Source organism: Prevotella sp. RM4, assembly GCF_000701965.1.
GTDB lineage: Bacteria > Bacteroidota > Bacteroidia > Bacteroidales > Bacteroidaceae > Prevotella > Prevotella ruminicola.
The window spans coordinates 980,414-1,038,084 of record NZ_JNKG01000007.1 but is presented as its reverse complement, the minus strand read 5'-3'; the positions used below and the strand labels follow the sequence as shown (position 1 = coordinate 1,038,084).

Genomic DNA, 57,671 nt, shown 5'->3' with positions numbered 1-57,671 from the left:
ATTCCTGGTGTTTACTCACCTATCCCTATGGGTGCTTTCTACACCGTAGCTAAGTTGCCTGTAGATGATGCCGAGAAGTTCTGCCGTTGGTGCCTGTCGGAGTTTGAGTACGAGGGCGAGACCGTGATGATGGCCCCAGCAGCCGGATTCTACACCACCCCAGGTGCAGGTATCAATCAGGTACGTATCGCCTACGTATTACAGAAGAAAGACCTTGAGCGCGCACTTATCGTACTGCGCAAGGCACTCGAAGCTTACCCTGGACGAGTGGATGAGGACTAAAAATTGAAGGATTGAAGTTTTGAATTTTCCTCTATACATAGCCAAAAGAATATATAGCGATCAGGGCGACAAACGAAAAGTGAGTCGCCCAGCTATTCGTATAGCCACCATCGGCGTGGCTATCGGACTGGCTGTGATGATAGTAACGGTAAGCGTGGTACTTGGTTTTAAGCATACCATCCGCGACAAGGTGGTGGGCTTTGGTAGTCATATCCAGGTACATAATATCATGAACTACAACGGTTCTGATCCTCACCCTATCTGCGCCAACGACAGCTTGATGAAGGCTGTTGGCAAGTTGCCAGGTGTGGCCAAAGCCGAACGCTTCAGCATGACGCAGGGTATCCTGAAAACCGACGAGGATTTCTTGGGAATAGCCATCAAAGGTATCGCCGAAGAATACGATACCACCTTTCTGAGTCAGCACCTTATAGCAGGAAACATCACTTCATTCAGTGATAAAACAAGCAAGTATAAGTTGCTGGTTTCCAAGATGATAGCAGACAAGATACGCCTTAAGGTTGGCGACAAGGTATTTGGCTATTTCATCGATAATCAGGATGTTCGCACGCGTAAGTTCACCATCAGCGGCATTTACCAGACAAACATGACGCGCTTTGATGAGACGCTATGTTTTACCGACCTGCATACCGCCAACAAACTGAACGGCTGGACCGATAATCAGGCTACTGGTATTGAGGTGCTGGTGAAGGATTTCGAGAAGGTGAACGAAACAGCCAACCAGTTTATCGACAACATTAACCGCACCAGCGACGAGCAGGGCAACTCGCTCACATCCGAGACCATTTACGAGTTGTATCCACAGGTATTCTCGTGGTTGGAGCTGCTTGATATCAACGTATGGATTATCCTGGCACTGATGGTTTGCGTGGCAGGCTTCACAATGATTAGCGGTTTGCTCATCATCATTCTGGAGCGCACACAGATGATTGGTATCCTGAAGGCCTTAGGCGCCCGCAACAAGACTGTTCGCCACACGTTCCTGTGGTTCTCGGTATTCATCATCGGTCAGGGATTGTTCTGGGGTAACATTGTGGGTATCGGCATCGTTCTGCTCCAAAAATACACAGGTTTTATCACCCTCGACCCACAAACCTACTATGTGAGCGAGGCTCCCATGGAGCTGAATCTGCCATTGGTAGCACTCATCAACATAGCCACTTTGTTGATCTGTGTGTTTGTGCTGATAGCACCAAGTTACTTGATTTCGCACATTCATCCAGCGAAATCTATGAGATACGAGTAAATTTTTAAAAAATTGCACAAAAACATTTGGTAGTGTGCAAAAAATGAATTACCTTTGCACAAAATTTCAAAAATTGTGCAGTTTTAATGAAAGAATTTAGCAGTTTTAATGCTTTAATACAGAAAGCGATTGTAGACAACTGGAATCAAGATGCCCTTACTGATTATCAGGGCATCACGCTTCAGTATCACGACGTTGCACGCAAAATTGAGAAACTCCACATATTATTCGAGAACAGCGATGTAGTAAAGGGCGACAAGATTGCCATTTGCGGTCGCAACTCTGCCCATTGGGCTGTTGCGTTCTTAGCTACACTCACCTATGGTGCAGTTGCCGTACCCATCCTGCATGAGTTTAACGGCGAGCAGATTCAGAATATTGTGAACCACTCAGGCGCTCGTCTGCTGTTTGTAGGCGATTTTGCGGTTAAGACTATCGACGCTGAAGCCATGCCTGCTTTGGAGGCTATCTTTAACTTGCCCGATTTCTCGCTTCACGTATCGCGATCTGAGAAGATCACATACGCACGCGAACATCTTAATATGATGTTTGGTAGCAAGTTCCCCAAAGCATTCCGTGCCGAACATGTAAAATACCATGAGGATACGGCCGAGGAGTTGTCGATGATTAACTACACCAGCGGTACAACGGGCTTTTCGAAAGGCGTGATGCTGCCCTACCGCGCTATTTGGGGTAACGTAGAGTTTTGTTTGCGAATACTTGGTCGCAACGTAAAGGCCGGCGACAACATGCTGAGTATTCTGCCTATGGCACACATGTATGGTATGGCCGTTGAGTTCCTGTTCGGATTCTGCAACGGTTGCCATCTGTTCTTCCTTACTCGCCTGCCGAGTCCAGCTATCATTGCCGAGGCGTTTACTACCGTTAAACCCGCATGTATCATTACCGTTCCGCTGATTATCGAGAAGATAATCCGTAAAAATGTATTCCCCAAGATACAGAACAACCGTATGCGACTGCTGCTGAACATGCCAGTAGTGAGCAAGAAGGTTAAGAGCCGCATTTGCAACGAGGTATATAACGCCTTTGGCGGCAACCTGTACGAGGTGATTGTAGGTGGAGCCCCACTCTCTAAGGAGGTTGAGGAGTTCCTGCTCTCAATCGGATTCCCCATCACCGTGGGTTATGGCACTACCGAGTGCGCCCCACTGATTTCGTTCTCAGACTACCACGACTTTATAGGCGGATCGGTTGGACAACCTGTCGACCGTATGGAGGTGAAGATTCTGAGTTCTGACCCACAGAACGTGGCTGGCGAGATTGTTACCAAGGGTACCAACATGATGTTAGGTTACTACCTGAACGATGAGGCCACACGCGAGGCTATCGACGAAGAGGGTTGGTATCATACTGGCGACTTAGGCACTATGCTGCCAAGCGGACACATCTTTATTCGCGGACGCTCGAAGAACATGCTGTTGGGCGCCAACGGACAGAACGTATATCCAGAAGAGATTGAGGACAAGTTGAACACGATGGCTATGGTTTCAGAGAGCATCGTGATTCAGCGTGGAGAAAAACTGGTGGCTTTGGTTCACCCTGATCAGGACGAGGTGGTAAGCTTCAGTCAGGAGGAGTTGGAACACATCATGGAGCAGAACCGTCAGGAGCTTAACAACATGCTGCCTGCTTACAGCCGTATCTCGGCTATCGAACTGCATGAAGAGGAGTTCGCCAAGACACCAAAGAAGAGTATAAAACGCTACCTATATAAGAATAACTAACAGCTTATGGAACATATACCTAGTTTTAACGCTCTGATTCAAAAGAGCATCATTGATAATTGGGATCGCGACGCGCTGACCGATTTTAAGGGTCAGACACTGCAGTTTCATGACGTAGCCAGAAAAATCGAAAAGTTGCATATCCTTTTCGAAAACAGCGGCATTCAGAAGGGCGATAAGATTGCCCTCTGCGGTCGCAATTCATCACAATGGGCTGTGGCCTTCTTAGCCACACTTACCTACGGTGCTATTGCTGTGCCCATTCTGCACGAGTTTAATGCCGAGCAGGTACACAACATCGTGAACCACTCTGAAGCCCGCCTGCTGTTTGTGGGCGACCATGTGGCTACCATCATCGATCCCCAAGCCATGCCAACACTCGAGGGTATCATCAACAACCCCGATTACTCACTCATGATTTCGCGTACCGACAAATTAACCTACGCGCGCGAACATCTTAATGAACTCTATGGAAAGAAATTCCCCAAGTACTTCCGCAAGGAGCATGTACATTATTATATGGAGGAGAGTCCAGAGGAAATGGCCGTTATTAACTATACCAGCGGCACAACAGGTTTCTCGAAAGGCGTTATGCTGCCCTATCGCGCACTCTGGTCGAACTTCGACTTTGCCGTGAGCGTATTGGGCAATACCATCAAGGCTGGCGATAAGGTTATCTCGATGTTACCAATGGCACACATGTATGGTATGGCATTCGAATTCATATTCGAGTTCCTGTACGGTTGTCATGTGTACTATCTGAACCGTGTACCTTCGCCCGCTATCATCGCACAGGCTCTGGCTGAGATTCGTCCACGTATCGTTATCGCCGTACCTCTCATCATCGAGAAGATTATCCGCAAGAAGGTATTCCCAAAGATACAGAACAACCGTATGCGACTGCTACTGCAGATGCCTGTAATCTCAAAGAAGGTTCGCGAGATGATCTGTCAGGAAGTGCTGAAGGCCTTTGGTGGCAACATGTACGAGGTAATCATTGGTGGTGCTGCCCTGAACCAGGAGGTAGAACGATTCCTGAAGCGTATCGACTTCCCCTACACCGTAGGTTATGGCGCTACCGAGTGTGCACCTATCATCTGCTATCGCGACTGGCATACTTTTGCCCCAGGTTCGTGCGGACGTGCAGCCCTGCATCAGGAGGTAAAAATTGTATCACCCGACCCACAGCGTATTCCTGGTGAGATTCTCACCAAGGGTCCAAACGTGATGTTGGGATACTATAAGAACCCTGAGGCCACAGCCGAGACTATCGACCGCGATGGATGGTACCACACTGGCGACCTTGGTACAATGGACGCCGATGGAAATGTGTTTATCAACGGACGCTCAAAGAACATGCTGTTGGGTCCTAATGGACAGAACATCTATCCAGAGGAAATCGAGGACAAGTTGAACTCGATGACCATGGTGCTTGAGAGTGTGGTAGTACAGCGTGATAACAAGCTGGTAGCTTTGGTTCACCCTGATATGGACGAGGCTAAGAATATGGGCTTCTCAGAGGAGGATCTGAAGAACATCATGGAACAGAACCGCAACGGTTTGAACGAAATGATTCCTGCTTACGAGAAGATCTCTGAAATCGAAATCCACGAAGAGGAATTCGAGAAGACACCAAAGAGAAGTATCAAACGCTACCTCTATAAATAATTAGGCACAGATTACACGGCTTTAATAAATTAAAAACACGGCTTAGTTGCAAATACTAAAGCCGTGTTTCTTTATATAAAGAGCTGTGTAAATCCGTGCCAAATATTATTCATACCAATAGTAATACCAATAAGTACCAAAGTACTGGTCTTCTACCTTACCCTTCTGTTCCATTTTGTTAGGATACTGGCGGCGCAGTTCGCGGAAGTTTTCGTAATCCTCGTCTAACACGGTGTTACGATAAACAGCCACAGGCTTGGAACGCAGATGACCATAGAGCACCAAGGCCTCGCGATAGTGCTTAGGCAGACTATCGTTCAGGGCGTAATACTTACCTACCTCACCAGCAAATTTATCAATCTGCTTATCGATAAGATACCCCGACAACTGATAATCGGCTACCACCTTACTGGGTACAGTATTCTTACACAACACATGGTGCTGCACCAACTCGAGATAATGCATGGGTTCCATCTGATAGGCAGGAGCTGCACCCATGAACTTATACACGCTGTCGACAGGATATAATAATAAGGTAGAATGTCCATCGGTAGGCAGAATGCTCTTACTGTTACCACACACCTTATACTCGAAGAGTTTATCGCCTATGGCGTCCTTACGAGCCAACGCCTGCATACGTAACATCACCAGATGCTCATCGCACTCTAACGACTTTTTACCTGCGGCCAACGCGCCATCCACATCGCCCTCGAGCAAACAACGTTCTGCTCGCATACGATAATGGAACACAGCATTGGTATTGCCGACACTAACCGTCAGAACCATAAGAAGTACCATGATAAGCAAGTTCATCCACATGGAACGCGACAGGATGTGGGGATTTGGATCATCGTCGAGCTCCTGCAGTTTGGTAAAGAAATAGGTGCATCCACCCCAAAGTAAGAGATAAACAATGATAAGCCACCACGAGAACATGTGCGTGATACCACCAGCTGGATCGGGCACAATATCAGTAAGCATGCCCAAAGCCAACATAGATGGGAAATAAGTAAGCGCATAAAAGCTCTTATTAAGGTGTGTTACCTTATGAATAAGGTGCTGGAGCAGATAAAGCACAAAGGTGATGCCTACAGCACCCACCAAACGATTATAATGCGTAATACCATGACTGAGCACATGCTGCGCCATCATCAGCAGATCGTTCTGGAAATAATACAACCAGCACCAAGAGAAGAGAATAAAAACGATAGCGCACACAACGCGTATGGTTATGGCGCTACCTTCTTGTTTCTTTTTACGATAATTCATATTTTAAATTTTCTTCAACACAACGGCTGAACGAGCCGGGATATAGAGTTTGAGCCACTCCTTATGATCGGCCACATAAAGCGGGTCATAGTTCGTGAAGTGGGTAACGGTGTCGTCGGCAAAGCCGTTTCCACCAAAGTCTTTCGAATCGGTATTCAGAACCACCTTATACGAACCGGTGGGAACTAGGAAGCCATAATCGGTATAGCTACGTGTGGGCGAGAAGTTGAACACAAATACCAAGTCGCCACGCATAAAGCAGAGCACCTGGTCACCATCATCGTGCCATATCTCAGTAACAGGTGTAGCCTGGAAGTTACGTACGCTCTTAATCACCTTCAGCATCTCGCGATCAAAGTCGCCCAGCCAATGGTAGCAAAGTTCCTTGTTATCTACCAGATTCCACTGACGGCGTGCGTACTTATAACTCCAACCATTACCCTCGCGTGGGAAGTCGATCCACTCTGGATGTCCGAACTCATTACCCATAAAGTTCAGGTAGCCACCATTAATGGCAGCAGCGGTAACCAAGCGGATCATCTTATGCAGGGCAATACCGCGCTGGGCAATATCGTTCACATCCTTCTTAGCAAAGTGCCAATACATATCGGCATCAATCAAACGGAAGATAATGGTCTTATCGCCAACAAGTGCCTGGTCGTGACTCTCGCAGTACGAGATAGTCTTCTCATCAGGACGACGATTCTTAACCTCCCAGAAGATTGAGCACACATTGATATCCTCATCGCGCACCTCTTTAATCGTCTTAATCCAGTAATCGGGGATGTTCATGGCCATACGATAGTCGAATCCATATCCACCATCCTCGAACTTAGCTGCGAGGCCGGGCATACCTGATACCTCTTCGGCGATGGTGATAGCGGCAGGATTTACCTCGTGTATCAGCTTGTTGGCCAAGGTGAGATAACAGATGGCGTTATCATCCTCGTGACCATTAAAGTAATCACCATAACCACCAAAGGCCTCACCCAAACCATGCGAGTAGTAAAGCATAGAGGTAACGCCATCAAAGCGGAAACCATCGAACTTAAACTCCTCGAGCCAGTATTTGCAGTTAGAGAGCAGGAAATGCAGCACCTCGTCCTTACCATAATCGAAACAGAGCGAATCCCATGCCGGATGCTCGTGACGATCGCCTGGGTAGAAGAACTGATTAGGATCGCCAGCCAGATTGCCAAGTCCCTCAACCTCGTTCTTAACAGCATGCGAATGCACGATATCCATAATAACTGCCACACCATTCTTATGAGCAGTATCAATAAGCTCCTTCAACTCCTCTGGAGTACCAAAACGACTACTTGGTGCAAAGAATGATGATACGTGATAGCCGAATGAACCGTAATAAGGATGCTCCTGAATGGCCATCACCTGAATGCAGTTATAACCATCCTTGATAACGCGTGGCAACACATTATCCTTAAACTCCTTATAGGTACCAACCTTCTCGGCATCCTGTCCCATACCTACATGGCACTCGTAAATGAGCAAGGGGTTCTTCTTGGGTTTAAAGTTCTTTTTCTTGAACTCGTATTTCTCCTCAGGATTCCAAACCTGAGCTGAGAAAATCTTTGTATTCTCGTCCTGAACCACACGACGGCACCAAGCGGGAATACGCTCGCCTTCTCCCCCATTCCACTTTACTTTCATCTTGTAAAGCTGACCGTGTTTCAGGGCCTTTTCGCTGAGTTTCAACTCCCAGTTGCCCGTACCCTCGATACGCTTGCAACGGTACTTCTCGTTCTCCTGCCAGTTATTAAAGTCGCCAATCAGATAGATATCGGTAGCGTTAGGAGCCCACTCACGGAACACCCAACCCTTTGACAACTTATGCAGACCAAAATAAAGATGACCAGAAGCAAACTGACTCAGCGTTTTCTTGCCATTCTGTGTGAGCTGGTTCATCTTCCAAACAGCATGGTCGTGACGTCCACGGATAGCTCCCTCGAAAGGTTCCAACCACGAATCGTTACGTACCAAGCCGATATGTTCAGGCTGTGTAGGAGCAGCTTTCTTGGCCGAGGTCTTTTTGGCTGCCGGTTTCTTGACAGATTGTTTCTTTGTTTCCATAGTTATTGTATTTTTATTGTTTTGCTTTTAATGTTTTATGCCTTAACCTTGAAAATGGCTTTCTTGATTTCAGGCTGGTTGATGATGCAAGGGGCATGACCATCTTGCGGGAAGAAGATGACGAACTGGCCAGGTTTAACCGTTACATAGGTCTGAGCCTTGGTGTCGCCATACTTGGTAATATCCTTTTCGGCATTATACTCAAAATCGGGCAGATCGCACAGAGGGGTATAGCCGAATGTTTCTTCACAGGTGATAGGAATCTGGATATCAATCATCTCGATATGTGTTTCGAGAACAGCAGCCTCTTGGGTTTTGCCCTTAGCCACCTGAATATTTACAAACAGATCCTTATCCTTGATGAAGTGCTTACCCTCTTCTATAGTCTGAAGATCGTTGTTTTTCAGGAACTCAACCACATCGGCAAACAACGGATTAAGTGTTACGTATTTGCCCAGATTCTCAATTGTATCAATAATCATAATCAGTAAAATATTTAAGTTGTTTGTTACTTTAATTTTCTGTGTCCACGGGTATAGGTACCTTGAGCCGTTACCTTACCATTACGGTCTTTCTCAACAAAGTTGCCATCACGCACATCGTCGAGATAAGTACCTTCGAAACGATTGCCATCTTTATCCTCCTCGATAGCCGCACCGTTACGTCGACCGTTCTTGAAAATACCTTTGAATTTAGAGCCATCGGCAAAACGTGCAATGCACTCGCCATTGGGCTGACCAGCCTTGAAAGTGCCCTCAACGGTATCGCCGCACTTCTTGGTAAGTTTACCACGACCATCCTGCTTATCAGCCTTCCACTGACCTACGTAGGAATCGCCATTCTGCCATACCAGCGTGCCTTGACCTTGCTTGTCACCCTTAAAGAACTGACCAGTATATACATCGCCATTGGCATACTTAAAAATGCCCTGACCTGTACGTTCACCTTTTACGTAGTCGCCCTCGTAAACGTCGCCGTTCTGGAACTTATAGATGCCACGACCGTTCATCTCGTCATCAGTCCAAGGACCAATATACACATCGCCGCCAGCATACTTGAAAGTACCTTTACCCGAGCGCATATTCTCTTTCCAATCGCCATCATAAACAGAGCCATCGCCCCAGTCGTAGATGCCTTTGCCGTTCTTTTTATCGTTCAACCAATCGCCTTTGTAGAAAGCGCCACTAGCAAAAGTATAGGTTCCAAAGCCCGAACGCTTGTCCTGTCGCCATTCGCCGTCATACTTATCGCCGTTATAGTAGTACATTACACCATGGCCCTGCTGATAATCGCGAAACCACAAGCCATCGTAACGATTGTTATTTGCAAAGTAATATGTTCCCTTACCATGCTGCTGATCCTGAAACCACTCGCCCTCGTATTTCTCGCCATCAAAAAAAGTAAAAATACCAAAACCCTGGCGCTTGCCTTTAACGTATTCGCCTTCGTAAAGGTTGCCATTCTTATATACAGCCTTACCCTTACCGTTTGGCTTACCCATTACCATTTCGCCCTGATATTCGCCACCATCCTTTGTTGTGGCCGAGCCGAGTGTTATCTTCTGTGCATCTGCAGTAAAAGGCAGAAACATTGTGAGTGCAATTATCGAAAGTTTGTTTATATTCATTTGTAATACTATCCTTGTTTTAGTGTGCAAATTTAAATAAAATAATTGATGTGCGCAAATTACACAGCCATATATTAATATAATTTTTCACTTTTAAAATTTGGTTTTCTTCTCACTTATTCGTAATTTTGCACCCGTTATGAAGTTTATGGCTATTATTCCTGCCCGTTATGCTTCTACAAGATATCCGGGCAAACCGCTTGCAATACTGGGCGGAAAATCAGTGATTCAGAGAGTGTATGAGCAGGTGAAGAGCGTGCTCGACGAAGTATATGTAGCTACCGACGACCAGCGTATTTTCGACGCTGTAACAGCATTTGGTGGCCAAGCAGTGATGACCCGTGCCGATCATAAGAGTGGTACCGACCGTATTGAAGAGGCTGCCGAGAAAATCGGCTCGGATGCCGACGTGATTATCAATGTACAGGGCGACGAACCATTTATCCAGCCCTCGCAGATTGAAACCTTGATGCACCTTTTTGATGCACCAGAGACTCAGATTGGTACATTGGGAAAGTTGTTCGAATCGATCGAGGCTATCGAGAATCCTAATTCTCCCAAGATTGTTACAGATAATCGCGGATTTGCACTCTACTTTAGTCGTAGTGTGATACCTTATATCCGAGGCAAGGAGCGTAACGAGTGGTTTGGCGAATACCCATTCCTGAAACACTTGGGAATCTACGCTTATCGCCGTGAGGTTTTGGCCGAAGTAACAAAATTGCCCCAAAGCAGTCTGGAAAAAGCAGAGAGCCTGGAGCAATTACGTTGGTTACAGAACGGCTACCGCATCCGTGTGGGCATGACCGATATCGAAACTGTTGGTATCGACACCCCTGAGGATCTGACCCGTGCCGAAGAGTTCTTACTGAAGCATCTGGCGTAAAAGATCCTTCTGACGTTCTGTAAGATTAGTTGGAAGTTTTACCTGATAGGTAATGATAAGGTCACCAAAGGTGCCATCGCCCCTATCATACCCTTTACCACGCAGTCGGACCTTAGTGCCTGGCTGCGTTTCTGGTTTAATCTTCAGCTTCAATTTCTGACCGTTCGACAGGGTAACAATCACCTCGCCACCTAACATGGCAGTGTAAAGATCTATTGTAACGTTAGCATTCATTTCGCCACTATGTGTTCGGGCCTGGCGACCGCCGCCAAAACCTTGGAACCCACCAAAGCCTCCGCCTTGCTGACCTTTGCGACCAAACAGATCCTCGAAGAACGACGAGAAGCCACCTCCACCTTGGAAGCCGCTAAAGTCAAAACCACCAAATGGATTGCCGCCGCCCTGACCGCCACCTCCAAATCCTTGGAACTGTTCGGCCTCGCGCCACTTCTCACCATACTGGTCGTACTTCTTACGTTTCTCAGGATCACCAATCACATCATAAGCCTCCTGCAAGGCCTGGAACTTAGCCTGAGCCTTGGGGTCATCAGGATGCAAATCGGGATGAAACTGCTTAGCACGTTTCAGATAGGCCTTCTTTACATCCTTCTGCGCAATTGTTTTATCTACGCCTAAAATCTTGTAATAATCAATAAATGCCATAATCTTATCCTCCTATTTTTTCAACTTTTCCAGCAAAAAATGTGCCAAACAAAATACAAAATAATCGAATAAATATTTGGGCATATCAACTTATTTATGTAATTTTGCAAACAAAAAGAAGAATATTGATGAAAAAGCTTGCTATCATACTGATTTCCACACTGTTATCAGTGGCGCCCATCGAGGCAAAAGACAATAAGACCGTAAAAATTAAGGTGATTGAAACCAGCGATGTGCATGGACATTTTTTCCCCTACGACTTTATGGAGCAAACCCCCATCAAGGGTACACTTTCGCGTGCAAACACCTATATCAAAAAGCAGCGTAAAAAGTATGGCGAGGATCATTTCCTGCTGATAGATAATGGCGACATCCTGCAAGGTCAGCCTTGCGTATATTGGTCGAACTATGTGATGCCCGAGGACGAGAACATCGCAGCTTCGGTTATCAACTACATGAAATACGATGCCGAAACCGTAGGTAATCACGACATCGAGCCTGGTCACAAAGTTTACGACAAGTGGATCCGCGAGGTTCGCTGTCCATTGCTGGGCGCCAACATCGTTAAAGAGGAATACAAGAACGCAGAGGCCCGTCCTGAGCATATCTATACAGGATTGAAGCCCTACTCTGTACATTACAAAGATGGTGTTAAGATTGTAGTTATCGGCATGCTTACACCAGCCATCCCCAACTGGCTGAACAAATCCATCTGGAAAGGTCTGGAGTTCGAGGAGATGACCGCATGCGCCAAGAAATGGATTAAGTATGTAAAGGAGAACGAGAAACCCGATTTGATTTTCGGTTTGTTCCACTCTGGTCTGAACGGTGGTATCAAAACTGCTGAATACGAGGAAGATGCAACAGAATCAGTAGCCCGTGAGGTTCCTGGTTTCGACATTATCTTTTTTGGTCACGACCACCAGGTACACAACATGCTGATTACCAACAAAGCTGGCGAAAAGGTGCTTTGTGTAGATCCCTCGTGCTATGTAAACAACGTGGCTGAAGCAGAGATTACGCTGACATACAAGGATGGCAAGCTTAGCAAGAAAAGCATTATCGGTAACATTGTAAATGTGCGCGACGAGAAGATCGACAAGCAGATGATTACCTACTTCCAGCCTACCATCGATAAAGTTAAGGAATACGTAAGTCAGAGGATTGGATACTTTAAGAATCCTATCTACACCCGCGAGAGTTTCTTTGGCAACTCGGCATTTACAGATTTGATTCACAATCTGCAGATGAGCATCTCGAAAGCCGACATATCGTTCAACGCCCCCTTGGCATTCGATACCACCATCGATGCCGGCGAGGTTACACAGGCCGATATGTTTAAGCTGTATCGCTTTGAGAACCTGCTGTTTGTACTCAAGATGACTGGCGAGGAAATCAGAAAACACCTGGAGTTCTCGTACGATATGTGGTGTAGCACTATGACATCGCCCAACGACCACGCATTGCGTTTAAACGATGATTCAAAGGAAGACCAGCAGCGTACAGGATTCCAATACTACACCTTTAATTTCGACTCGGCTTGCGGTATCGACTACGAGGTTGATCTTACCAAGCCCGACGGACAGAAGTTAAGGATTCTGCGCATGTCGAACGGAGAACCATTCGACGAGAAGAAGTGGTATAAGGTAGTGATGAACAGCTATCGCGCCAATGGCGGTGGCGAACTGCTGACTCGTGGTGCAGGTATCCCACAGGATTCGCTCGAGAGTCGTGTGCTCTTCCACACCGAACTGGATCAGCGCCACTATCTGACAGAAGAGATCAAACGTTTGGGTACTATCGACCCACAGAAGAATAACAACTGGAAGTTTGTGCCCGAGGCATGGGTAAAACCAGCCCTCGAGAGAGACCGTAAACAACTGTTTGGAAAATGAAACAACATTATTTCGTATTCTGTAAAGAAGACTTATTGTTAGAAAAAACCGCAGATGGCGGATATACCATCCCCTTTCAGGAAGAACCACCCACCGAGGTAAAACCTTGGACCAACGTAATGACCGTTACCCCGCTGGATGGCGTTGAGGTAAAAACATATAAGATAGACAGTCCGGTTTGCGACGACCCACGCTACGAGATGTGCGGCCTGCGACAGAGCTTTTACAAACTTGATAAAGCCCTGTACCAGAAGGCAGGCAAATGTCAGGAACTGCTGTATTGGGATGCCAACACCAAGTATTGTGGCGTGTGTGGTGCCCCAATGCGAATGGATACCGACATCTCGAAGAAATGTACTGAGTGCGGCAAAGAGATATGGCCACAATTAGCTACAGCAGTCATTGTACTGATACACAAAGGCGACGAGGTTCTGCTGGTTCGCGCCAAGAACTTCCGTACCGATTTCTACGGATTGGTAGCAGGATTTGTTGAGACAGGCGAAACACTCGAAGAAGCGGTAGCCCGTGAGGCATTCGAGGAAACTGGCGTAAAGATCACCAACATCCGCTATTTTGGTTCGCAGCCTTGGCCCTACCCTTGCGGACTGATGGTAGGCTTTAATGCCGACTATGTATCAGGCGACATCCACCTGCAGGCCAGCGAGATAGCTAAAGGTGGCTGGTTCCGTAAAGACACCCTGCCTACTATCCCCGAAAAATTATCTATAGCACGTATGCTGCTCGATGCGTGGTTAGCCGAGAAAGATTAATACTCTACTAACTGCATCGATAACACACCCGTATAACTGATGGTTGATTCTACCATATAACAGGTAGCGCCATCAGGGATACATAGTGTGGCGTTAAAATGCAAGCCAGCGGCATCAATATGACTAAAGGCCATATTGGCCAGAATGGCATCGTTTAAGAATTCGGCAGGTACCAGACCTTGGTACTGCTGCTTATGGAAATCACTCGAATAGATCTGTCGCGCACCTTGGAAAACACTAATGTGCATGATGTTATCGTAGTACACATTCTCTACTTCCAATCCATCCTCGTTAAAAGTACGCTTTGTGACTTTATACTTGGTAGGATTAATGGCAATATACCAATGGTAGCGATTGCCGTTATAGGCAGCCACCGAGTCGATCTTAACCTGATGGGTATAGGTTAGCACACTCGGAGCAGCAGTCTCGATATCAGCATCATCAGCGTCGTCGCTCTTCTGCAGTTTCAACAAATCACCATTCTGATTATTAAACCAGAAGAGATGTTCGGTATGTTTAACGATACTATACGATGTGCCCGATGCCAGATAAAGCGAATCCTTGTAGATGCGGAAGTAGGTAGGCATACTGGTAGCATCGGCAAAGTAGAGCGTATCACCGCTTACACGGAACGACACATCGCCACTCTCCTCATCTACCCAAACTCCCTGAAGCATCTCCTTTGCCGCCTTATCGTCGGGCAACGATGATGAATTGTTCTGGTTACAAGCCACCAGAACAACCATCAGCATTGATATCGTTAAAATCTTCTTCATTTACTTACCTATGCAATGATACTCAAAGCCATTCTCGTCGAGCTCCTCGCTATCGAAGATGTTTCTACCATCGATAACCAGCGGACGCTTCATAGCCTTTTTAATCACACCCCATCCTGGCAGACGGAACTCCTTCCACTCGGTGAGCAGCAACAGGGCATCGGCATCCAGCACCACATCATACATATCACGACAATAGGTTACCGTTTCACCGATTCTGCGCTTACACTCATCCATAGCAATGGGGTCGTAAACACGTACGTTACAACCAGCCTCAAGCAGTTTGGCAATCATCACGAGGGCAGTTGATTCGCGCATATCGTCGGTCTCTGGTTTGAACGAGAGTCCCCACATGGCGATGGTCTTACCTTTCAGAGCCTCAACGCTGCCAAATGCCTTAACCAGCTTCTCAAACAGCACGCTCTTCTGCTTTTCGTTCACACGCTCAACGGCCTTCAGCACCTCCATCGAGTAGCCATTCTGATCGGCAGTCTTAATCAGCGCCTTTACATCCTTGGGGAAGCAAGAGCCACCATAACCGCAACCTGCATACAGGAACTTACGACCGATACGCGTATCGCTACCGATACCAGCGCGCACCATGTTAACATCGGCACCAACACGCTCGCAAAGGTTGGCAATATCATTCATGAACGAGATACGGGTAGCCAGCATCGAGTTGGCAGCATATTTAGTCATCTCGGCCGATGGGATATCCATGAAAATCACACGGAAATTATTAATCAGGAAAGGCTTGTAAAGCTTGGTCAGCGTTTTCTTGGCCTTCTCGCTCTCAACACCTACTACCACACGGTCGGGACTCATAAAGTCCTTGATGGCGTTACCCTCTTTCAGAAACTCTGGGTTCGAAGCCACGTCGAACTCGATATCTACGCCACGCTTAGCCAACTCGTCCTCGATAGCCTTACGCACCTTTTTGGCAGTACCTACCGGTACAGTACTCTTGGTTACAACAACCACGTACTTTTTCAGGTTCTGACCGATGGTCTTAGCCACCTGCAGCACATATTTCAAGTCGGCCGAGCCATCCTCATCGGGAGGTGTACCTACAGCTGAGAAAACAATCTCCACATCATCGAGTACAGAAGCCAAGTCGGTAGTGAACTTTAAGCGACCAGCGGCCACATTCTTCTTTACCAACTCGTCCAAGCCAGGCTCATAGATGGGGATTTCACCGTTTTTCAGGCGTTCTATCTTATTTTCATCAACGTCTACACACGTAACATTTGCTCCTGTATCGGCAAAGCATGTTCCCGATACCAAACCTACATATCCGGTTCCTACAATAGCAATATTCATACTGTTAACAACTAAATTTTGTGCAAAGGTACACTAAATTTTTAATATCACAAGCATTTTAAGTTTCTTTTATTTGTTTATGTCGAAAAAATACAGTAATTTTGCACCCGTGATTGAATTAGAAAGACATATTGAGATACTGCTGCTCGACAACGACTGCGTGATTGTGCCCGGTTTGGGCGGATTCATGGCGCATCATGTCGAGGCAAGATACGAGGAAGACGAACAGGCCTTCCTTCCCCCACTCCGTACATTAGGTTTTAACCCACAACTTAAGATTAACGATTCACTTCTGGCCCAGTCGTACATCGAGGCTTACGACATCAGCTACCCAGAGGCCCTTCAGCGTATTGAGGACGAAGTGAACGAACTGACGCAAATCCTGCAGAACGAAGGTCGCTACGAGCTTAATAATATAGGTATAATAGAGCTTAACGAGGATGGTAACTACGTGTTCACCCCTTGCGAGGCAGGTATTCTTACCCCAAGTTTGTATGGACTCAACTCGTTCGAGATGAGCCTGATTAAGGCTGTAACTCTGCCAGAGGTTGAGGAGACTCCTGCAGCTAAGGTTGTAGAGATGAAGCCCGAGCCCAAGCCCGAACCCGAGGTTAACAGCGTGCTGCAGCAGAACCTGGTTGATATCAACGACGACGATACCGATGTGGTTCGCATCAAGTTCTCGTGGATTCGCAATGCCGTTGCTGTTGCCGCCATCCTGTTGGCTGTGTTCTTTGTAGCTATGCCTACTGGCAAGACCGAGCTGATGAAGAGCACCATCAACAATCTGAACAATCAGATTTTGTTTGGCATGATGACCTCGAAGGACACTAACACCAGCGCCATCGATTTTAAGCGCAAGGATACACACAAGCCTGCCGCAGTTAAAACTGCCGAGGCTATACTCGATACCATCAAGCCCGCTAAGCCAGCCGAGGCTACCAAGCCCGTTGCCATCAAGACCGACAGCGCTCGCAAAGGCTACTGCATTGTGCTGGCCAGCCATGTTAACAAGCAGAATGCTGAGATTTTCATCAACAACTTGGCAGAGCGTGGTTACAAAGGTGCCGAGATTTATGTGCACAACAACATTACCCGTATCGTTTACGGTCACTACGAGAATCAAGCCGATGCTTATACCCAGTTACAGAAGATAGCCAAAGAAAAGGATTTGGCCGAATCGTGGGTTTACAAATATAACGAGAAAAAATAATCAATGAAGAGAGTACGCTGCCCTAAGTGCGACCAGTACATCACCTTCGATGAGACCAAGTACGAGGCTGGTCAGTCGTTGGTTTTCAAATGCCCCGACTGCGGCAAGGAGTTTGGTATCCGTATCGGCGTGAGCAAGCTTCGTGAGCGTCAGAAAGATGAAAACCCCGACGAGCAGGCCAACGAACAGGGTTGCGGATCAATCGTTGTTATCGAAAACGTATTCCATTACAAGCAGGTTATCCCTCTTCGTATGGGCGACAACATCATTGGTCGTTATCAGAAAGGCAATCCCGCCAATACCGCTTTCGAGACAGTAGATCCCAGCGTCGATCTCAATCATTGCACCATCACCGTTAGTCGTGATAAGAAAGGTGGCTTGCGTTATACGCTGAAAGACAACAACAGCAACACTGGCACCTTTATCGATAACGTAGAGCTCACCCCAAAAGAGCGTCGCGTTATCAGCGATGGCACCCTCTTCACCCTTGGTGCCACCTCTATCATCCTTCGCACATCCAACGACGAAGAATAAAAAATATGATTACCGAAGGCTACATGCCGTTTATGGGCTACCAAACCTACTACCGCATAGTAGGCGAGGCATCGGAGAAAGCACCGCTACTGTTGCTGCATGGCGGTCCTGGTAGTACGCATAACTATTTCGAGGTGCTCGACTGCATCGCCGAAACAGGACGACAGGTTATCTCGTACGACCAGATAGGTTGCGGCAATTCTTATCTCGACGGACACCCAGAACTTTGGACACAGAAGACGTGGATTGACGAACTTATCGCCATCCGCGAGTATCTTCAGCTCGATGCCGTGCATATACTTGGCCAGTCGTGGGGAGCTATGCAGGCCATCGCCTATGTCATCGACCATCAGCCCCAAGGCATCAAGTCACTCATTCTGTCATCAGGCCATGCCTCCAGCAGTTTATGGGCCAGCGAGCAGCACCGTCTTATCAAATACCTGTCGGACGAAGATCAGGAAGCCATCCGTCATGCCGAAGCTACAGGCCAATGGGATGATGAAGCCTATCTGCAGGCAAACAATCATTACTTTGAGCAGTTTGTTATTAGCGTTGATGAGCACTCACCCGAGTGTCTCCGTCGTCCCAAGCGTGCTGGTGCCGAAGCCTACCTCTATGGTTGGGGCCCCAACGAGTATCAGCCACTCGGCAGTCTGAAGGACTTCGAATACACCGATAAGTTAGACCAGATTTCTCAGCCTACACTTATCTGTAGTGGCACACGCGACATCTGTACCCCCGTAGTAGCAGCCTCACTCTACGAGCATATCCCCCACAGCCAATGGCATCTGTTCCGCCACTCGCGCCACACTTGCTTTATCGATGCTCACCAGGAGTATTGTCAGGTACTCACCAAGTGGTTGGAAGAAAACGACTAACATGACGTGGACTGTAATTTCAGATAACCGTTCGAACAATCCAGAGCTTGAAACTGAGCATGGATTGTCAATCCTTCTACAAACAGAGCGATACAAGATACTGCTTGATACTGGAGCAAGCGACGTGTTTATGAGAAATGCAGAGCAGATGGGTATAAACCTAAGCGATGTTGACTATGTTTTTATTTCTCATGGACATAGCGACCATGCAGGAGGCTTACGTTACCTGTTAGAGCATAATCAGCAGGCCAGAATCATTGTCTCTCCCGATGCTATGAGCGGCAAATTCTTTTCAAAGCGAGGCAATCTTCATAGCATCACCACAGAATGGCCTGAGATAAGCAACGACAGACTTATCTTGATAGATCACACCTGCGAGATAGCTGGTGGCATACAAGTAACTGCACATATATCTCAAACGCATCCGATGCCTAAAGGTAATTTGAATCTCTATGTTCAGGATGCTAACGGAGGTTTTGTACACGACGATTTCAGTCATGAGATAGCTCTATATGTAGATGGACTCCTGTTTACAGGCTGTGCCCATAATGGTTTGGAGAACATTCTGGCCGCATGTCCTTGGCCCGTTCATACAGTTGTAGGTGGTTTCCATCTGCTCGATGGTCTGCAATCGGACGAAGAGATTGTAGCTTTGGCTCAAAGACTGAAAACCGATTATCCCCAAACGCAGTTCTATACCAGCCATTGCACAGGCAACCATGTATTCGAACTCATGCAAACCATCATGCCCACCCAATTACACCCCTTCACCTGCGGCACCGTCATCAAATAGGATATTTAAATCAACCCCGTTATGTACACCAAAGCCGAATGGGATGCCAGCAGCATTACCCCATTCTACGATAACGTGGTACGTGATGGCATAAAACTTATATAAGCCTCTTCTTGAAATGCAACCACTATCCAAGGAATTTGTTGAGCAGGTAGAAGTTATTATTTAGTTATTCCCAACCACAACCTTTGGCCATGTTACTGCTGCAATATCCTCGACGATTTTAAGCTACAGTAAAGATATCGATGCCATCACGTTCTATTTGTTCGCGGAAGAATGGACGCAGATTATCATGATCCTGAATCAAATCGACCTTGCATCCTAAGAGCTCCTCCAAATACTGGGCGGCCAAAATGTAATTGAAAAATTTGGCTGGCATAACCACGAATAAGTCAATATCGCTACCATCGCGATGATCACCACGAGCCACTGAACCAAAAAGTCGCATGCTTACTATTCCGAACTGCTGCTGCAACTCAGACTGATGCTCTCGTAACAGAGCTATGTACTCTTGCGACGTTTTCATTTTTACTGCCTCAATTAATGTTTATCACCGCAAAGATAAGGAGAATAATCGAAAACTCCAAACTTTTAAGCAAATTTTATTATTATTCCTCATTGTAAAGCTTGTCTTTCTCGAAGGTGATGCCTTCGTAGAGTTCTTGGTGGCCTTCGTAACTTTGAGGGAGGAAGTGGAGGCGGACACCACGGATGTGCTTCTTGGCTTTAAAATCCTTGAGATTGTCAACCTTGTCGCTTTCGATTTCGAGTTTCATCATGCCCCAGTCCTCTAAGCGCACACGATCGCCCTCACGTAAATGATTGTTTACAACCTCGGCTACACTCGACATGACTGCCAATACATTAGAAGTATGCGTACCCATACGCTGGGCTACCTCTTTAATAAGTTGGCGACTCTCGACAGTATGGTAATGCACAGCTACTGCCTTGTACTTGCCAAAAGTGGGCAACGTTGGTTTGGTTTCTTTCTTTAATCTATATTTCATAAGTAATACGTTTTTAGTGCTGCAAATATACACATTTTCTAGAGAATAAACAAAATAATTAATGAAAATATTATTTTTTGTTGAATGCGGCAGAGAGATTGCAATAAAAAAAATATGCAATAAGCCTACATGCCTACATATTTTTGCCTTAAACACCTATTATACAATATGTTACAAAGATTACAGCCTACATAAAGCCCCACAAAAGCCTACATAAAGCCTACATGCAGCCTACATGTTTTTGCCGTTTACCCACGTACTAACAGATATTGTTTGCCTGGTTAGCAGTTTTTTTCCTTAATACTCGTTACAAAATTCTCTAGAGAATTTTGCAGCAAGCCAGGTACTCAGTAATGTTTAGTAAGGCACTTAGCCGAAAATTCTCTAGAGAATTTCGCAGCATCCTTTAGAGAGAAATATTGCAAATACATTAATAAGTATGTTTTCGCTAGGCAGGAAGTAGCTTTTTGTGCCTTAAAAAGTTACTTTTGGGATGTCGAAAAGCTACTTTTCGGTCGAATTTATGTAGGCTTTATGTAGGCTTTTGTGGTACTTTATGTAGGCTTGAAAACGCACAAAACCATCTGTACATGCGGTTTTCGAGCGTTTTTATGTAGGCATGTAGGCTATATAGCAAAATTTTTTCTAAAAATGTAATTAATTCTCGAATATTTGTAGTACCTTTGTGGGCGATTTTATCATAAACAAATAACTAATAAACATAAATATGAAGATTACATTACTTAAAAAAGAAGGCCGTAAAGAGGTTATCAACCGCGTAGAGTTAGCAGAGATGGCCTCAGCCATCAAGAATGGTATGATTGAGAATACTGTGCGCCAAACACGCGAGGTATATCATTTGATGAATCCACACAGACTGGGCGACGGACAGATTACCACACAAATAGAGGGTGGCATCAAACTGCCACGCATCTGTTTTGTGGCCGACTACCAGAATCGCAAAGGCGATTGGCGCATGCTGGCCTATAATGGATTGGTAGTACTGGAGGTGAACGACCTGCAGACCTACGAAGAGGCTGTAGAAATAAGAGAGTTGGCCAAGAAAATGCCTGAAACGCTGATGTGTTTTCTGGGCGGATCGGGCCGAAGTGTGAAGATTGTGTGTCGTGGCGAGCTGTTTGAAGGTGGATTGCCTAAGGGTGAGAAGGACATCCGTCAGTTCCATCTTAATCTGTATAACACAGCCAGACAAGCCTATCAGAACCAGTTTGGATTCGACATCCAGTTTTTGGAGCCACGATTGGATCGCACCGTTTACATGAGTGCCGACCCAGAGATGGGCTATAATGCTAATGCCCGTCCGTTTTACGCCGACACCAATGAGCACACCCTACCCCAGCCCGTAACCATCAGCAAGGACGAAGACCATCTGATGCCTGGTCGCACCGTGACGCGAACCTATCATCTGAATTGGACTTTTATCGTCGAGACCATCATGGGCCGCTATTTTGATTTGCCCGATGAGAATAAAGAGGCAGAACTGCTGATGCAGATAGCAGCCAGATGCCTTGACGAGGGCATCCCTCAGGCGCATGCCAAGGGCTTGACGATGCTGCACCCTGTACTGAATCGCGACAAGATGCTGGTTGAGAAGATTTTTCAGACCGTTTATAGCGTGACCGAACAGGAGGATTATCGCGAAAAGCATAAGATTAAGCCCTTGAAGAGTGTGCCCGAAGATACTATCCAGGCGATGAAGACTGAGATATTCCTGAATTCGAACTTCGATATGCGTAAGAACCTGCTAACAGGTGTGGCCGAGTATCGCGAGAAGTTCAGCGACGACCAGCGATTCAAGCCACTAACCGAGGAGGTTCGCAATGATATGACGCTGAGAGCCACCGAGTTAGGACTGAAAGCCTGGGACAGAAACGTGAACCGATTTATCGACTCGACTCGCATCGAGCAGTTCGACCCCATCAACACCTGGCTCGACCAGTTACCCAAATGGGATGGGCACGATTATATAGCCGAGCTGGCAGCCCGCGTGCCCACCAAGCAGCCACATTGGCCCAAGTACCTGAGATATTGGCTGATGGGCATGGTGGGACAATGGCGCGAGAGCGACAAGCAGTTGACAGGCAATGCACTAACGCCACTATTGATTGGTCGCCAGGGATGCGGTAAAACGCGATTCTGCAAGATTATCCTGCCACCCGAACTGCGCGATTACTACAACGACAAGCTGAACTTCAAGAACGAGTTCGACCTGAACATAGCCCTTACCAGCTTTGCCCTCATCAACATTGATGAGTTTGATAAGACCACCTCGTCGCAGCAGATTGTACTGAAGTACCTATTGTCGTCGAGCGACGTAAAGTTCCGTCCACCATACGGCAAAACCATCAAGTTGTATCGTCGCTACACCTCGTTCATCGGCACTACCAATCAGATGAAACCACTGGTTGACCCAACAGGAAGCCGCCGTTTTGTATGCGTAGGTGTAGAGGGCAACATCAACTTCAGCGACACGCTGAACCACGAGCAGCTATTCGCCCAGGCCCTATACCTATTTAACAAAGGTGAGCGCTTTTGGCTGAACGATGATGAAATCAAGCAGCTGATGGCCGAGAACGAGCCGTTCCAGAAACTGAACGACTTGGTTGAGATGATTGGCGAAACCTTCCGCCGCCCCAAGGAAGCAGAGCAAGGCAAGTGGTGGAGCCTGGGCGATATCAGTCAGGTGCTGGCCACGCGCTATGCCAACTTCGACCCAGAAACGCCATTCCAGAAGATAGGCAACGCCCTGAACGATGTACAGTTCAATTTTAAGAGCAAACGCAAAACCAACCACATGGAATACTGGTTGATTGAGAAATAAAACACATGCTGTAATGGTGCAATGAAATGCTGATTAGTAGTCATGAATCTGAGCCCGAATCTGAGAGGCAAAGTAAAAGGCAACCAACATTGAAGTGAAATCAACTATCGGCTGTACCCACATGCAGCCAAACAAAGGCCATAGCGCATTCATGACAATGAGCAGGGGAATATCGACAACACCTTTTCGCAGGATACTGCAGATAAGGGCCTCTCGTGAACGCTCCATAGCTTGAAAGAGCGTGATGGAGGGATAGCACACCGCCATGAATGGCATGGCTACTACCTGTATCCGGAGAAAAGGTACGATGTATGATACCGTGAGCGATTCCTGTGTGAACAGCATGGCCAATTGGTATGCCCAAATTTCAAAGACAGCGAAGCACAGCATGGCAAATCCGAACGAAATGATACAGCCACACTTGAACACGTGATTGCGCCGGACAACGTTACCCGACGAGTGGTTGTAGGCAAGTAGTGGCAAGATGCCTTGAGAAAGTCCGATGGTAAAGTAGAGCGGCAGATAGTCGAGCCGTTTCACAATGCCAAGGGCTGCTGTTGCCTCAGTGTTATATTGGGCAACAAAGTGCGTCAGGGCTGCTACGGCAACCACCGTCAGCATATACTGTATAGATGATGGGAAACCAACCTTGGAAATGCTGCTTATATAATGTCTGGTATAGCGCAGAAGCTGTGGTGCAAAGGTCAACACGCCAGTCTCTCGGCGACGCCAGATGACGACAAGCAGCCACAATACCGAAACCATGTTTGATACTGCCGTGGCGATACCTGCACCAACAATACCCATATTACCCATGCTCGGCAGCATGAGCAGAGGATCGAGCAAGCAATTTAATATACCTCCTGCCGAGATGCCGATGGAAGCCTGGAGTGCCATGCCCTCTGCTCTGACCAGATTGGCAAGCACGAGATTCATGATGACCGGTATGCCGCCGATGGTAATCACCCAGAACGCATACTCCTTGGCGGGGGCAAGAGTTCGTTCGTTGGCACCGATGAGGCTCAGCAGTATGTCGCTATACAACGGAAAGGACAAACAGCATACCAATGCCAGTATCATACCCATCCAGAAGGTGATCGATGCCACACGTTGCGCCCCTGTATAATCGTGCTTGCCCAGATGATTTGCAAACTGGCTTCCGCCGCCAACTCCAGGCAGGTTACCGATGGCGGTCAGCATCAGATAGAGGGGCAGTACAATAGTAGCCGCCGCCACCAGTTCCGGCTTGTTCAGACGTGCCAGGAAAAAAGTGTCGGCCCAGTTGTAAAGAAGCACTATCAGTTGAGCCACAATGGCTGGGATACTCTGAGCTAGTACAGCCCTTGCAACAGGCATTCGCTCAAAGACTTCTATGTCAACCTTATAGGAGCGCATTCTGATAGCTATACATGTTCATTATACACTCCCAGCAGTCCAGCCTGTTCCACCCGCTGCCTGATGGCTTCGATGTCGGTGGTATATAGCTGCTTTTCCTTCATGCGGTTGAAGTAGTTTCCACCCGAGAAGGTAAAGCGCTCCATGGTGTCGTGTCTTTCCTTGATAGCACTGTTAGCCGCCGCAATGAGGTCGCCTACGGCAAGAGTCTGCGGCAGTGTCAGCAAGGGCTTGGCGGCAGCCAGTCGTGCAGCATTGTGACCAGCCAAGGTTCCTGTGGTAATGGCCTCTGTGTGACCAATAAACAGACCACTTTTCTCGCCAGCGCAAAGCAGGTTGCTGATACCATCCACTGTCATAGCATTTGAGCGGTAGGCTACTGAGAGGTAACGTATGGAGTTGCCCTTGCTGCCAGCACATGGATCTACGTAACGGGCATTTTCCATGCCGGGCAGCCGCCTCAACTTCTCGACGGGATAGTAGCTGGTCATGAGCTTGGCGTCGCCAGTATCGAGTAGGATCATATTCTCAGAGAAATCCTTGATGGCATATTGTTTACAGGCCTTTATCTTCAGTTTGTCGTAATTGATCTCCTCCTTAGGAAGTGGTATCAAGGCTACACCTTTGCTGTTCAATTCTTCCTGCAGCGCTGCCGACAGACTCTCTTTCGAAACCTTGCACGATCCAGAGAACACGCCGAACATGTCGGGCTGGCGTTCGCCCTGATAATCCTGGCCTCCACAGCGCTCAGTGATACTGATGCGCGGACCAAAGGCTGGGCAGCGCAGCACGCACATGCAGCAACCATTGCCATATTTCAAGCAGTTACCCATTGGTCCGGCACTGCCTGTAGTTTCAATGAAGACATCACCTTCGAAAAGGTCGCCAGAGTCGGCATAGACACCTTTCAACTGATTGTTATCACACACTACATCGCAGATGTGTGTAGAACAGTGAACATCAATACCCATTTCCAGAACCAGTCTACGAACATGCGCCTCGATGGTGTTGACGGGATAGAGTGTGGCGTGATGATGACCTGGGAACTCCACGTTGCGGTGCAACGCAATACGGTCAATCAACTGGAACAGTTCGCCACCTCCCAGTGCAATCATCTCTTCGGCAGCCGTGAACCTACCGTTGTTACGCATGATTCCACCTGCATTGCCACATCCCAGCAACATATCTGTTTTCTCTATCAGACAAACCTCGGCGCCAGCTTTTCTTGCAGCTATCGCAGCGGCTGTACCAGCCCATCCGCCTCCTATGATAATAACTCTCATATAACGTTTATTTTATTTTTACTTGTTCTTTACAATGATGAATCACCCGTCTGTCGGCAGTTGTTTCTGTGCATGCGCCGCACACACCTTCGCCGCAACACATCCTGGCATTGTTACAGGCCGAAAGCTTTACATGACGGTTGCCGATATAATGCAGATAGGCGGCCACCTGGTGTATCACATATTCCGAAGCACCGACATGAATCAGGCTGCCGCCATCGGCCACGAACCGTCTGATAACGTGCTTGGCAGGTGTGCTGAGCTCACCATCGTCATCAAGCAGAGTCAAAGGCTTAAATGGGAGTTCAAACAGATCGAGCTGGAACTTCAGGATAGAAGGTGAGAAATTTCCTTCGTCAACATACAATTCTGTTTCGTTGTGCCTGGATTGAAGATATCTGACTGCGGATACCGATGGCAATAAACCAATGCCCTTGGTCAGTATCAGGCAGCGACTCGATTGTTGCGCTTCCAGATGCTGCAATCCTAACAGGCCGTTGTTGAACGGGCCGCGTAGCAGTAGCGTGTCACCCTCGGCCAAGTCCTTGAACTGGTTCGTCTTGACACCACGAAAAAGAAGCGTCATTCCGATGCTGCCCACCATCATCTCCTCAAATTGTACGGAGATGGGGACATCGTACCAGGAAGCCGCATCTTTACGGCGTACAAACACAAAGCCGCCCGGACGTTTCACCTCCCTCTCTAATGATATAGGAACCTTCACCCTTAAAAATACCAAGCCGTCGTAATGAATCACCGATATCACCTCGCATTCATACGTTAACCTACCGGGTTTTGCCTTCCCACCATTTCTGAGCAGTTCCTGCTTGATGCAGATACCACCACTGGCCTTACAGTCGCAAAAGGCCTTGCCATTGACCTGACTGCAAACTACACAACCACCCGTCACCGCCAAAATACATGGGCAGAAACGGCTGCCATAATCAGCACATAAACCGTTTATAATCACAAGTTTTCAATCTTTCAGTTAATAGATGCTGCAAATATAAAAAGAAATATCTGAATTTGGACCAATTCGATTGTTAATAATTATTAACGCGCAATTAGTTCTACTAGTTAAAGGAAAAAAATAAAGAGCCCTCACGAGGGTAAGACCTCGCGAGGGCGTAACATAGTGGAGCTGGAGGGAGTCGTAATCGACGTAGTCGCTTCGCTTGCGAAGAACCCTCACGAGGGTGAGGCCCCTCTGGCGTAACATAGTGGAGCTGGAGGGAGTCGAACCCTCGTCCGCACAAGGAAACCATACGCTTTCTACACGCTTATCTTGGCCTTCATTTTCGAGCTGCGGCAAGACCCAAGCCACCAACCGCAACCTTATCTCCTAAAATTTCACCGCTACATCGGAGCCTGCAACGACTATTTCCGATTTAACCTGCGCCGCTTGATCTTTGGATTCGGAACAACATCCTCGGAGCGACGTCTCGTTCCTCTACCTTGTAAAGGAATAAAGCCAGTAATCTACTATACTTCGATTAGGCAGCGAGAGCATACTCATTGTTGCCAATTAAATTTTCCTTGACTCAGATTATGGAGGGAACCAAAGAAGCCTCCGCGTGCTTACGTACCATTTCATCTCGCCGTCAAATCCAGTCAACCCCAAGACGTAAATGTCGTAATTTCGAATCGCTCACTAGCTATTCGGCTGCAAAGATAGCACTTTTTCTGGTACAAACCATGTTTTTAAGCAAAAAATTAGTATTTTTGTAGCCGATTTCTATAATAATAAGGTGTAAGAAACGTTTTATAAGATATATGAAGACCCGTTTTTATATAGCCATTTGCGCGGCTATGGTGATGGCAAGCTGCTCGACGCCACGCAATTTCAACTATCTGCAAGACCTACAGAACGGTCAGCAGACGGATATCACCATCGACGGAACCATTAAACTGCAACCTAACGATCAGCTAACGGTGATTGTAAAGAGCAAGGACCCGCTGATGAGCAACCTGTTTAACAAGAGTATGGCCACCCAGATTACCCAAGGTAACGCTGCAGGCAATCCCTATATTGCCCCCTATACCGTAAGTCCGCAAGGCACGATTGATTTCCCAGTCATTGGCGAGATACATGTGGGTGGATTGACCAGATATGAGGCCGAACAGACCATCAAACGCGAGCTGCAGAAGGAGCAGCTGAAGGATGCCAACGTAACTGTGGAGCTGCAGAACATGACCTACACAGTAACTGGCGAAGTAAAGGAACCTGGTGTTTACAAGATTGAGAAAGACCAGATAACGCTGCTGGAGGCGCTGGGCAAGGCTGGCGACCTGTCGCAGTATGGTAAGCGCGACTCGGTGATGGTAATCAGAACCGATGGCGGCAAACGTAAAACCTACGTATTGAGCCTTACCGACGGACAGAAGCTGTTAAACTCAGAGGCATTCAATATCCACCAGAACGACATTATCTACGTAAAGGCCAACAACGTAAGAGCACGCCAGTCGACTGCCAACGGCAACGAGACACGTAACGCATCGTTCTGGCTGTCGATTGTATCGGTGCTCACCACTGTAGCCGTATTCCTATTTAAATAATCAAGCTGATATGGACTTAAAAACATACATAAACGAATGTAAGAAACACTGGCGATGGTTTGCTGCCACGCTGGCAACCACATTGGTGGCTGCTATCCTGTTTCTGCTGATGTTCGCCCCACGATATGAGCGTAGCGCCACTGTGCTAATCAAGGACGAGAACGGTGGTGGCGGCTTGTTGTCATCGATGTCAGCCAGCATGGGTATGCTGGCCGGAATGGCAGGCATCAACATCGCATCGAACGTCAGCAATGAGATGGAAATCATGTCGTCGCCTGCCCTACTGATGGAAGTAATCAACCGCTTAGGTCTGGACACACGCTATGCCGCTTACGACGGGCTGATGAAATGCGACCTTTGGGAGGAAACGCTGCCAGTAAAGCTCACCTTCCCAAAGCTGACAGACAAAGACGGCGCCTACCTGAAGATGGACCTGCGAAAGGACGGCACATTTACGCTCTACAAGATGCGTAAGAACAAGGAAAAACTGAGCGGCGAGGTAGAAGGCAAGGTAAACACCGTATGCCAAACGCCTATCGGACCTGTTAGCGTGATTGCCACCAAATACTTTAAACAGGTGATGGACGAGAAGGGCGAAATGACCATTCGCATTACCAAAGAAAGGAAATACGATCAGGTGGAGCGCTGCATGGAGCAGTTGGATATCGACCTGACCGACGATCAGACCAGCATCATCCACATAGGCTATCGCGACCAGATAGCCGAGCGCGCCGAACTGATTATCAGCACACTGATAAACGTGTATCAGGAGGCTTGGATGAACGACAAGAAGAATGCTGCCGACATCTCTACCCAGTTTATTAACGAACGCATCAAGGACATTGAGCAGGAGTTGAGCGGACTGGATAAGGACATCGCTCAGTTCAGAGGTAGCAACCTGATGCCCGACTACGAGGAGGCTGCCAAGATGTTTATGACCAATGCCAGCTTGACCTACGAACAGCAGGTAAAGGTTAACAACCAGTTGTATATGATGGAGCAGATGCGCAATCAGGTTAACCACACCGAAGGAACGAACCAGGTATTGCCAGCCAATCTGCTACCCGACAACGAGAATGTAGCCAAGCAGATTAACGAATACAACAAGCTGCAACTGCAACGCAACCAGATGGCCGAGAACAGTAGCGATAACAACCCACTGGTAAAGGATCTGGATGTACAGCTTGGCAGTATGCGCAAGGCTATTGTAAACTCGTTGGATCATGGTGTGGCCCAGTTACGTGCAAGTCAGAAGGCTGTGAATCGTGAAGATCAGAAACTGAAACAGCAGATATCAGCAGCCCCATCGGCTGTAACAAAAGTTCTGCCAGCCGAGCGCCAGCATAAAATCATCGAGGCCCTTTACATCTACCTCCTAGAGAAGCGCGAGGAGAACAGTCTTACCCAGGTGTACAACTCGCAGAATCTGCGCATCGTATCGCCCCCAATGGGAAAACTTAAGCCTGTATTCCCAAAGAAAGGCCGCACACTGGCTGCAGCATTCCTGCTAGGTTTGTGCATACCAGCATGCATTATTTACATGAGGCAACGTAAAAAAGAATAATGCAGAATACTATACAGAAATTGTCCCAACAAGTATTAACCAGCGACATAGGTAAACGTATTGCCTATGGCGCTTTTTGGTCGATGACAGGTACTGCCTTGGGTAAATTTCTGGTATTAGTAGCTGGCATTATTTGCGCACGAATTCTTGGCAAAGAGATTTTTGGCGAGTTCGGTATGGTCAGATCTACTGTAGGCATCTTTATTGTATTAGGTTCTGCAGGCATTGGCATTACCGCCACACGCTTCATCTCTTTATATAGAACAACTGACCAGAGCCATTCGTATAGCATCTATCGTCTGTCGCTGCTTTTTGCATTTTGTTCCGGCATAGTGCTCACTGTTTGCTTAATGCCGATGGCCAAAACCATTTCAGAAGTGGTACTTCATTCACCACATCTTTCAACTGCCATACAAATAGCAGCACTCATTTTGTTTGCATCAATTCTTAATGCAACATTGAATGGTGTGCTTACAGGGCTGGAGGACTTTAAATCGATAGCCATCAATACACTTATTGGCAGTAGCATCGAATCAATACTGATGGTGCTTGGAGCATGGTATTATGGTTTACATGGTGCTATTATCGGCTTTGGACTGGGCATAGCAGCGCAGTATATAGCCAATCACATTGCTATTCGTAAAGACTTCAAGAAATACGGCATTACGTCAACAAGCCATATTGAAAGAAAAGACTATCGTCTTATTTATTCATATTGCATTCCAGCCACACTATCGGCCCTTACCGTAGCCCCTGCATTTTTTATAATCAGGGCTATGGTGGTTAGAGCAACAAGCTACGGCGAATTGGCCATTTTCGAAGCGGCCGACCAATGGAAAGTTATCATTCTGTTCATCCCTACAGCTGTTAGTCAGATAGTGCTTCCTATCCTCTCGAGTACTACAGATGGTAAAAAATTCAGCAAAGCACTACTGGCCAATATAGCATTGATAGGTATTGTATCGGTAGTTGTAGCTGTTATCATCAGTATACTCAGTCCATACATTATGCCATTATACGGAAGCAGCTTTGACAATCAAACGCCACTTATGCTATTAGCCGCATCAACTGTTTTTTCTTCTATTGCCAACGTCATTGAAATGGCCGTTTGCAGCAAAGAAAAAATGTGGCAGAACTTTGCATTGAATCTCGTATGGGCCACTATAATGATAGTTTGCGCACAAATGAATATTAATAAAGGAGCTACTGGTTTAGCACTTGCCGTACTTATTTCGTACGCCATCAAGTGTTTACTATTCTCTCTGTATCTTAAACATATCAATCAGCATGAAGATAAGTAATCACATAGAATATGGTTTACTTGGAGTAAGTTTGGTATTACTCCAGTTTGCTGGTTACTCAGTACTAACCTTGCCATTCTTGGCATTATCGGCTGTGCTGATGTTCTCTTTTAAATCACTACAGACGCAAGTAGAGGAAAGCGCTCCATTCTCACTATTCTTAGTTACAGCATTTATCGTAGGTCTAGTGCACTTAATTTTCAGAGATACAACCGCCAAGTCGCTAATGATGTGGGGCCAACTATATTTTCTCGCCATTATCCTAGCCTGTGCAAGCAACAAACAAAAGGTTATTACCATCATCAAATACGTTATCTACGCTATTTTTCTTGCAGATATCACCTCAAACATACTGCTTGCTGCTGGATATTCATTACCTTGGACTCACTTCCCGCCCATACGTCCAGGCGAAATATTACCCAGATTCCCTGGTGTAAAGAGTAGTTCTCTGTTCTCTGGCAGTATTTCTTTCCTAGCACTTTGCTGCATCATCCAAGAACCTATCAAGCCAAAATGGTTGAAGTTTTTTATTGAGTTCATGATGTGTATAAACCTGCTTCTGGCAGGCTCATTCAGGTATTACATTATACTTGCTGCTGTTATCGGATTATACGTATTAAAACTATACAGAAAGCCCAAATTACTGATTAGCTTCTATATCTGTTTTATTGTATTCGTTGTTCTGTTTACTTATCTTACAAAAGATATTAGTCAGAGTAACATGCTAAGGTGGAAATTATGGTTACACACAATCGATCATATCAGCGATAGTCCGATCTGGGGCATAGGTTTCTATTTCCAGAACCTAAGAGAACATACAATATTCACCTTCCAAAACTTAGCTGTGGCTGGAGTTACCGAATCAACAATTCTACTATTTGCGTGGTGTTTTGGAATCCCCATCATGGTCATATTCCTTTATGCCCTTTATAAAACCCTTAGACAATTCTCAAACTATAGCGAGTACAAATTATTTCTTGGATTATTCTTAGGATTAAGCTTAGATCTCTTCTGGGGAGGCAGCCTCGACAATTGCATGTCGCTCTCAATATTCCTCTTATGTATGTATCAAATCAATCACGATGAAAAAGTTCAGCATCATCATACCAACCTATAATCAGTTGCCTTTGCTGAAGCGGGCACTTGAGTCGGTTCTGCATCAACAGGGTGCAGACTATGAGGTGATTGTAACTGATGATTCGGATAACGAAAATATTCCAACATACATCCAATCCACTGATAATCAATTAATTAAATACTTTCATCACAAATCTACTGGAAGAGCTGCCGACAATTGGAACTTCGGTTTATCGAAGGCTGAGGGGCAGTATGTGATAGTAATGCACCACGACGAAGCAATGGCAAGCAGTAATCACTTAAGCCTGATGGCCCAGGCTTTGACTGATGCCGATGTGGCGATTGCCGACATAGAGGTGATGAATGGTGGCAAGCAAAGTAGCAGATGGCTCTCCCACCTTACCAGAAAATTATGTTGCAAGCATCCCGAATGGCTATTCCTACAGAATGCCATCGGACCTACTGCCTGTATCGCTTTTAAGCGCGATCAGCTTCAGTCATTTAATCCGGATTTGAAATGGCTAGTAGATTTAGAGTGGTACTATCACCTACTAAAAGGTAAGCGTGTATCTATCTGCAAGCGTTGCAAGATACAATCTACCCACGGACATGCAGGACAGATTAGCCAGCAACTGGATATTATGCAGGCATTCAGTCAAGACAAAGCCATCATCTGTCAGACTCATGGCAATGATGTACGCCTGATGCTGTGGCTATATGAACACTTGATATTAGGAACCAAACGATTATTACGACGGATATGAGGATAGTAAAAGTGTTAGGCGGTCTGGGCAATCAGATGTTTCAGTTTGCTCTTTACAAGGCGCTGCAAAAGCAGTACCCAGAGGAGCGCATGCTGTTAGACCTGCATTGCTTTAACGGCTATCACAAACATCGCGGTTTTGAGATAGACAGCGTGTTTGGTGTTACCTATGAAAAGGCCACTTTGAAAGAAGTAGCCAGTCTGGCCTATCCCTACCCTAACTACCAATGCTGGCGGATAGGTAGCAGAATACTTCCTGTACGCAAAACCATGCTGAAGGAGGAGCCCAACTTTACGTTAGAGCCCTCAGCACTCAGCCTACCTGATAGTACTTATTACGATGGTTACTGGCAGCACGAGGAGTATTTCAAGCATATCCGCGAGGAAATACTTAGCACATACGCTTTCCCCGCATTCGACGACGAGCGCAATAAAACAACCGCACAGCTGGCAGCAAACACTAACAGCTGTAGCATACACATCAGACGTGGCGACTATCTGACAGACCCTTTACGTAAAGGCACTACCGATGGTAACTACGTGATTGCCGCCATCAAAAAAATGCAGCAAGAGGTTAAGCCCGAAAAATGGCTGGTGTTTTCTGACGACATCGCCTGGTGCCAACAGCATCTGGCCTCAACACTCGACGCCACAAACACCATCTATATAGATTGGAACACAGGCGCTAACAGCATTCACGATATGCACCTGATGGCGCTTTGCAGGCATCATATAATCGCCAACTCATCCTTTTCGTGGTGGGCCGCATGGCTCAGCCAACAGGATGGCATAACCATCGCACCAGCCAACTGGATGAATTTAGAGAATGTATGTTCGCCTGTGCCTGATAATTGGATTAAAATATGAATAGGATATCTGTTCTCATATCAGTATATAGCAAGGAACAGCCTGCGTATCTGCAGCAAAGCCTTGACAGCATCTTCGCCCAGACGATGCCGCCTGATGAGGTGGTGCTGGTAGAAGACGGACCACTGACAGAGCCACTCTTGGCGGTGATAGCATCATTCGCCCAACAGCATCAGGAACTCCACATCGTAAAACTACCCACGAATGTAGGCTTAGGCCTTGCACTCAACGAGGGATTGAAGCATTGCCATAACCATCTGGTGGCACGTATGGACTCGGATGACATCATGAAACCTGAGCGTCTGGCTAAGCAAGCTGCCTATCTTGAGCAGCACCCCGAGACAGCTATCGTGGGTTCGTGGACAGAGGAATTCTGCGGTAGCATTAACGAATCGTGCACCATCCGTAAGGTGCCCGAGACTCACCAGCAACTGGTGGCTTTTAGCAAGCGCCGCAATCCTATGAACCACCCTACTGTGATGTTCCGCAAACAAGCAGTTGAAGCTGCCGGCAACTACAGACACTGTCTGCTTTTTGAGGATTACGACCTTTGGGTAAGAATGATGAGCCAAGGTGCACACTTCCACAATCTGCAAGAGTCGCTACTCTATTTCCGAGTGTCGAACGACTTCTTCAAACGTCGTGGAGGCTGGGCTTATATCCGTCAGGAAATCAGATTCCAGCAGTCGCTACACCAAATGGGACATATCGGCTATGTCACCATGATACAGAACATCATGATGCGTACCCTATTAAGAATGATACCCAACAAATGGCGACAAAAAAGCTATCTTTTCTTGCTGCGGAAATAATAAATTGAGAGATTTTACGTTATATATTAAGATTAAGGAACTAAATAATATTGGATGGAGCAACACTACTCGTACATATATGATGGAATGAACGCCTTTGAGAAAGAAGTCAAGCGATGGATTGATTTCTTTTTCGCAGGTATATGTCTGATTGTATTCTCACCATTGTTTTTAGCTTGTTATATTGCTATCAAGCGCGACCACGATGGTCCAGTGATTTTCAAACAAGAACGTATAGGCCGATTCGGACGACCGTTTACTATCTATAAGTTTCGCAGCATGACGGTTAACGCCGAATCCAAGGGGCCACAACTGTGTAGTGAGCACAGAGACAAGCGCCTTACTAAAACAGGCAAGTTTCTGCGCGAGCATCATCTCGACGAACTGCCTCAGCTATGGAATATCTTCATAGGCGATATGGCCTTTATCGGTCCGCGTCCTGAACGAAAATTCTATATCGACCAGATTATCCAGCACGATCCACGCTACACCTATCTTTATCAGATACGTCCAGGCATCACATCGATGGCCACACTCTATAACGGCTACACCGATACGATGGAGAAAATGCTGAAACGATTAGAGATGGACCTCGACTACCTGAAGCATCGCTCATGGTGGCTCGATGGCAAGATCCTGTGTCTTACCTTCCTCAAGATAGCCTTTGGCAAGAAGTTCTAAAACTTTCTGAACTCCAGATGTGTGGTGTTATTATCAAGCACCATTCTGCTACTGGTCAACTCTGAGATGCGAAACTCGGTACTGGTATTGCTAATGCCATAAGGTATGAGCATATCAGCATCCTTGAGGGCAACATCGTCGGAGTCGCGATCCACTCTGTAAGGATCCGACAGCTTCAGTTTATCACCTTCGCGAGTAAAACTCATCACAATATCCTGATGCACTTTTTTCACATCACGCAGTTCCAGAATGTGTCCCTGAAAAGCCCAAGTGATGCCTGGCGAAGAACTCATCTGCCAAAAGCCATCAAGATGTCCGTTGGCCGAATCTTCTTTATCACAGCTGGTCAGCAACAAGGTTACACCTATTATAATATATAATAAACGCTTCATCTTTACAAACTGTTATTTAATCAATCCTGTTTTTACGACAGACAGTTGGAAGCCGAAGTTGTCGCCTCGCAATTTACCGAAGTCGGCAGCTACAGCACCTTTTATGCTCCAACCATCCTTTAGCATATAATCAGCCTCAGCCATACAACTTACATTCTCCATGGGGTTGACTGGCAAGTAATAATACGAGCCATAACTCTTTTGCCATGAAGCCAGCACGCGATAGTTCAACTGCTGCAAGGGCGAACCGCTAAAACCTAAATGCCAAGCCACAAAGCGGTTATGCTCTACCTCAATATGTCCATCGGCATTATACAGCGGAGATACATAAAGCGGATTACCCATCACCTGTCCCCAATGCTGCCAACCGGTATAGAGATGGTGATTGTAGTAATTGTCGCGCCCACTTATCTGATAGCCTACATGACTGGTCTTATCATGATAAACCGGGCCAGCCTGATACTTGGTGTACAGATACTCTACAACAATAATGTTGAGCCAAGCATTATCCTTCAGTTTCAGTTCGGCACCTAACAGCCAATCCTTAAAGTCGTACCAGAAGTACTTGTTGCCACTCTTGTTTACATGAAACATCATAGAGTTATCCTCGAAAAACTGATCGGCATATACAGCCAGATTCCAGGTGGGCTGATCGTAACTAAAACGTGCTACCCACGAACCCAACTGGTTACCTTCGGCATTCTTAAAATTGCCATCGGTAGCATCAGTTCCGCCTGGAATAAAAGCATTCTTAAAGGCTTTTAAACCGCCATCATTGTCATACACCTTTTCTACGCCATTCTCAAACAGATGCGAGGTACCACCAAACTGGCAGGCCATTTCTAAGCCTAACTCGGCAGTAAAGTTGCCTGGACCAATCTTCAGATATCCTGCCTTACTATGGTAGAGCGTGCCTTCGGTATATCGGTTCTGCGGAGCCACAAAATCCTTTTGCCAACCATCGTCGGTGGTTTTGCCGTAAGCGATATGTCCCTTCAGCGCCAACCAGTTATTTGTACCTGGGATAGTCCAGTATTCAGGCAACGCCAATCGTACCTGAGGCACAGGACGGGCATTGATACCCAAGGTTTGAGAACCTGAACTCAGAGCCTGGTTCTTCAGTTCCATCGGATATTCCTTGGCACCGACAGTTAGTGTTCCCTTCAGCCAGCGACCTTCGACATAAGCCTGCTGAACCACCAACGTACTGGTGAAACCGGCTGCCACAGCCACATCGGCCCCATATCCAATCCCCCACTTGCGCCCATCATCAGCACTGAGCTTTCGTTCTATTGCGCCACGCACATAGCCATTAGTGGTTTTCAGCGAACTAAGTCCATACTTGTTGGCATTCAACCACAAGGGTGCATGATCGCCCGACGACAAGGTAGCCTGCATCTCAACCCGATACTGAACACTATCGGTAAGCGAATGCTGCTGAGCGCTTATAGCCAAAGGGCTACACATTATTAATAATATAGACCAGAATTTCTTCATACTGGGGGCAAAGATACGAATTTTTTCTTTCTTAAAAATACTTTTAGGGAATTTCCTCTACCTAATTAGGGAAAATCCTTTGCGTATAAACCCAAAATGTTGTTTCTTTGCACTGTGATTAACAAAACAGAATGTGAAACCATTTAAATGATACGATTATGAAGAAGATGTTTTTCGCACTGATGGTGATGCTGACCTCGACAATGGCAGCGAGTGCAATGAGCTACGAGCAGGCCCGCAACGAAGCCCTGTTCCTCACCGATAAGATGGCGTACGAGCTGAACCTCACCGACGAGCAGTATGAGGCTGCATACGAGATAAATCTGGATTATCTGATGGGCGTAGCCGGACGCGATGATGTTTTTGGCACTTACTGGGAGCGCAGAAATCTTGATTTGAGCTATATCCTGTTCGACTGGCAGTGGAAGTCGTACATTGCAGCCAGCTACTTCTACCGTCCACTTTACTGGGAGGCTGGTTACTGGCACTTTGGAATCTATCGTCGCTATCCGCATCGCGATTTCTTCTACTTTGGTCGTCCGCACTTCTATGCAACCTATCGTGGTGGACATGCCTGGCACATTCATGGCACTCATGGCTACTACTATGGACGCAGAGAGCACTTCCGTCCTACTCACAGAGAGCACTTCGGAATGCACGATCGCTGGAATCGTGGCGACTTCCGCAACCCTCGTCACAGTTCAACCCGTGTAACTGGTCGTCACGATAGTCATCGTATCGATGGTCGCCACGACAATTCTCGTCGTATCGAAGGCCGTCATGACAACCGCCGCATCGAGAATCGAGATAATAGCATGAACCGTCACCACAACGATATCAATCGCCATAACGATACCAATCGTAATAATGGTTCGTTCAGTGGTCATCGCGGTGGTAGCAACTCACACACCAGAAGTATGGGCGGCGGTGCATCGCACAGTACATCACACGGAACTCGCAGCGCTGGTGGCGACAGCCGCATGGGAGGACGCCGATAAAACTTACAACTCAAGGATGCGGACCTCGGCGTTCTGCATCCTTTGAATTTCGTTCATTGGCTTTTGATAGTAATATGATTGTATAGCTTTGTTGATGATGCCATGGCCTACGGCCAATACCTTCTTTCCGGGGAATGTCTGCTTGACATACGCGATGAATTCGCCCGCCCTGGAAAGAAGGTTTTCTAATGTCTCGATATCATCAGGCCAAACCTCGCCTTTCAAATCAGGAATAAAGCGCCCGGTAAAGCTTCCCCAGTCGCGTTCACGCAGCAAAGGCGTAGTAAGCACCTCTAACTGATGTGGTTCGGCAATGATACGGGCGGTATCAATAGAGCGTTTCAAGTCGCTGGCCAATATAATATCAATCTCCTTATTCTTCCACTGCTCGCTGAACTCACGAGCCTGCTGAACACCATTTTCGTTCAACTCGCCCTGAGTTTGTCCCTGCATAATCTGGTTGGCGTTATCTACCGTCTCGCCATGTCGTACTAAGTATAAAGTTGTCATCATCTATTAAATTTTGCTGCAAAATTACAGAATAATTTGCTTTTTCCACCTTATTTTATTATTTTTGCAGCGTAAAACTTAGAATTATTATATATGAAGATATTACAAAGTTCCATTTTCCGTGCCATTTGCGCCATAGCCATTGGTATCATGCTGATTAAGTATCCTGATAATACTGTAAACTGGATTACAGTTGCTATAGGTATATTATTCCTGCTGTCGGGTGTTATCTCGATGGTGGTTTATTACAATGCCACCAAGCATGTTGCCGAATATAAGATTATGGACGAAAACGGACAGGTGATAGCTGGTGACAAACCGGCTTTCCCACTTGTTGGTTTGGGTAGTATTATCCTAGGACTGATGTTGGCCCTCACCCCAACTGTATTTATTACTGCCCTGATGTACATCATCGGTGCCATATTGGTTCTGGGTGCTATCAATCAGTATATGGCATTGGTAAGAGCACGCCGACTGGGCGGTATCGGCTTTGGTTATTGGATATTCCCATCGTTCATTCTCCTCACAGGTCTTTATGTGATGATTAAACCCATGAGTCCAGCCAGCATGGCTATGACAATATTAGGTTGGTGCTCGCTGCTCTATGGTGTTACCGAGATTATCAACTCGCTGAAGATTCACTCTAACAAGCGTAAAGCCGAGAAGGCTCAGGAGATACCTGTAGCCGAGGAAGTGAAAGATGACGATAAAAAAGTTACGGAAGTGACTACACTCCCGTAACGATTCCTTCGATATATGTCTTAAGGATGTGGATACCCGTGCGGTTATCTCCACCCCAGGGAACAATCAGGTCGGCAAACTTCTTTGTTGGCTCGATGAATTGTTCGTGCATGGGCTTCAGCACCTTTTCGTAGCGATCCAGTACCATTTCTACTGTTCGTCCACGCTCTACCACATCGCGACGGATGTTACGAATCAAACGTACATCACTATCAGTATCTACAAATATCTTCAAGTCCATCATATCACGTAGTTTCTTGTGATGCAAGGCCATAATGCCCTCGATAATAATCACAGGCTTTGGCTCTACGTGGATAGTCTCCTTCTGTCGGTTACTCTCGATATACGAATAGGTGGGCTGCTCAATAGCCTCGCCATTCTTCAACTTCTTGATATGCTCGGTGAGCAACTTCCAGTCGAAAGCGTCTGGATGGTCGAAGTTGATAGCCTTACGCTCCTCAGGAGTCATACCCGTTGTATCGTTATAATACGAGTCGAGGGGAACAACTGCTGCACAATGAGGAGGCAGAGCCTTGGATATTCTCTTAACTACGGTAGTCTTACCCGAACCGGTACCGCCTGCAATTCCAATGATTGTCATAATCTTAAGTATTTAAATACGATGTTATAAAATTCTGCTTTACGCTCTGTTTTCATGGGGTAAGCCCTCGAACTGCTTGGCATGCGATAGAGTCGTATCACCCTGTCGTCAAGTGTAAACTCTGCATACTCGCCAACTTTAGGGCCTTTAATACCATAATGGTTACAAAATACGTCGGTGGCCAACTGGCCTGCTGTTATCACAGCCTCGCAGCAAGGCAAGCTTCTGAGCATGGCATCAAGATCGGTCTCTTCTACAATTTCCAAGTCCTTATCCGAAGCATTATCCTTTGTTCTGCGAATACGGGTGGCCGTATCATACATGGCAATTCCTTTTTCATTCAGGAAAGGGATAATCCGTTCCAAATCAAAGCGTTTCTCCTGCTCCAATACAAAATGCTGCTTGTTATCAAAGAAACAGATGCCAAAGATACGCCACATGTCGTTGATGAAGTTGGGGTAATAGAAACGCATACACCATCGCTTTTCAGCAGGAGGGAAAGTGCCGAGCATCAATAGCTTAGCATGCCCAGGCAGAAAAGGCTCGAAGGGATGTGATTCTATTATTTCGCTCATCAGTTCTTCTTCAAATAAACCAAAGTGGGTAAGTGATCGCTATAGCCGTTCAGCCATTTGCCACCAGCGGTGGTACGTAGTGTATTGCCACGATATGCGCCTTCCTGCTGAATCAGGTAATCGCGACGGAACACCTGATAATCAAAGAGTTTCAATGTAGAGTAATCCTCCTTACCTGACTTATTGAGCAGATTCGACGAGAGGATAATCTGATCGAACAGGTTCCATGAGCCCTGGAACTGAAGTGTACCCTGACCAGAGGCCAACATATTCCACCAAGGATTATAAAGTCCTCCCTCCTCTACTTCACTTATTTCGCGTCTGGCACCCAGGCATTTTGCCATCGATGCATCGTTGGGGTCATCGTTCATATCACCCATGATAAACAGCTTTACCTTGGGATCATCCTTCTGCAACGAGTCTTTTACTACACGCAACTGCGAACCACCATCCTCACGGGCATACGATGGTGCACCACGCGATGGCAGATGATTAACGATAATAGTAACATGCTCTTTGGCCATCGTACCACTAACCACCAGGAAACCACGAGTAGCACGACCGGCATCCTCTGGTCTATTATATATATAAGGTACAAGCTTTACATGATTAACCTTAAAAAGCTGGGGATTGTAAAGCAAAGCACAATCAATACCACGCTGATCGGGACCTTCGATATGCACGAACTTAAAGTTGCGAGCCTTCAAAGCAGGCTGATTGCATAGATCGGTCAAGCACTTGGCATTCTCAACCTCTGCCACACCAATGGCAGCACAACCAACCTCGGGCAACTTATCGGTACCCATGTCGGCCAGCACGCGAGCCATGTTATGCAGCTTGCACTTATATTTCTCGGCATCCCACTTAAATGTGCCTTCAGGCATGAACTCATAATCGTTCTTACCCTCATCGTGAGTGGTATCAAAAAGATTCTCAAGATTATAAAAACCTATGCCATATACTTGTTGCTCCTTTTTATTCTTGGCTTGGCATCCCACCAAAACAAGGAGTAATAAAAACGTTAAAAACTGAAATTTACGCATATTAGTACTGTTTATGCTTGCAAAAATAGCACAAAAAATTGAGTAAACAAAGAAAAAAGCACAAAAAGTTTGTAAATTCGGAAAAATCTTCGTAACTTTGCACCCGCTTTATGCGAAATTAGTATTTATAACATTAATATTTAAACTCAAAATGAAAAAAGGTATTCATCCAGAAAACTATCGCCCCGTCGTATTCAAGGATATGTCCAACGGCGATATGTTCCTTACGAAGTCTACTGCAAAGACAAATGACACTGTAGAGTTCGAAGGCGAAACTTACCCAGTGGTAAAAGTCGAAATTTCAAGCACCTCTCACCCATTCTACACAGGTAAGAGCAAGCTCGTTGACACTGCAGGACGTGTTGATAAGTTCATGAGCCGCTACGGTAAGGCTGCGAAGAAGTAAGATAAAACCGCAAAGAACATTAAAAGATGCGTCCATGGTAGTTGCATATGCCAAGGCCGCATCTTTTTTTTTATTACAACAACCCGAATATTATTACAACACGATATGAAAACAGTTTATGACTTCACTGTCAAGGACAGAAAAGGAAAGGACGTATCTCTGAAAGAATACGCCAACGAGGTGCTGCTGATTGTAAACACAGCAACTAAGTGTGGATTCACTCCACAATACGATGAACTGGAGAAACTCTATGAGCAGTATCATAGTCAGGGTTTCGAGATTCTCGACTTCCCCTGCAACCAGTTCGGACAGCAGGCACCTGGTACCGATGAGAGTATCCACGAGTTCTGCAAGCTGAACTTTGGTACTGAGTTCCCACGCTTTAAGAAGATTAAGGTAAATGGCGACGACGCCGATCCTCTGTATAAGTTCCTTCAGGAGCAGAAGGGCTTTGCCGGTTGGGATATGAGCCACAAGATTGCCCCTATTCTCGACGACATGCTCTCGAAAGAGGATCCTGACTACAAGCAGAAAGCTGATATTAAGTGGAATTTCACAAAGTTTCTGATTAACAAGAAGGGACAGGTTGTTGCTCGTTTCGAGCCCACTGAGAATATCGAGAATATTGCCAAGCAAATTGAAGAGCTGCTTAAGTAATAGCCAACATATAAATAAACAGATATCATATGGAACATACTAAGTGTTTAATTATCGGTAGTGGCCCTGCTGGATATACAGCTGCCATTTACGCCTCGCGTGCCAACTTGAATCCTATCGAGTACAGCGGCATGCAGCCTGGCGGACAGCTCACTCAGACCACTGAGGTTGAGAATTTCCCTGGCTATCCTCAGGGTGTTGACGGCAACCAGATGATGATGGACCTACTGGAGCAGGCTCAGCGTTTTGGTACCGATATCCGTAACGGCGAGATTGTGAAGGTCGACTTCTCAAAGGCTCCCTACGTTTGCACAGCCGATGACGGCACAGAGATTGAGGCCGACACCGTGATTATCGCTACAGGCGCCTCAGCCAAGTACTTAGGTCTCGACGATGAGCGCAAGTATAACGGACAGGGCGTATCAGCCTGCGCTACCTGCGACGGATTCTTCTATCGCAAGAAGACAGTTGCCGTAGTTGGTGGTGGCGATACAGCTTGCGAGGATGCCCTTTACCTGGCAGGATTGGCCAAGAAGGTGTATCTGATTGTACGCAAGCCATTCCTTCGCGCCTCACAGGTGATGCAGCAGCGTGTGAAGGAGAACGAGAACATCGAGATTCTGTTCGAACATAACACCCTTGGTCTTTATGGCGAGAATGGTGTCGAAGGTGCCCATCTGGTTAAGCGTAAGGGCGAAGCCGATGAGGAACTGGTTGACATTGCTATCGACGGCTTCTTCCTGGCTATTGGCCATAAGCCCAATACCGATATCTTTAAGGAGTGGCTGGATATGGACGAAACAGGCTATCTGAAGAAGATTGACGGAACACCTAAGACCAAGGTTCCTGGTGTATTCGTAGCTGGCGACTGCGCCGACCCTGTATATCGTCAGGCTATCTCTGCTGCAGGTTCAGGTTGCCAGGCGGCTATCGAGGCAGAGAGATTCTTGTTGAATAAGTAATATAAATGAGAAAAGGCTCGTCTCACGACGAACCTTTTCCCCAAAAAAATTACTTAAAAAACTAAATTAATCAACCATAAACCTTAACCATTAAAATCTTTTTCTGATGCAAAGATATGGCAAGTTTTTGAAATGGATGTTTAATTTAAGTTTTTTGTTGTTGAAAATGCGTGAACTAACGCAAAATGAACACAAAATCACTAATTTTATACATTTTAACGCTTAAAACGGCAAATTTTATCGAAAAAAGTTGATTTGTATCGAAAAAATAACTATTTTTGCACAACCAATAATTATAAAAGTATGGACAACCGTTTACTATTAGCCCTCATCATAATGGTAATTCTGACCATTATTCTCCTCGTAGGAAGACGTTTATTCCTGCGAAGCCAAAAAGTGCGAAGAAGATTACGACTCAGCGCCATATTTACAAATATTACGCACGAGCTTCTAACTCCCCTATCAGTCATCTCGGCCTCTGTCGACAAATTGCGCGACACCGAACCGCAGTACAGTCATGAATACGACTTGATGCAATTCAACATTCAGCGCATGGTGAGACTGTTACAGCAGATTCTGGAAACCAGCAAATCTGATGCGGGCCAGCTACGGTTGCTGGTTGCTCAGGGCGATGTAATGAAGTATATACGCCAAACCGCCGAATGCTTGGAGCCACTTATTGGCAAGAAAGACATGAAGTTCAGTATCAACTGTCAGCCAGAAAGCATGATGGGCTGGATTGATACCGACAAGTTGGATAAGATTATCTATAACTTATTATCTAACGCAGCCAAATATGGCAAAGAAGGTGGCACCGTGTCGATCAGCGCCATCACCAACGATAAATACGACGAGGTAGAAATCAAGGTGAGCGACGATGGCGATGGTATCTCTGCCAAACAGATGAAACACCTGTTTAAACGCTTTCATGATGGCGATTACCGACAGCATCAGACAAATGGAACTGGGTTAGGTCTGTCGTTAACGCAGGATCTGGTTTATCTGAACAGAGGAACCATCACCTGCCACAGCGAAGAGGGAAAGGGCACAGAGTTTATCGTCAGACTCCCTATCAAGAAAGAAGCCTTTGCACCTGATCAGATTGACGAAAAGCATAAGATTGATTTCAATATTCCTAAGAACACCATCGTAGATATCAATACCATCGTACCAGATATAAATGCTGATCCAGAGGATCCTATTGAGGATGGCTATAAATTATTGGTAGTAGAGGACAATCTGGAATTACTGATGCTGATGCAGCAACTGCTAAAGACCACCTATCATGTTTACATAGCCCGCAATGGTGCCGAGGCTATAAAAGTGATACATGAAAAAGAGCTCGATCTGATTATATCAGATGTGATGATGCCCGAGATGGATGGTATCGAACTGACCAAAGCCGTTAAAGCCGACCCTAACTATAATCACCTGCCCATCATCCTGCTGACAGCCAAGACACAGGAGGAAGACGAGAAGGAAGCATTACAAAGCGGAGCCGACGAATATCTGAGAAAACCATTCCGCTTAGGCGATCTGAAACTACGCATCGATAACATCATCGAGAATCGCAAACGCATGCAGACAGAATTCAGTCAGTTCAGTGCTGAGGAAGAAGTAAAACACATTGCCAAAGCCCCAAGTCCCGACGAAGCTTTTGTTAATCAGGTTCTGGCAAACATCCATAAACACATCGACGACGAATCTTATGATCGCGATGCATTAGCTGCCGACATGGGCACCAGCGCTTCCACCTTATATAATAAGTTACGCTCTATCACTGGCATGAATGTATCGGCTTTTATTCGTGATGTAAGAATGAAAGAGGCCCGACGCCTGGGCATGGAGAACCCCAACCTGCGTGTCAGCGATCTGGCTTATAGCGTTGGATTCCATGATCCACGCTACTTTGCTACTTGCTTTAAGAAACAGTTTGGCATTCAGCCGAAAGAGTTCTTGGAGAGTTTGCTGAACTCAAAACAAAAAGGGCCAGGAAGGTAAGCGCACCATTCATCATCAGCAACTCATAACCAAACCGATAACCAGCCAAATGCCAGGTTATCGCATCAATGGCATAGCATAGCAAAGGCGATGCGATGCAGATATAAGGCACATACCGATCGCGTGGCATACGTTTGGTAAGCATGCCAAAGGCAAAGAGTCCCAACAGCGGACCGTATGTATAGCCACAAATCGTATAGATGGCATCAATCACACTTGTTGAGTTCAGCAGTCTGAACAGCAGAATCATCACCACAAACAAGATGCTGATACCCAGATGGGCACGCTTACGCAACTGCTCGTCGCCTGCCCTACCCCTGATATCTACGCAATAACTGGTGGTAAGCGATGTTAAAGCCGAATCGGCACTCGAGAACGAGGCTGCCACAATACCTATTGTAAAAGGAATCAGTACCGACAATCCGCTACGCTGAACAAATCCAGGCAGCAAAGTATCTGATACGCCCGTTTCGCCCAGCATCACCAGCAGAACACCCAACGACAAGAACAGCAGATTAGCAGGCACAAAAGCCACACCATAGGTACACATATCCTTCTGAGCCTCTTTCAGCGTTTTACATGTCAGGTTCTTCTGCATCATGTCCTGATCAAGTCCGGTCATCACAATCACAATAAACACACCGCTCAGAAACTGTTTCCAGAAGTTCTGCTTCGAAACCCAGTCGTCCATCACAAACATCCTGCTATGCTCATCGGCAGCTATCGCACTAACAGCCTCAGGTATCGTCATTCCCAGTTCGCCCACCACCTTATATATAATAAGGAGAAGGGCTGAGAACAGACAGATGGTTTGGAAAGTATCGGTCCACACCAATGTCTTGATACCTCCACCCCTTGTATAAAGCCAGATAAGGGCCACCATCGCCGATACGGTTACCACAAACGGAATACCCATCTCATCGAACACAAACTGCTGCAGAATCATACAAACCACATAGAAACGCACCACTGCGCCCGTCATCTTCGACAACAGGAAAAACGAGGCGCCTGTTTTATAGGCACGAGGGCCTAATCGCTTTCCCAGATAGGAATAAATGGTTGTGAGATTCAAGCGATAGTAGAGCGGAAGCAGGATGAATGCAACTGCAAAATAACCCAGAATAAAGCCCAGACAGGTTTGCATATAAGTCATATCGATACTGGTTACCATACCAGGCACCGATACAAAGGTTACACCAGATATCGACGCACCAACCATACCAAACGCCACCATATACCATGGCGACTGACGATTACCACGAAAGAAGGTATCGTTAGTAGCACGGCGCGCAGTCAGTCGGCTGATAGCAAACAAAACTGCAAAATAGCCTAATATTATTGCAATCATCCACATAATCGTGTGCAAAGTTACACTTTTTTTCAAAATTATCAATTATCAACTCTCAATTATCAACTAAAAATGTTATCTTTGCAGTCAGAATTCCAAATTCTAAAACGTATTATATTATGTCTAAACAAAAAAAATTCATCCTCCAAGAGAGTGAGATTCCCACACAGTGGTACAACATTCAGGCTGACATGCCAACCAAACCAATGCCTCCCATCCATCCTGCCACCAAGCAGCCTCTGGGTGTAGACGATCTGGCACACATCTTCCCTCGTGAGTGCTGTGTACAGGAGCTTGATACTGAGCATCGCTGGATTGATATCCCAGAAGAGGTGCTCGAGAAGTACAAGTTCTATCGTTCAACTCCATTGGTTCGTGCCTATGCGCTCGAGGAGGCTTTGGGAACACCTGCCCATATCTACTTTAAAAACGAGAGTACCAACCCATTGGGTTCACATAAAATCAACTCTGCCATTCCTCAGTGCTACTACGCCAAGCAGGAAGGCACCACTAACGTAACCACCGAAACCGGTGCCGGACAGTGGGGAGCAGCTCTTTCATACGCTGCCAAAATCTACGGTCTCGACTGCGCTGTTTATCAGGTAAAGATTACCATGCAGCAGAAGCCATACCGCTCAAGCATTATGCGTACCTTTGGTGCTGTGGTCGAGGGTTCACCTTCGATGTCAACCCGCGCTGGTAAGGATATCCTGACTAAGGATCCTACCCATTCAGGTTCATTAGGTACAGCCATCTCTGAGGCTGTTGAGCTGGCTACTACCACTCCTAACTGTAAGTACACCTTAGGTTCGGTATTAAACCACGTAGGTTTGCATCAGACCATCATCGGTCTTGAGGCCGAGAAGCAGATGGAGATGGCTGGCGAGTATCCTGATATCGTGATTGCTTGCTTTGGTGGAGGTTCTAACTTCGGTGGTATCGCCTTCCCATTCATGCGCCACAACCTGTGCGATGGCAAGAAGACCGAGTTTATCGCTGCCGAGCCCGACAGCTGTCCTAAGCTCACACGTGGTCAGTTCCGCTACGACTTTGGCGACGAGGCTGGTTACACCCCATTGCTACCCATGTTCACACTGGGTCATAACTTCAAGCCAAGCAACATCCACGCTGGTGGTCTGCGTTATCATGGTGCTGGTATGATTGTAAGTCAGCTGTTGAAGGACGGACTGATGCGTGGTGTTGATATCCCACAGCTTGAGACCTTCGAGGCTGGTATGCTGTTTGCACGCACCGAGGGTATCATCCCTGCTCCTGAGAGCTGTCACGCTATTGCCGCCACCATCCGCGAGGCTAAGAAGTGCAAGGAAACTGGCGAGGAGAAGGTGATTCTCTTCAACCTCTCAGGTCATGGTCTGATTGATATGCCAAGCTACGACTCATTCATCAAGGGCGACCTGCAGAACTACACCGTTACTGATGAGATGATTGCCAAAAACCTGGCCGAGCTTGATAAGCAGTAATCTTATTTTATCAGAAATAGCAATCCCCACTCGTTTGAGTGGGGATTATTGTTTTCGCTTAGAATATGCGACCAGTAATCGTAAGTTTCAGTACAGGATAAACGGTCCATTTATCAATGATCTTTGATAAGTCATCATCGCTATCATTCAACTCGTTTATCTTAACCTCCTTATTGTCCTGATATACTTTAAGCTTTCCCATAAACTGGCAACCAGCCTCGAAACGGAAACCTACGCGATGCTTGGGTACCAGGCGTCCCACACCCAGTCCGACGTACGGACGGAAATTCTTTACGCGGATATCGCCGTTGATATCACCATTCTCGTCGAACTTTACATTATATTTGTCAAGTTCGGCAGAGATGCTATTCAGAATCACATCCTTGAAAGTTGGAAAAGTAGTAATAGCACTCTGTATAGCATCGCTATGACCTGTCAGTTTGCCAAGTTTCTCACCACCAAACGAGAAACCACCAGCCACGAAGAAAGTAGAATTGCCTCCGAATGGGTAGATGTTCAACTTTACATCCATTGTGGTACGCTTCAAATTGCCAGTAATCTTAACTTTGTCGTGGTTAGGAATAGTAACCTGTGCAGGAAGCGATCCAAGATTGTAATCTACGTTAACATCACCCTTAATCTTGACGCCTGGCATAAAGTTCACACCAGCACTCAGTTCCAGATAGTCGGTGATAGGTGCAGCTACACCCACGCCGATACCCTCGGTGCTTGCCGATACATTCAAACCTACGTGGTTAAAAACCCCACGCTCATAATACTCTTGTGCCGATGCAGTAGTTATTCCCATCAACAACGCAAAACTTGCAATCAGTAGTTTTTTCATATTCGTAAGTGTTTGATATTAGTATTACTACATTCTTATCAGTTGCAAATATAAATATATTCTTCCTAAAATGCAAATTTTTACTCTAAAAAAAAGTACCTAAAGAAAAAATGCACTCTAAGTACTTTGCAATTGAAAAGTACCTAGAGTGCAAATTACACCTAAAACTTATCGTTTTTTATCGGATTCTATCCATCGAGCGAACCAGCTTTTCATCTGCCAGGATAGCTCGGCGAGCCATCAGGTAAAGTATCAGGGCAATTGCAGGGAACACTGCAGGCCATGAGGGACGGAAACTTACAGCACCCCACGACTTATCGCCTACCATCTGACCAACAACGAAAAATACGACATACCAACCAATGATAAACAACACATTGAAGAGACAGAACAAAGCCTGCATCTTACGGTTGTTATATATAAATATGGTATAGGTAGCGATTACCGCTGTAGGCAGCAGAACAGCCATCAAGGGCCAGGTATCAAAATGATGCTTGCCAATGGGGTCGGTGTACCAAAGGTTATACACCTTTGCCACAGAGATACCACCCAACTTGAATGAGCCTATCTGCATACAAAGACAAATGACGGTCATAATAATGGCCGCCAAAAGATATAATGTCTGCTTACGCTGTATCATATTAATCTTCCTGATTCTGGTTCTCGCGAGAAGGATCACGCCAGTAAACCTTATCCTCAATAAACTCCTGAGTAGCCAGAAGACTTGGTTTTGGCAGCTTTTCGTAGTAACGAGAAATCTCGATCTGCTCACGATTCTCGAATACCTCCTCGAGCGAATCGTTATATGAAGCGAACTCAGCCAGCTTCTTAGAGAGATCGTCCTTAATCTGCAGACTGATCTGATTGGCGCGCTTGCCAATGATAGCTACACTCTCGTAGATGTTACCTGTGTCCTCACACAGATCCATAATGTTACGTGTTACGGTGTTAACCGGTGCTTTTGACTTCTTATAATCCATATCTTAATCTTTAATAACTTTTTTGCACTTATTGATAAACTTCTCGGCCATAGCGGCATTCTTCGACTCAGGGAACTCGTTCAGGAATCCGTAGCACTCGTCCTCGGCATCGCGATAACGATCCATACGCTTCTCCTCCGAACTGTTCTCGGCCAACTCGAACTTAGCCTTCATAATGAGCAGCATCAAATCCTCGCGGATACTGCAGTAAGGATAGTTCTTCAGGCAGTTCTGAGCCGTAATGATACAAGCATTGTAGTTACTCTCCTCGTTTGAGTTGATGTTACCGAAGTAGCCACCCAGATTATAATACAACTCGGCTGAGAGATACTCCTTCTGAATCAGCTTCTCGTGGAGCTCGTACAAACGTGACTGAGCCTGAGGACGAAGCGATGACTCGGGATAGAGATCCATAAACTGCTGGTAGGCAGTAATGGCGCCATTAGTAGGCGACTGATCCAGTCGAGGCTCGGGGGCACTCTGATACAACGACTGACCTACATAGAAGTAAGCCAACTCGGCATAGGTTCCACGAGGATAGCTTGTAGTATATTTCTTGAAAGTTTCCGAAGCAGCATCGTAATCCAGATTGCCGTACTGAGCCATACCCAACATATACAGACACTCCTGAGCTTCGTCGGAGCCTTTCTTGATAGTCACCAGTTCTTCCAACAGCGAAGTAGCCTGCTGGAATTTTCCACATGCGAATGCTTCTTTAGCATACTCATACTTATAATCAGTGTCACCATACTTGTAGACACTGTTAAACTCTGAGGCGCAACTGCTAAGCAGTAATGCCGCACATGCCAATGTAATGATACCTTTATTCATATTCGGGGTGCAAAATTAGCACTTTTCGGTCAAATAACAAAGTTTTATGTAAGGTTTTTGGCGTTTTTTGATGTTTTTTTAATAACTTATTCGTATCTTTGCACACTCAATGAGCAAATTTATACTAACATCGGAATATAAACCCACTGGCGATCAGCCCGAGGCGATACGTCAGTTAACTGAGGGATTGGATCGCGGAGACCGTGCTCAGGTACTGCTTGGAGTAACGGGATCGGGTAAGACATTTACGATGGCAAACGTGATTGCGCAACACAATCGCCCTACCCTGATTCTGAGTCATAACAAGACATTGGCAGCACAGCTTTACGAAGAAATGAAAGGTTTCTTTCCGCAGAACGCCGTAGAGTATTATGTAAGCTATTATGACTACTATCAACCAGAAGCATACCTACCCACCACCGATACTTACATCGAAAAGGATCTGGCCATCAACGACGAGATCGACCGCTTGCGTCTATCCGCCGTATCCAACCTACTTTCAGGTCGTAACGATGTAGTTGTGGTATCATCCGTATCATGCATTTATGGTATGGGAAGCCCGGTAGCGCTTCAGGAGAATGTAATCGAGCTGAAGAAAGGTCAGATTCTTGACCGCAATGCTTTGTTAAGAAAGTTGGTAGCCGCATTATATGTACGAAACGACTTGGATTTGCAGCGAGGTAACTTCCGCGTAAAGGGCGATACCGTAGATATTGCGATGGCCTATAGCGAGGTGGTACTCCGCATTACATTCTGGGACGATGAGATCGACGCCATCGAAGAGATGGATGCCGTTACCTTTGACCGACTGGCCAGTTTCGACGAATACCGCCTGTACCCAGCCAACCTTTTCATGACCTCGCAAGAGCAAACCAACATAGCCATCCACCAGATTCAGGACGACCTGATGAAACAGGTGCTCTATTTCGAGGAGATTGGCGATAACATCAAGGCTCAACGCATTAAGGAACGCGTAGAGTACGACATGGAAATGATTAAGGAACTGGGCCATTGCTCGGGTATCGAGAACTATAGCCGCTATTTTGATGGTCGCCAAGCTGGCGAACGTCCTTACTGTCTGCTGGATTTCTTCCCCGACGACTATCTGCTCATTATCGACGAGAGTCACGTAAGTGTACCGCAAATCAGCGCCATGTATGGCGGCGACCGCAGCCGCAAGCAGAACCTGGTAGAATACGGTTTCCGTTTGCCTGCCGCCTTCGACAACCGACCGCTGAAGTTCGAGGAATTCCAGCAGGAAGTGAATCAGGTGATCTACGTGAGCGCTACCCCAGCCGATTACGAATTGAATGAGGCCGAGGGCGTAGTGGTTGAACAGGTTATCCGTCCTACAGGACTGCTCGACCCAGAGATTGAGGTACGCCCCAGCGAGAATCAGATTGACGACTTGATGGACGAGATCCTGACTCGTAGTCATCGTGGTGAGCGTGTACTCATCACCACACTGACCAAGCGCATGGCCGAGGAACTCACAGAATATCTGCTGAACCACAGCGTAAAAACCGCCTACATCCATAGCGATGTAGCCACACTGGACCGCGTAAAGATTCTGAGCGATTTGCGCCAAGGTGTTTACGACGTACTGGTAGGTGTAAACCTGCTTCGTGAAGGTCTCGACCTGCCCGAAGTATCACTCGTTGCCATCCTCGATGCCGACAAAGAGGGATTCTTACGCAGCCACCGCAGTTTAACACAGACAGCCGGTAGAGCTGCCCGTAACGTAAACGGCAAGGTGATTATGTATGCCGATACCATCACGGCATCGATGCAGCTAACCATCGACGAAACCCTGCGCCGCCGCCTGAAACAGATGAAATACAACGAGGAGCATCACATCACTCCAAAGCAGATCGTGAAGAACCTGAGTTTCAACGCTTTACAGAAGGAGAACCGTGCCGACACGAAGGAGCTTATGCGTAACTTCTCGATGGCTGCCGAAAACGGCGATGCTGGTGTGAGAGTGGCTGCCGACCCGATAGAGGAACGCATGACCCGACCGCAGATGGAAAAGCTGATAGAAGAGACAACACGCAAGATGAAAGAAGCTGCCAAACAGCTCGACTTCCTGCAAGCTGCACAATATCGCGATGAAATCGTTCGTTTACAAAAGGAATTGGAACTTAAATAAAAAGTGAAAAGATAATAAAATCCGTGTTAATCCGTGTAATCCGTGCCTGATTATAAAAAAATCTTAGTACTTTTGCACGGTTTTATTAAAATAAAAAAGGTTATATGAAAAAGTTTTTGATAGCCATACTGATGGCAATGCCTGTAATAGCTTCGGCTCAGGACAATACTTGGGAGCGTATCGAACAGGAACCTGTTGCAACTGTTAACCCAGATGCCAAATATCTGGCAGAAGGTGCAGTACCAGAGGTTGACGGCAAGGTTTGCTGGCAGACCACCATCAAAGCGCCAGGCAAATCGGCTCAGCAGATTTACGACATTCTGCTTAAGCAGATGGAAAAGATGGTTAACGAGCCCAACCAGATTGCCAATAGCGCCGTTGCCATTAAGGATGCCGACAAGCATGAGCTGGGCGCCGTATTCCACGAGTGGCTGGTATTCAAGAACACCACCCTGTCGCTCGACCGCACTCAGTTTAACTTCCAGCTGATTGTAAAATGCAGCGACGAGCAGGCCGATGTAAAAATCGCCCACATTTCGTATAACTACGACATCGACCGCAAGCCCGTACGCTATAATGCTGAAGAATGGATTACCGACAAGTATGCCGTTAACAAGAAGCATACCAAGCTGTATCCACTCTCGGCTAAGTTCCGCCGCAAAACAATTGACCGTAAGGACTTTATCTTCAACAAGTTCAATACGTTGTTAAACGATAAATAAATAACATGAGCAAAGACCAGATACGCAATATTCTGAATTTAATCTTTATGATTGGCGCAATCGTAGGGCTGATTTTCTTTTTCTCTAAGAACGAAGAACGACATACCCTCGGTTTGTACATCATCTTATTCTCGATGTGCTTCAAGATAGCCGAAACGTCTATGCGAATGATCAAATAATCTATGTACAGAAGACTATCCACACTTATCGTAGCACTATTGGCGCTGGCTCATGTCAGCGCTCAGACTGATCGTGATTTCAATCAGATTGACGAGAACGGAAATGTAAGCCGTCGAAGCGAGAACTTCAACAAGCATAGCAAGGATACCACTCAGCACAAGGAGATTCCAAAGGGACTCTACACGTGGACTATCGACAGAAGGTTTGGTGATGTAATTCCTACAGAGCCCGACACCCTGTCGCACTTGTTTATGAATACCACTTTCAATAGTGGCATGTATGGCGACTATAACACCACGGGAAGCAACTATACCGCCCGACTGAGTCGTATCTTTATCGACCGTCCTTATGGCGATTACTTCATATTCACCGAGCCCTACAGTTTTGTGAATAAGAAGCCAGACGAATTGCTGTACATGAACACCTTGTCGCCCTATACCAGCGTACTTTACGACAACTGCGGCGATAAGACCAACGGCGAGGACCATATCGATGCGAAATTCGCAGTAAACGCCAACAAGCGACTCAACTTTGGATTCGATCTGGATTATGCTTATGCCCGCGGCTATTACAGCAATCAGAACGTTTCGCATTTTAACGGAACCTTGTTTGGTTCGTATTTAGGCGACCGCTATCAGATGCATTTCTTCTTTAATGCCGCTCACCAGAAAGCTTCAGAGAATGGTGGTATCACTACCGATGATTATGTAACCCATCCCGAATCATTCACCGACAATTATACTGAGAGTGAAATTCCTACCGTGCTCTCAAAGAACTGGAACCGTAACGACCACCAGCACCTGTTCCTGAGTCATCGTTACAACATTGGTTTCTATCGCATGGTTAAGATGACCGACGAAGAAATCAAGGCCCGCCAGTTTGCCAAGGAATCGATGAAGGAGCACGAGGCAGAAAAGGAGCAGCAGGATGCCGACAAGAAAGAGCTACGCAAAGAAAAAGATACCAAGAAGCCAACCGGTCGCCCCGAAGGAGCCAAGGTGGTAGGCAAAGAGCCACAAAGAGACGCGCTCGATATAGCTGCCGACACCACCCGCATAAAAATTGACGGTCAGGCTGCCATCGATAGTTTGAATCGACTGCAGGCTATTCAAGATTCTATCGACGCCACGATGAAACGCGAATACGTACCTGTAACCAGTTTCATCCACACACTCGATATCAGCAATTACAACCACATCTATCAGGCCTATAGCACGCCAACAAATTATTACCAGAACACCTATTATAAACAGGGTCTGGTATATGGCAACGACTCGATTTACGATCAGGTTAAGCACCAGCATATCAAAAACACGTTGGCATTGGCCCTGCTCGAAGGCTTCAATAAATACGTAAAAGCCGGCCTGAAGGCATTTGTTTCGTACGAGCACAACACCTATCAGATGCCTGAATTGGAGAATGGTTTGCTGCTTTGGAATAAGTGGAAAGAGTATAACCTGACATTCGGTGCCCAGCTGAGTAAGACACAAGGCAAGACACTGCATTTCAACCTGACTGCCGAGCGATGGCTTTCGGGAGCTGATGCAGGCGACATGACTATCGACTTCAGTACCGATCTGAACTTCCCATTATTAGGCGATACCGTCCAGCTGGCAGCATCAGCTTTCTATCAGCAGTGCAACCCTGTATTCCTGCAAGCCACCTATCACTCTAAGCATATCTGGTGGGATAACAATTTCGACAGAGAAAAACGCAGTCGCATTGAGGGTATGTTCAGTTATCAGAAGACCAATACCAAACTGCGCATAGCTGCCGAAAATATCAAGAACTACACCTACTACGGTATGAGTTACGACCTGACCGATAATGGAGGACGTAAGAATATGACCGCAGGTGTATATCAGGAAGGCGAGAATATCCAGATACTTACAGCTCAGCTGCATCAGAACTTCCGCTTGGGCCCACTGAACTGGGAGAACGTTATCACCTATCAGAAATCCAGCAACAAGGAAGTTTTACCCTTGCCCGACCTGAATATCTTCACCAATCTTTACCTGAAGTTTAAGATTGCCAAGGTGCTGGGTGTAGAACTGGGTGCTGATGCCACCTACTTTACCAAGTATTACGCTCCCGATTTCTGCCCTGCCATCAATCAGTTTGCAGTTCAGAAGAACGAGGCCAGCCGTATTGAATTAGGTGAGTTCCCCTTTATTGACGTTTATGCAAACATGACACTGAAGGGTGTAAGATTCTTCCTGGTAATGACCAATGTGGTAAACAATGGTGCAAACCACATGAAGTTCCTCACACCACACTATCCCACTAACGGATCGGTAATACACTTTGGTGTTTCGTGGCCTTTCTTCAACTAAACAAGCAGAAGTCCAAGACTCACACAAACACCATAGATAAAGATATTACGCGCTGTTTCTCCTAAGCAGAGATTCAGCGCTTTTCCTTGGTATATGCGCTTAATCTTCAGATAAGTGATAAAGTGCAGCACGAGATAGATGAATGGGAATACAAAAGCAAGCAGATGACCATTCAACAGGAATGTACCACCCAGAATCATAGCGCCAACACCTACACCTATATATAACTGCAAACCGGCTTTAGCACCCAAACGCACAATAATGGTATTCTTACCAGCCTGACGATCGTTATCTCTGTCGCGGAAATTATTCACTATCAAAAGCGCATCGATAACCAGTCCGCAAGCTATCGAAGCAAGTACCAACTCCCAAGTAAACTCATGAAGCTGTATATAATAGGTACAGCAGACAGGAACCAAACCAAAAAACACAAGTACCAGCAAATCGCCTAAGCCTTGATACGAGAACCACGTGGTATAAAGGAATGCAAATAACACACATATCATTCCAACCAGCACCATCTCGAAACCGCCATAATACACCAACGGCAAACCTATCACACAAGCAATGCAGGTTGTCAAGGCAATCGCTTTCTTCA

At 46.4% G+C, this 57,671-nt stretch carries 54 protein-coding genes and 1 other RNA gene (2 of these 55 running past the window's edge); 30 read left to right on the top strand and 25 right to left on the bottom strand.

Translation table 11 applies throughout. The annotated features are described in order from the left end of the window. The 4 genes from T499_RS0105445 to T499_RS0105430 form a co-directional block, all read left to right on the top strand. Positions 1 to 282: the end of a pyridoxal phosphate-dependent aminotransferase gene (locus T499_RS0105445; protein WP_013064730.1), read on the top strand. Its footprint begins 924 nt before the window's first position; only the last 282 of its 1,206 coding nucleotides appear in the window; its start codon lies beyond the left edge, outside the window; the stop codon is at positions 280 to 282. A gap of 19 nt (positions 283 to 301) precedes the next feature. Beyond that, positions 302 to 1,549, top strand: coding sequence for an ABC transporter permease (locus tag T499_RS0105440; protein ID WP_033150017.1), 1,248 nt, complete (start codon positions 302 to 304; stop codon positions 1,547 to 1,549). A gap of 86 nt (positions 1,550 to 1,635) precedes the next feature. Next, positions 1,636 to 3,294, top strand: a complete 1,659-nt coding sequence (locus T499_RS0105435) for an AMP-binding protein (RefSeq protein ID WP_033150016.1) — start codon at positions 1,636 to 1,638, stop codon at positions 3,292 to 3,294. Between the two features lie 6 nt (positions 3,295 to 3,300). After that, the gene (locus T499_RS0105430; protein ID WP_033150015.1) at positions 3,301 to 4,962 is read left to right on the top strand and encodes an AMP-binding protein; all 1,662 of its coding nucleotides are present in this window, start codon (positions 3,301 to 3,303) and stop codon (positions 4,960 to 4,962) included. A gap of 105 nt (positions 4,963 to 5,067) precedes the next feature. Here T499_RS0105430 and T499_RS0105425 read toward each other — a convergent pair whose 3' ends face one another. The 4 genes from T499_RS0105425 to T499_RS0105410 are packed head-to-tail and all read right to left on the bottom strand — an operon-like array spanning position 5,068 to position 9,946. Further along, on the bottom strand, positions 5,068 to 6,231 hold the full coding sequence (locus T499_RS0105425) for a DUF6057 family protein (RefSeq protein ID WP_052173433.1): 1,164 nt from the start codon (positions 6,229 to 6,231) through the stop codon (positions 5,068 to 5,070). Between the two features lie 3 nt (positions 6,232 to 6,234). After that, entirely contained in the window at positions 6,235 to 8,319 is a 2,085-nt protein-coding gene (locus T499_RS0105420; RefSeq protein WP_033150014.1) for an alpha amylase C-terminal domain-containing protein, read from the bottom strand. 35 nt (positions 8,320 to 8,354) lie between these two features. Then, on the bottom strand, positions 8,355 to 8,801 hold the full coding sequence (locus T499_RS0105415; protein WP_033150013.1) for a NanQ anomerase/TabA/YiaL family protein: 447 nt from the start codon (positions 8,799 to 8,801) through the stop codon (positions 8,355 to 8,357). A 26-nt stretch (positions 8,802 to 8,827) separates the two neighbouring features. Further along, positions 8,828 to 9,946: an MORN repeat-containing protein gene (locus tag T499_RS0105410; RefSeq protein ID WP_052173432.1), complete on the bottom strand. Its 1,119-nt coding sequence runs from the start codon at positions 9,944 to 9,946 to the stop codon at positions 8,828 to 8,830. Between the two features lie 139 nt (positions 9,947 to 10,085). On the opposite strand from T499_RS0105410, the gene kdsB reads away from it, so the two are divergent. Continuing rightward, positions 10,086 to 10,832 carry a 3-deoxy-manno-octulosonate cytidylyltransferase gene (gene kdsB / locus T499_RS0105405; RefSeq protein ID WP_013065425.1) on the top strand — a complete coding sequence of 249 codons (747 nt, stop codon included), beginning with the start codon at positions 10,086 to 10,088 and terminating at the stop codon, positions 10,830 to 10,832. Here the strand turns inward: kdsB and T499_RS0105400 are convergent. Further along, positions 10,812 to 11,495, bottom strand: coding sequence for a DnaJ domain-containing protein (locus T499_RS0105400; RefSeq protein ID WP_013064824.1), 684 nt, complete (start codon positions 11,493 to 11,495; stop codon positions 10,812 to 10,814). The genes kdsB and T499_RS0105400 overlap by 21 nt on opposite strands. Positions 11,496 to 11,623: 128 nt before the next feature. Between T499_RS0105400 and T499_RS0105395 the strand changes: the two genes are divergently transcribed. Together T499_RS0105395 and nudC are read left to right on the top strand one after the other, a co-directional pair. Continuing rightward, positions 11,624 to 13,390 (top strand): bifunctional metallophosphatase/5'-nucleotidase, encoded by a 1,767-nt coding sequence (locus T499_RS0105395; protein ID WP_033150012.1) that lies wholly within the window; start codon positions 11,624 to 11,626, stop codon positions 13,388 to 13,390. Beyond that, entirely contained in the window at positions 13,387 to 14,160 is a 774-nt protein-coding gene (gene nudC, locus T499_RS0105390) for an NAD(+) diphosphatase (protein WP_033150011.1), read from the top strand. Before T499_RS0105395 ends, nudC begins: the two co-directional genes overlap by 4 nt. Here the strand turns inward: nudC and T499_RS0105385 are convergent. After that, positions 14,157 to 14,936 carry a DUF4738 domain-containing protein gene (locus tag T499_RS0105385; protein WP_033150010.1) on the bottom strand — a complete coding sequence of 260 codons (780 nt, stop codon included), beginning with the start codon at positions 14,934 to 14,936 and terminating at the stop codon, positions 14,157 to 14,159. The two genes, nudC and T499_RS0105385, sit on opposite strands and share 4 nt — an antisense overlap. Further along, the gene (locus T499_RS0105380; protein WP_033150009.1) at positions 14,937 to 16,256 is read right to left on the bottom strand and encodes a UDP-glucose dehydrogenase family protein; all 1,320 of its coding nucleotides are present in this window, start codon (positions 16,254 to 16,256) and stop codon (positions 14,937 to 14,939) included. Between the two features lie 109 nt (positions 16,257 to 16,365). Here T499_RS0105380 and T499_RS0105375 point away from each other — a divergent pair, with 109 nt between their 5' ends. Genes T499_RS0105375 through T499_RS0105360 form a run of 4 tightly spaced genes read left to right on the top strand, consistent with a single transcriptional unit; the run spans position 16,366 to position 19,674 of the window. After that, entirely contained in the window at positions 16,366 to 17,469 is a 1,104-nt protein-coding gene (locus tag T499_RS0105375) for an HU domain-containing protein (protein ID WP_033150008.1), read from the top strand. A 3-nt stretch (positions 17,470 to 17,472) separates the two neighbouring features. Beyond that, the gene (locus tag T499_RS0105370; RefSeq protein WP_013065595.1) at positions 17,473 to 18,003 is read left to right on the top strand and encodes an FHA domain-containing protein; all 531 of its coding nucleotides are present in this window, start codon (positions 17,473 to 17,475) and stop codon (positions 18,001 to 18,003) included. A gap of 5 nt (positions 18,004 to 18,008) precedes the next feature. Beyond that, positions 18,009 to 18,881, top strand: a complete 873-nt coding sequence (pepI, locus tag T499_RS0105365) for a proline iminopeptidase (protein ID WP_033150007.1) — start codon at positions 18,009 to 18,011, stop codon at positions 18,879 to 18,881. Position 18,882: 1 nt separating this feature from the next. Then, complete coding sequence (locus tag T499_RS0105360) at positions 18,883 to 19,674, top strand: MBL fold metallo-hydrolase (protein ID WP_033150006.1); 792 nt, start codon at positions 18,883 to 18,885, stop codon at positions 19,672 to 19,674. Between the two features lie 223 nt (positions 19,675 to 19,897). On the opposite strand, the gene T499_RS0105355 is transcribed toward T499_RS0105360, so the two are convergent. Both T499_RS0105355 and T499_RS0105350 read right to left on the bottom strand, forming a co-directional pair. Then, positions 19,898 to 20,200, bottom strand: a complete 303-nt coding sequence (locus T499_RS0105355) for a nucleotidyltransferase family protein (protein WP_033150005.1) — start codon at positions 20,198 to 20,200, stop codon at positions 19,898 to 19,900. A gap of 82 nt (positions 20,201 to 20,282) precedes the next feature. Continuing rightward, entirely contained in the window at positions 20,283 to 20,681 is a 399-nt protein-coding gene (locus tag T499_RS0105350; protein ID WP_033150004.1) for an HU family DNA-binding protein, read from the bottom strand. Positions 20,682 to 21,408: 727 nt separating this feature from the next. Here T499_RS0105350 and T499_RS0105345 point away from each other — a divergent pair. Beyond that, positions 21,409 to 23,523: a virulence-associated E family protein gene (locus T499_RS0105345; RefSeq protein ID WP_033150003.1), complete on the top strand. Its 2,115-nt coding sequence runs from the start codon at positions 21,409 to 21,411 to the stop codon at positions 23,521 to 23,523. A gap of 33 nt (positions 23,524 to 23,556) precedes the next feature. On the opposite strand, the gene T499_RS0105340 is transcribed toward T499_RS0105345, so the two are convergent. The 4 genes from T499_RS0105340 to ssrA all read right to left on the bottom strand — a co-directional run bounded on the left by T499_RS0105340 (position 23,557) and on the right by ssrA (position 27,820). After that, positions 23,557 to 24,879: an MATE family efflux transporter gene (locus T499_RS0105340; protein ID WP_232221052.1), complete on the bottom strand. Its 1,323-nt coding sequence runs from the start codon at positions 24,877 to 24,879 to the stop codon at positions 23,557 to 23,559. A 47-nt stretch (positions 24,880 to 24,926) separates the two neighbouring features. Then, positions 24,927 to 26,201, bottom strand: a complete 1,275-nt coding sequence (locus T499_RS0105335; protein ID WP_033150001.1) for an FAD-dependent oxidoreductase — start codon at positions 26,199 to 26,201, stop codon at positions 24,927 to 24,929. 7 nt (positions 26,202 to 26,208) lie between these two features. Then, positions 26,209 to 27,171 carry a sulfide/dihydroorotate dehydrogenase-like FAD/NAD-binding protein gene (locus tag T499_RS0105330; protein WP_033150000.1) on the bottom strand — a complete coding sequence of 321 codons (963 nt, stop codon included), beginning with the start codon at positions 27,169 to 27,171 and terminating at the stop codon, positions 26,209 to 26,211. 248 nt (positions 27,172 to 27,419) lie between these two features. Then, positions 27,420 to 27,820, bottom strand: a transfer-messenger RNA (tmRNA) gene (ssrA, locus tag T499_RS14440). Between the two features lie 154 nt (positions 27,821 to 27,974). On the opposite strand from ssrA, the gene T499_RS0105325 reads away from it, so the two are divergent. The 8 genes from T499_RS0105325 to T499_RS0105290 are packed head-to-tail and all read left to right on the top strand — an operon-like array spanning position 27,975 to position 35,822. Next, on the top strand, positions 27,975 to 28,757 hold the full coding sequence (locus T499_RS0105325) for a polysaccharide biosynthesis/export family protein (protein ID WP_033149999.1): 783 nt from the start codon (positions 27,975 to 27,977) through the stop codon (positions 28,755 to 28,757). Between the two features lie 10 nt (positions 28,758 to 28,767). Then, positions 28,768 to 30,321: a GumC family protein gene (locus tag T499_RS0105320; RefSeq protein WP_033149998.1), complete on the top strand. Its 1,554-nt coding sequence runs from the start codon at positions 28,768 to 28,770 to the stop codon at positions 30,319 to 30,321. Then, positions 30,321 to 31,622: an oligosaccharide flippase family protein gene (locus T499_RS0105315; protein ID WP_084162904.1), complete on the top strand. Its 1,302-nt coding sequence runs from the start codon at positions 30,321 to 30,323 to the stop codon at positions 31,620 to 31,622. The genes T499_RS0105320 and T499_RS0105315 overlap by 1 nt, the downstream gene beginning before the upstream one ends. Next, positions 31,609 to 32,739: a hypothetical protein gene (locus T499_RS0105310; RefSeq protein ID WP_033149997.1), complete on the top strand. Its 1,131-nt coding sequence runs from the start codon at positions 31,609 to 31,611 to the stop codon at positions 32,737 to 32,739. The genes T499_RS0105315 and T499_RS0105310 overlap by 14 nt, the downstream gene beginning before the upstream one ends. Further along, positions 32,705 to 33,463: a glycosyltransferase family 2 protein gene (locus T499_RS0105305; protein ID WP_033149996.1), complete on the top strand. Its 759-nt coding sequence runs from the start codon at positions 32,705 to 32,707 to the stop codon at positions 33,461 to 33,463. The genes T499_RS0105310 and T499_RS0105305 overlap by 35 nt, the downstream gene beginning before the upstream one ends. Then, complete coding sequence (locus tag T499_RS0105300; RefSeq protein ID WP_033149995.1) at positions 33,460 to 34,329, top strand: alpha-1,2-fucosyltransferase; 870 nt, start codon at positions 33,460 to 33,462, stop codon at positions 34,327 to 34,329. The genes T499_RS0105305 and T499_RS0105300 overlap by 4 nt, the downstream gene beginning before the upstream one ends. Continuing rightward, positions 34,326 to 35,141, top strand: a complete 816-nt coding sequence (locus T499_RS0105295; protein ID WP_033149994.1) for a glycosyltransferase — start codon at positions 34,326 to 34,328, stop codon at positions 35,139 to 35,141. The genes T499_RS0105300 and T499_RS0105295 overlap by 4 nt, the downstream gene beginning before the upstream one ends. Before the next feature lie 54 nt (positions 35,142 to 35,195). After that, on the top strand, positions 35,196 to 35,822 hold the full coding sequence (locus T499_RS0105290; RefSeq protein ID WP_013063779.1) for a sugar transferase: 627 nt from the start codon (positions 35,196 to 35,198) through the stop codon (positions 35,820 to 35,822). Here T499_RS0105290 and T499_RS0105285 read toward each other — a convergent pair. After that, positions 35,819 to 36,214, bottom strand: coding sequence for a lipocalin-like domain-containing protein (locus T499_RS0105285; protein ID WP_013064896.1), 396 nt, complete (start codon positions 36,212 to 36,214; stop codon positions 35,819 to 35,821). The two genes, T499_RS0105290 and T499_RS0105285, sit on opposite strands and share 4 nt — an antisense overlap. 12 nt (positions 36,215 to 36,226) lie before the next feature. After that, positions 36,227 to 37,711: a capsule assembly Wzi family protein gene (locus T499_RS0105280; RefSeq protein WP_033149993.1), complete on the bottom strand. Its 1,485-nt coding sequence runs from the start codon at positions 37,709 to 37,711 to the stop codon at positions 36,227 to 36,229. Between the two features lie 158 nt (positions 37,712 to 37,869). Between T499_RS0105280 and T499_RS14825 the strand changes: the two genes are divergently transcribed. Next, complete coding sequence (locus tag T499_RS14825) at positions 37,870 to 38,709, top strand: hypothetical protein (RefSeq protein WP_033149992.1); 840 nt, start codon at positions 37,870 to 37,872, stop codon at positions 38,707 to 38,709. 3 nt (positions 38,710 to 38,712) lie between these two features. Here T499_RS14825 and T499_RS0105270 read toward each other — a convergent pair whose 3' ends face one another. Continuing rightward, entirely contained in the window at positions 38,713 to 39,219 is a 507-nt protein-coding gene (locus T499_RS0105270; RefSeq protein WP_033149991.1) for a histidine phosphatase family protein, read from the bottom strand. Positions 39,220 to 39,312: 93 nt separating this feature from the next. On the opposite strand from T499_RS0105270, the gene T499_RS0105265 reads away from it, so the two are divergent. Further along, positions 39,313 to 39,960: an HdeD family acid-resistance protein gene (locus T499_RS0105265; protein ID WP_033149990.1), complete on the top strand. Its 648-nt coding sequence runs from the start codon at positions 39,313 to 39,315 to the stop codon at positions 39,958 to 39,960. Here T499_RS0105265 and udk read toward each other — a convergent pair. From udk to T499_RS0105250, 3 genes are read right to left on the bottom strand one after another with little or no spacing between them, the layout of a single operon-like run. Further along, entirely contained in the window at positions 39,947 to 40,561 is a 615-nt protein-coding gene (gene udk, locus T499_RS0105260) for a uridine kinase (protein WP_013065046.1), read from the bottom strand. The two genes, T499_RS0105265 and udk, sit on opposite strands and share 14 nt — an antisense overlap. Then, positions 40,558 to 41,136, bottom strand: a complete 579-nt coding sequence (locus T499_RS0105255; RefSeq protein WP_033149989.1) for a uracil-DNA glycosylase family protein — start codon at positions 41,134 to 41,136, stop codon at positions 40,558 to 40,560. Before T499_RS0105255 ends, udk begins: the two co-directional genes overlap by 4 nt. Continuing rightward, the gene (locus tag T499_RS0105250) at positions 41,136 to 42,179 is read right to left on the bottom strand and encodes an endonuclease/exonuclease/phosphatase family protein (RefSeq protein ID WP_033149988.1); all 1,044 of its coding nucleotides are present in this window, start codon (positions 42,177 to 42,179) and stop codon (positions 41,136 to 41,138) included. Before T499_RS0105250 ends, T499_RS0105255 begins: the two co-directional genes overlap by 1 nt. A 151-nt stretch (positions 42,180 to 42,330) precedes the next feature. On the opposite strand from T499_RS0105250, the gene T499_RS0105245 reads away from it, so the two are divergent. The 4 genes from T499_RS0105245 to T499_RS0105230 all read left to right on the top strand — a co-directional run bounded on the left by T499_RS0105245 (position 42,331) and on the right by T499_RS0105230 (position 46,205). Beyond that, a complete protein-coding gene (locus T499_RS0105245; protein ID WP_013064062.1) occupies positions 42,331 to 42,585 on the top strand; it encodes a type B 50S ribosomal protein L31 in 255 nt (84 codons plus the stop codon). Between the two features lie 105 nt (positions 42,586 to 42,690). Next, a complete protein-coding gene (locus T499_RS0105240; RefSeq protein WP_028908565.1) occupies positions 42,691 to 43,242 on the top strand; it encodes a glutathione peroxidase in 552 nt (183 codons plus the stop codon). Between the two features lie 29 nt (positions 43,243 to 43,271). Next, positions 43,272 to 44,204, top strand: a complete 933-nt coding sequence (trxB, locus tag T499_RS0105235) for a thioredoxin-disulfide reductase (RefSeq protein WP_033149987.1) — start codon at positions 43,272 to 43,274, stop codon at positions 44,202 to 44,204. Positions 44,205 to 44,600: 396 nt separating this feature from the next. After that, positions 44,601 to 46,205, top strand: a complete 1,605-nt coding sequence (locus tag T499_RS0105230) for a hybrid sensor histidine kinase/response regulator transcription factor (RefSeq protein ID WP_198021243.1) — start codon at positions 44,601 to 44,603, stop codon at positions 46,203 to 46,205. On the opposite strand, the gene T499_RS0105225 is transcribed toward T499_RS0105230, so the two are convergent. After that, entirely contained in the window at positions 46,126 to 47,559 is a 1,434-nt protein-coding gene (locus tag T499_RS0105225; RefSeq protein ID WP_033149986.1) for a sodium:solute symporter, read from the bottom strand. The genes T499_RS0105230 and T499_RS0105225 overlap by 80 nt on opposite strands. 113 nt (positions 47,560 to 47,672) lie before the next feature. On the opposite strand from T499_RS0105225, the gene T499_RS0105220 reads away from it, so the two are divergent. Continuing rightward, positions 47,673 to 49,034, top strand: coding sequence for a TrpB-like pyridoxal phosphate-dependent enzyme (locus T499_RS0105220; protein WP_033149985.1), 1,362 nt, complete (start codon positions 47,673 to 47,675; stop codon positions 49,032 to 49,034). A 58-nt stretch (positions 49,035 to 49,092) separates the two neighbouring features. Here the strand turns inward: T499_RS0105220 and T499_RS0105215 are convergent, their stop codons facing one another. The 4 genes from T499_RS0105215 to T499_RS0105200 form a co-directional block, all read right to left on the bottom strand. Next, on the bottom strand, positions 49,093 to 49,878 hold the full coding sequence (locus T499_RS0105215; RefSeq protein ID WP_033149984.1) for a hypothetical protein: 786 nt from the start codon (positions 49,876 to 49,878) through the stop codon (positions 49,093 to 49,095). Positions 49,879 to 50,056: 178 nt separating this feature from the next. Then, entirely contained in the window at positions 50,057 to 50,518 is a 462-nt protein-coding gene (locus tag T499_RS0105210) for a DUF4293 domain-containing protein (protein ID WP_028908010.1), read from the bottom strand. 1 nt (position 50,519) lies between these two features. Continuing rightward, positions 50,520 to 50,858: a DNA-directed RNA polymerase subunit omega gene (locus T499_RS0105205; RefSeq protein ID WP_013063820.1), complete on the bottom strand. Its 339-nt coding sequence runs from the start codon at positions 50,856 to 50,858 to the stop codon at positions 50,520 to 50,522. Between the two features lie 3 nt (positions 50,859 to 50,861). Continuing rightward, a complete protein-coding gene (locus tag T499_RS0105200) occupies positions 50,862 to 51,689 on the bottom strand; it encodes an outer membrane protein assembly factor BamD (RefSeq protein WP_013063050.1) in 828 nt (275 codons plus the stop codon). A 109-nt stretch (positions 51,690 to 51,798) separates the two neighbouring features. Between T499_RS0105200 and uvrB the strand changes: the two genes are divergently transcribed. The 3 genes from uvrB (at position 51,799) to T499_RS0105180 (ending at position 57,073) form a co-directional block, all read left to right on the top strand. Continuing rightward, entirely contained in the window at positions 51,799 to 53,838 is a 2,040-nt protein-coding gene (gene uvrB, locus T499_RS0105195; RefSeq protein ID WP_033149983.1) for an excinuclease ABC subunit UvrB, read from the top strand. A 104-nt stretch (positions 53,839 to 53,942) separates the two neighbouring features. Then, entirely contained in the window at positions 53,943 to 54,560 is a 618-nt protein-coding gene (locus T499_RS0105190; protein WP_033149982.1) for a DUF4468 domain-containing protein, read from the top strand. 182 nt (positions 54,561 to 54,742) lie between these two features. Beyond that, complete coding sequence (locus T499_RS0105180; protein WP_033149980.1) at positions 54,743 to 57,073, top strand: putative porin; 2,331 nt, start codon at positions 54,743 to 54,745, stop codon at positions 57,071 to 57,073. Here T499_RS0105180 and menA read toward each other — a convergent pair. Next, on the bottom strand, positions 57,070 to 57,671 hold the 3' portion of the coding sequence (menA, locus tag T499_RS0105175) for a 1,4-dihydroxy-2-naphthoate octaprenyltransferase (protein ID WP_033149979.1). It continues 313 nt past the right edge of the window; the window shows 602 of its 915 coding nt (coding positions 314–915); its start codon lies off the right edge, out of view; the stop codon is at positions 57,070 to 57,072. The genes T499_RS0105180 and menA overlap by 4 nt on opposite strands.

Excerpts from the sequence above, each read along its gene's own strand:
- T499_RS0105280 (WP_033149993.1), bottom strand. The coding sequence starts at position 37,711 with ATGAAGAAATTCTGGTCTATATTATTAATAATGTGTAGCCCTTTGGCT.
- T499_RS0105255 (WP_033149989.1), bottom strand. The coding sequence starts at position 41,136 with ATGAGCGAAATAATAGAATCACATCCCTTCGAGCCTTTTCTGCCTGGG.
- T499_RS0105200 (WP_013063050.1), bottom strand. The coding sequence starts at position 51,689 with ATGAATAAAGGTATCATTACATTGGCATGTGCGGCATTACTGCTTAGC.
- T499_RS0105315 (WP_084162904.1), top strand. The coding sequence starts at position 30,321 with ATGCAGAATACTATACAGAAATTGTCCCAACAAGTATTAACCAGCGAC.
- T499_RS0105325 (WP_033149999.1), top strand. The coding sequence starts at position 27,975 with ATGAAGACCCGTTTTTATATAGCCATTTGCGCGGCTATGGTGATGGCA.
- T499_RS0105310 (WP_033149997.1), top strand. The coding sequence starts at position 31,609 with ATGAAGATAAGTAATCACATAGAATATGGTTTACTTGGAGTAAGTTTG.
- T499_RS0105305 (WP_033149996.1), top strand. The coding sequence starts at position 32,705 with ATGAAAAAGTTCAGCATCATCATACCAACCTATAATCAGTTGCCTTTG.
- T499_RS0105420 (WP_033150014.1), bottom strand. The coding sequence starts at position 8,319 with ATGGAAACAAAGAAACAATCTGTCAAGAAACCGGCAGCCAAAAAGACC.
- T499_RS0105340 (WP_232221052.1), bottom strand. The coding sequence starts at position 24,879 with ATGCCTGTTGCAAGGGCTGTACTAGCTCAGAGTATCCCAGCCATTGTG.
- T499_RS0105210 (WP_028908010.1), bottom strand. The coding sequence starts at position 50,518 with ATGATACAGCGTAAGCAGACATTATATCTTTTGGCGGCCATTATTATG.
- T499_RS0105285 (WP_013064896.1), bottom strand. The coding sequence starts at position 36,214 with ATGAAGCGTTTATTATATATTATAATAGGTGTAACCTTGTTGCTGACC.
- T499_RS0105345 (WP_033150003.1), top strand. The coding sequence starts at position 21,409 with ATGAAGATTACATTACTTAAAAAAGAAGGCCGTAAAGAGGTTATCAAC.
- T499_RS0105190 (WP_033149982.1), top strand. The coding sequence starts at position 53,943 with ATGAAAAAGTTTTTGATAGCCATACTGATGGCAATGCCTGTAATAGCT.
- T499_RS0105435 (WP_033150016.1), top strand. The coding sequence starts at position 1,636 with ATGAAAGAATTTAGCAGTTTTAATGCTTTAATACAGAAAGCGATTGTA.
- T499_RS14825 (WP_033149992.1), top strand. The coding sequence starts at position 37,870 with ATGAAGAAGATGTTTTTCGCACTGATGGTGATGCTGACCTCGACAATG.
- T499_RS0105240 (WP_028908565.1), top strand. The coding sequence starts at position 42,691 with ATGAAAACAGTTTATGACTTCACTGTCAAGGACAGAAAAGGAAAGGAC.
- T499_RS0105290 (WP_013063779.1), top strand. The coding sequence starts at position 35,196 with ATGGAGCAACACTACTCGTACATATATGATGGAATGAACGCCTTTGAG.
- T499_RS0105355 (WP_033150005.1), bottom strand. The coding sequence starts at position 20,200 with ATGAAAACGTCGCAAGAGTACATAGCTCTGTTACGAGAGCATCAGTCT.
- nudC (WP_033150011.1), top strand. The coding sequence starts at position 13,387 with ATGAAACAACATTATTTCGTATTCTGTAAAGAAGACTTATTGTTAGAA.
- T499_RS0105225 (WP_033149986.1), bottom strand. The coding sequence starts at position 47,559 with ATGTGGATGATTGCAATAATATTAGGCTATTTTGCAGTTTTGTTTGCT.
- T499_RS0105180 (WP_033149980.1), top strand. The coding sequence starts at position 54,743 with ATGTACAGAAGACTATCCACACTTATCGTAGCACTATTGGCGCTGGCT.
- T499_RS0105425 (WP_052173433.1), bottom strand. The coding sequence starts at position 6,231 with ATGAATTATCGTAAAAAGAAACAAGAAGGTAGCGCCATAACCATACGC.
- T499_RS0105205 (WP_013063820.1), bottom strand. The coding sequence starts at position 50,858 with ATGGATTATAAGAAGTCAAAAGCACCGGTTAACACCGTAACACGTAAC.
- T499_RS0105380 (WP_033150009.1), bottom strand. The coding sequence starts at position 16,256 with ATGAATATTGCTATTGTAGGAACCGGATATGTAGGTTTGGTATCGGGA.
- T499_RS0105245 (WP_013064062.1), top strand. The coding sequence starts at position 42,331 with ATGAAAAAAGGTATTCATCCAGAAAACTATCGCCCCGTCGTATTCAAG.
- T499_RS0105360 (WP_033150006.1), top strand. The coding sequence starts at position 18,883 with ATGACGTGGACTGTAATTTCAGATAACCGTTCGAACAATCCAGAGCTT.
- uvrB (WP_033149983.1), top strand. The coding sequence starts at position 51,799 with ATGAGCAAATTTATACTAACATCGGAATATAAACCCACTGGCGATCAG.
- T499_RS0105250 (WP_033149988.1), bottom strand. The coding sequence starts at position 42,179 with ATGCGTAAATTTCAGTTTTTAACGTTTTTATTACTCCTTGTTTTGGTG.
- trxB (WP_033149987.1), top strand. The coding sequence starts at position 43,272 with ATGGAACATACTAAGTGTTTAATTATCGGTAGTGGCCCTGCTGGATAT.
- T499_RS0105295 (WP_033149994.1), top strand. The coding sequence starts at position 34,326 with ATGAATAGGATATCTGTTCTCATATCAGTATATAGCAAGGAACAGCCT.
- T499_RS0105370 (WP_013065595.1), top strand. The coding sequence starts at position 17,473 with ATGAAGAGAGTACGCTGCCCTAAGTGCGACCAGTACATCACCTTCGAT.
- pepI (WP_033150007.1), top strand. The coding sequence starts at position 18,009 with ATGATTACCGAAGGCTACATGCCGTTTATGGGCTACCAAACCTACTAC.
- T499_RS0105410 (WP_052173432.1), bottom strand. The coding sequence starts at position 9,946 with ATGAATATAAACAAACTTTCGATAATTGCACTCACAATGTTTCTGCCT.
- T499_RS0105400 (WP_013064824.1), bottom strand. The coding sequence starts at position 11,495 with ATGGCATTTATTGATTATTACAAGATTTTAGGCGTAGATAAAACAATT.
- T499_RS0105415 (WP_033150013.1), bottom strand. The coding sequence starts at position 8,801 with ATGATTATTGATACAATTGAGAATCTGGGCAAATACGTAACACTTAAT.
- T499_RS0105350 (WP_033150004.1), bottom strand. The coding sequence starts at position 20,681 with ATGAAATATAGATTAAAGAAAGAAACCAAACCAACGTTGCCCACTTTT.
- kdsB (WP_013065425.1), top strand. The coding sequence starts at position 10,086 with ATGAAGTTTATGGCTATTATTCCTGCCCGTTATGCTTCTACAAGATAT.
- T499_RS0105385 (WP_033150010.1), bottom strand. The coding sequence starts at position 14,936 with ATGAAGAAGATTTTAACGATATCAATGCTGATGGTTGTTCTGGTGGCT.
- T499_RS0105300 (WP_033149995.1), top strand. The coding sequence starts at position 33,460 with ATGAGGATAGTAAAAGTGTTAGGCGGTCTGGGCAATCAGATGTTTCAG.
- T499_RS0105220 (WP_033149985.1), top strand. The coding sequence starts at position 47,673 with ATGTCTAAACAAAAAAAATTCATCCTCCAAGAGAGTGAGATTCCCACA.
- T499_RS0105265 (WP_033149990.1), top strand. The coding sequence starts at position 39,313 with ATGAAGATATTACAAAGTTCCATTTTCCGTGCCATTTGCGCCATAGCC.
- T499_RS0105320 (WP_033149998.1), top strand. The coding sequence starts at position 28,768 with ATGGACTTAAAAACATACATAAACGAATGTAAGAAACACTGGCGATGG.
- T499_RS0105430 (WP_033150015.1), top strand. The coding sequence starts at position 3,301 with ATGGAACATATACCTAGTTTTAACGCTCTGATTCAAAAGAGCATCATT.
- T499_RS0105335 (WP_033150001.1), bottom strand. The coding sequence starts at position 26,201 with ATGAGAGTTATTATCATAGGAGGCGGATGGGCTGGTACAGCCGCTGCG.
- T499_RS0105215 (WP_033149984.1), bottom strand. The coding sequence starts at position 49,878 with ATGAAAAAACTACTGATTGCAAGTTTTGCGTTGTTGATGGGAATAACT.
- T499_RS0105395 (WP_033150012.1), top strand. The coding sequence starts at position 11,624 with ATGAAAAAGCTTGCTATCATACTGATTTCCACACTGTTATCAGTGGCG.
- T499_RS0105270 (WP_033149991.1), bottom strand. The coding sequence starts at position 39,219 with ATGACAACTTTATACTTAGTACGACATGGCGAGACGGTAGATAACGCC.
- udk (WP_013065046.1), bottom strand. The coding sequence starts at position 40,561 with ATGACAATCATTGGAATTGCAGGCGGTACCGGTTCGGGTAAGACTACC.